Raw genomic sequence first — 57,671 nt, 5'->3', positions numbered from 1 at the left:
GCTGCGCAACCTCAGGCCCTCCGGGTGGCTGCCCTACGCCATCGTGATGATGGGGGCGCTCATCATGCTGGCGCCGTTCTACTTCATGTTCGTCTTCGCGACGCACACCAACAGCGACATCCTCTCGATGCCGCCGCCGTTGTGGTTCGGCTCGGCGCTGGCCGACAACATCCACCAGCTGGTCGCGCTGCGCCCGCACTTCTGGCACAGCCTGGGCCTGTCGCTGTGGGTCGCGGTGGCGGCCACCGCGCTCAACCTGTTCCTGTGTTCGCTGGGCGGCTACGCCTTCGCGATGTACGAGTTCCCGGGGCGCGACACGCTGTTCGCCGGCCTGATGGCGACGATGCTGCTGCCGGCCTTCGTCGGCATGATCCCCTTCGTGCTGCTGATGAAGGAGATGGACTGGCTCAACAGCACGCGCGCCCTCATCGTGCCCGGCGCCTGCTCGGCCTTCGGCGTGTTCATGATGCGCCAGTACATCGGCTCGGCGCTGCCGCGCGAGCTCGTCGAGGCGGCGCGCATGGACGGCTGCGGCGAGTTCGGCATCTACTGGCGCGTCGTCGTGCCGCTCATCGGGCCGGCCATGGGCACGCTGGGCCTCGTCACCTTCATCGGTTCGTACAACAACTTCGTCGGCGCGCTGCTCGTGATGAGCCAGCAGGAGATGTTCACCGCACCGCTCGTGCTGCGCTCGCTGCAGGGCACCGGGCAGACGCCCTGGGGCGCCATCAGCGCAGGCTCGGCCATCACGGTGCTGCCGCTGCTGATCCTCTTCGCCGCCACTTCACGCCGCCTCATCGAGGGCCTGTCCGCAGGCGCCGTCAAGGGATGAGGTGCCAAAGTTGCCCGATGAACACGAACCTCCTGGTCGCCGACGCCGCCGCGCAGCTCCGTTTTGCGCAAGGCCTTCCGCCCGCCGGTGCCGGGCCGCTGAAGGCGCCCGTGCGGCCGCGTGAACAACCCTCGCTGCGCAGCCACCACCTGCGGCGCATGGAGCAGGTGCTGGACCACGTCGAGATGCACTTGTCGAAGGACCTGAGCCTGGAGCGGCTGAGCGACTGCGCGGCGTTCTCGCCGTTCCACTTTCACCGGCTCTTCCTCGCCTGGACCGGCGAGACGGCGAAGGAATTCGTGCGCCGCCGCCGGCTCGAGACGGCGGCCGGCCGGCTGCGCCACTGCCCGAACGAGAAGGTCACGGCCGTCTCGCTCCACTGCGGCTTCGCCTCGCCGGAAGCCTTCGCCCGCGCCTTCCGCGAGCACTTCGGCATGACGCCGTCCCGCTGGCGTTCGGGCGGGTGGATCGGCTGGCGAGCGCCGGCCGACGACAGGCGGACCGCCACGAACTGCCGTGTCGAACTCAGGCACTTCGAGGCGAGGGAATGCCTCTACATGCGCGAGCGCGGCGACTACGGCCACAGCTCTGAGGTCCTGCACACGCGCTTCGTGCCCTGGGTCGACAGCATGGGCTTGTCGGACCGGCCGATGCTGTCCATCGGCCTCGACGACCCGGCCATCACGCTCGCAGCGCAGTGCCGCATGGACGCCTGCGTCGAGCTGCCCGCCGGCTGGCAGGACCCCGGCCTGCGGGCCATGCGCAAGAGCCTGCCGGCGCACTGGGCGGCCTGCCTGCGGTACGAAGGCCCGTCGAGCGAGATCGGGCGCGGCTGGAACAGCTTGCTCACCGAATGGCTGCCGGCATCCCCCTTCAAGCTCGCGGAAGGACATTTCATCCAGCGCTGCGAACCCGGTACGCCGCCGCCCGGTTCGCCGTTCGTGCGCTGCGAGCTGTGCATGCCGGTCAGCGCGGCATGAAGCGCGCAGCGTGGTGCCTGGCGGCACTTGCCGCGGCGTGGCTGTCCGTGCCGGCCTGGGGTGCCGACGCACCGTCGGTGGTGTGGGCCGATTTCAGGACGCCTCCGGCCGGCCGCGAGCGGCCGCCGGTGACGCTTCTGCAGATCTCCGAGAAGCCCGGCGATGTCGCGGCCGACCCGCTCGGCGTCTACGACGGCGGGGTGCGGGTGTCCGGCCGCCTGGGCCGTGCGCATGGAAGCACCTGGACCACGCTGGGGGTGGACGTGGGGGCCGGCCGCGGCGGGGCGGCGGTCGACCTCTCGGCCTTCCGGAACCTGCGCATCCGGCTCGTGTCACCGACCGAACAGGTGCTTCGCATCCGGATCAAGGGCACCGACACGAAGTTGCAGAACACCGGCTGCTATCCGGTGCTGCTGCAGCGGGTGCGGGGCACGATGGACCTCGACATCCCGCTGGCGGTCTTCGAGCCCGAGCCCTACTGCGCCGGCAACGGCGCGAGCATCGCGCAGACCCTGCCGGCCGTCGCGAGCGTGGAGGTCACGGCCAACGAACCGTCGCAGGAGCCGGTGCGCTTCGAGCTGGGGCGCATCGAGTTCCTGAATGCCGCGGGCGACGCGGCGGCCGTGGCAGCGCCGCTGCCGCCGGCGGCCATTCCCCGCGAGACGCGGGACGGCGCATGGCGGCTCGCCTGGGCCGATGAGTTCGATGCGGCGGCGACCGTGCGGGTCGACGAGAAACGCTGGCGCGTGCACAAGGCCCCCCGCGGCGCGAGCCCGCAGCTCGACGGCCATGGCCGCTTGCTGCTGCCGCCCGCGAGCAGCCTTCGCGTGCGGCCGACGGGCGCGATGATCTACGGCCGCATCGAGCTGCGCGTGAAGCTGCCGGCCGGTGCCGCGCGCGTCTCGTTGCAAGGCGCACCGCTGACGTCGCTCGACTGGCTGGAAGCCGGCGAGATCGCGTTGATCGAGAAGGACGGGGCCGACCTCCATCTCGGCCTGTACGCGCCGGGCATCGCCGACGAGCCGGCTTTCCATGCGCCGGTGGAACTGACGCCTTCGAGCGATGGCTTCCACCGCTTCTCGCTCGAATGGGACCCGGTGAAGATCCGATGGGCCCTCGACGACGTGGTGGTGAAAGCGGTGCTCCACGCCGACGTGCCCACCGGTGCGCGCGAGGTCTTCGAGCAATGGCCCTTCCTGCTGAACCTGGAAGCCGGCCCGGGCACCGAGCCGATGCTCGTCGACCATGTCCGCATCTACCAGAAGGACGAGCTGGCCGCCTTGTCGCGCGAGCGGCTTGCGACCTGGAAGACGGCGTACGACCCAGTGAACGACTCGGCGAACGCCGCGGTGCAGGTCTCCCGTCGCGTGGCGAGGCCGACGCCACCGCGCAAGGCGGCCGAGCCGGCGACGCCGGCCGCGCGCACGCGCGTCGTCACCTGCGAGCGCAACAAGTTCGGCTTGATGATGTGCTTTTGAGCCCTGAGCGCAAGAACGGCACGGTCAAACGCAAAGACGCGACTGTGCCGACGGCAGCGTGAGAACACCATCCACGGGTCACTTCACAGGAGACCTCAGTGGATCAGATCTATCGGCGTTCATGCACCGCCCTGACGGCGCTCTTCAGCGCGGTGGCGCTCACGGCTTGCGGCGGGGGAGGGAGCAGCACCCCCACGCCGGCTGCCTCTGCAGCGCCGTCGACCCCCGTTCCGTCACCGCCCGCGGGCCCGTCGTCGAGCGATGTCGCATTCGCGACCCCTTCGAGCGCGACGGACACCAGCGAGGCCGGCAAGATCGAGACCTACGCCTTTGCCGAGAAGGGCAACGAACTCGTTGCCGGTGCGCCGACGTATGCACCGGGCGAGGCGAGCTTCAGCGCGACGCTGTCGGGCAGCCAGGCCTACGCCGGTGCGGCCATCCGGCTCTACGCGCCCGGCAACACCGGCGCGGCACCGGTCACCGCCTTCAATGCCGCGGGTTTCGCCAGGCTGAAGATCCAGCTGAAATCGTCGAGCGACGGCGTGTTGTCGATCAAGCTCCAACCGAGCCCGGTGGCGGCCGACGGCTGCACGGCGACGGCCCAGGCCATCGTCAACTCGAGCCTGTCCGAACTCGTCATCGACCTGAACGACACGATGTTTCCGCTGCCGGACTACTGCAATGGCATCGGCTCGAAAGTCGGCACCATCAAGTCAGGTCTCTTCGCGGTCGACGTGATCAACGCCGCGACCACCACGGGCGCGCACAACCTGAGCGTGGGCACCGTGAAGCTCGCCCCCTGATCGCGCACGACAACCCACAACGAGGAGACAAGCATGATCACTTCCATCGTCAAGGGCGCCCTCGCCCTGGTGCTGGCCATGGGCCTGCACCTGAACGCGCAGGCCACCAACTTCTTCGACGGGTTCGACGGCACGGGCGGTCCCAACGGATCGACCTGGGAGACCGCCAACTGGGCCAATGGCGACATCTTCGGCTGCACCTTCGCCTTCAGCGAAGCGTGGCTGACAGGGTGGGGCGGGCTGGACCTGAACGTCAACGGCAGCAACCGCAACGCGGTGAAATGCGCCGAGGTGCGCACCTGGCAAAGTTTCCAGTACGGCAAGTTCGTGACCCGCCTGCAGCCGGGCACCATCCCCGGCGGCAACAGCTCGTTCTTTCTGTTCACCGGCAACGCGGGCACGTCCAACCACTTCGAGATCGACCTCGAGTTCATCAAGGGGGGCACCGTCCTGCACACCAACGTGTGGACGGCAGGCCGCCAGAACTTCCAGCAGTTCGCCATCGCCACCGGCTGGCGGACCATCGGCTTCGAATGGCGGCCGACCTACGTGCGCTGGTTCCACGTCAACGATGCCGGCGTGGAGATGGAATTCCGGCGCGTCAACACGGCGTTCTCGGCCCCGATGCGCCTGATGCTGAACCACTGGGTCGGCAACAACTCGGCGAACGCCGTCGGCTTCGTGGGCACCTACAACGGTGGCGGCGGTCCGGCCTACTACGACTGGGTGAGGGTCTCGGATTGAGCCGTGTCGCCAGGCGGCGGTGCCGTGGTACCCCGCACCATCAGCTGCAGATCCAGCGACCCGATCGGGGCCTCGTTCAGCTGGTTCACACCCAGCAGCCGAAGCAATTCCCGGGCGGCGGTACAACCCATCTCGTAGATGGGTTGCCGAACGGTGGTGGTCGGCGGCACGGAATACTCGGAAGCAGGCAAGCCGTCGAACCCCACCAGCGAGACCTGGCCCGGCACCTCGATGCCTCGATTGAACAAGACCAGCCGCGCGCCATTCAAGCTCTGGTCGTTCGCCGCGAAGACCGCCGTCAACCCGATGCCGGAATCGAGCAGGGCCTGCATCGCCCGCACGCCACCCGGCTCGGAGAAATCGCCATGCACGATGAGGCGCTGGTCCACCGAGAGACCGGCATCGCGGTGCGCATCCATGTAGCCCTGCATGCGGGCGATCGCATCGGGCTGGTACTCGATCCCGGCGATGTGGGCGATTCGCCGATGTCCCAACTCGATCAGGTGACGGGTTGCCATGTAGCCGCCCTGGCGCTGGTCGACATCCAGCGAACGCAGGCGGGGGCCGTGGCAGTCGCGGCCGATCGCGACGATGGGCTGCAGTTCGGAGAGATCCAGCAACTGCTCATTGCTGAGCCGTCCCCCGATGACCACGATGCCATCGATCTTGCGCGACATCAGCACGCGCACGCGCTCGGTTTCGTCACCGGTGCGATTCCAGTGGCCCGAGATCACGATGGGGGTGTAGCCACCGCTCATCAACTCATCTTCCACGCCCTTGGCTGCACGCGAGGTATAGGGGTTGTCGAAATCCTGCGTCAGCACGCCAATGGCCATGCTCACGCCACTGCGCAGGCTCTTCGCCACGAGGTTCGGCTTGAAGCGCAGCTTCTTGATCGCGGCGTCGACGGCCTCGCGCCTGGGCGAGTCGACCTGGCCGTTCAGGATGCGCGACACGGTGCTGGCCGACACCCCGGCCAGCCGAGCCACATCCTGCAGGGTCGAACTCTGCTCCGACGCGCCTCGGTTCGCCAGGGCGCCGTGCCTTCCTTTGGTAGGGCTGGTCATTGAGATGCTTGCCCGAACGGGCGCTCCTTGGCGGTTCCTGGAATCGATTGCACCAAGCATCTTCCAGCAAACGGTTGCTTCGTTTCGCGAATCGATGCCGGCATGGCGAAAAGAGTCGCCCATCGCTCAGTAATTCACGTTATCCCGATCATAAGGCATTGACCCGTTGACACGACTAGTAACCTTGCTGCAACATTCTCCTCAGCTTGCAATCGATTGCACGCACATTCCACACCTCATGACCGGAAGTTGAACGAATGATGAAGACGGAAGCAAGCTCGCCCAGCGGCGCCCCTGAAAATCCTTTTCCAGGCCTTCGTTCCCCGTCGTTGCAATCGATTGCACGACTCGCCGTGACCGCGATCCTGCTCTGCGCGGGGCTGGCGGCGTGCGGTGGGGCCGGCGGCGCAACGGCGTCCGACGCGCCAACGCTGGCCGACTATCCCGCCGCGGCGGCGGGCACCCCCCCTGGCGCCTCGGCGCGAGCCAACAGCGCTGCGGCTGCGTTCGGCCGCGGTGTGAACTTCGGCAACATGCTCGAGCCGCCGCGAGAAGGCGACTGGGGGCTGACCGTGGAGCAACGCTTCATCGATCTGCTCGATGGCGGCACCTTCGACAGCGTCCGGCTGCCCGTCCGGTGGAGCAATCACGCCTCGGCCGATGCGGCGGCAGTGATCGACCCGGCCTTCTTCGCCCGCGTTGACAGCGTGGTCGACCGCCTGCTGGACAAGGGTGTCTACGTGCTGCTCGACATGCACCACTATCGCCAGCTGGACGGCGACGTGCTGGACGCCAACGAACGCGCGGTGGACCCCGCCGTGCTGGAAGTGCGCTTCCTCGCGATGTGGCGCCAGATCGCGGCTCGCTACAAGAATCGCAGCGACCGGTTGATCCTGGAGGTCTACAACGAGCCGCACGGCAACCTGACCGATCGCTGGAACGACCTCRTGGCGCGGGCTGTCGGCGTGATTCGCCGCGACAACCCGCAACGCCTGATCGTCGTCGGCCCGACCAGCTGGAACAGCGCAGCCGACCTGTCCAAGCTCGTGCTGCCCAACGACGCCAACCTGATCCTCACGGTCCACAACTACGAACCGTTCAACTTCACCCACCAGGGTGCCACGTGGGTCACCCCGGCGCTGCCGGTCGGGCAGGGCTGCTGCACGGCGGACCAGCTGTCGCGAATGACCTGGGGCCTGGACCTCGCGAAGGCCTATGGCACGCAGGTCGGCTACCCGGTCTTCGTCGGCGAGTTCGGGTCGTACTCGGCCGCGGACAGCGCCTCGCGGGTGCACTACTCGCGTGCCATGCGCGACCTGATCGAAGCCCGCGGCATGAGCTGGCACTACTGGGAGCTGGCCTCGAGTTTCGGCGTCTACGACCCCTCGGGTGCCGGTGCGTTCCGTACCGACCTGAGAGATGCCCTGTACGGCCGATGAGCGTCTCCAGCTTGATTTCCCGCGTTGCGCCACGTCGCGGCACAACGCTGATCCGTCCGCCCGCCACGTGCAGGCAATCGTCTACCACCCCCACAGCAAAGAAGTCCCCATGAACATCGACAACTCCCATCGCATGGCCGCCGTCTCGACCCTGTTCCTGCTGCTCGCAGCCTGCGGCGGCGGAGGCACCCCGGTGCCGGGCCCGGCGCCTGCGCCTGCACCAGCGCCCTCCGTGCCGGTCACCATCAATGGACAAGTCGTTGCGTCGTTCACCGCGGCCGACGGCAGCACCGACCAGGGGCGAACGGCCTCGGCATTCGCCTATGCCGAAAAGCCGGGCGACTTGCCCGCCCTGCCGGTGCTGGGTGTCAGCGGCAACATCCTCAACGTCACCAGCAGCTTCAGCAACGCCGGCGCCAGCACCTTCGGCGGCGTGGGCATCGACATCCCGCTGCGCGATGCCGATCGCAACCAGGTTCAGTCCGGCGCGACCAAGGTGCAGTTCTCGCTGGCATCGACCGGCACCAACAAGACGCTCAAGCTCAAGATCAAGGCACTGGGCTCGACACCCAACGGCTGCGTGCCTGCGGCCAGCGTGACCGTCACGGCCACCCAGACGAACTACGAGCTGGCGCTGACCGATGCCAACTTCAAGCTGCCCGACTTCTGCGCCGGCGCGACTGCCACCAACCCGGCGCTGGCCGGCACGCTGGCCAACATCGGGGCCATCGAGGTGTCGGACGAGGCCTTCCCGACCACCGGCTCCGCCACCGTGGCGATCCATGTGGGAAGCATCGCCTTCGCGCCCAAGCCTGCCACACCGGCCACGTCGGCCGTGTCGATCACGGGCCCGTTCTCGTTCGAGTACGGCACCGGCGCCACGGGAAATGCCATCGCCGAAAGCAGCTCGGCGTACACGCTGACCGGCAACCGGACGGCCGCCACCGAGTCGTGGGCTGCCACCGTGGCCGTGCTGCCGCTGACGGCGACGAGCGACGTGTCCGGCTGGCCCGCATTGAGCATCAACCTGGCCTCCACCAGCAACAGCCAGGTCGTGCTCATGCTGCAGTCGGCCGATGCGGTCGATGACGGCTGCTTCCCGAGCTATGTGGTCACCGGCCTGAGCGGCACCGCCGCGACTCGCGTGATTCCCTTCTCGTCGTTCAGCCTGGCCAACAACCCCGATGCCAGCTGCGCTGCTGCGAGCGCCACGCGTCCTGACACCGCACTGGCGCTGACCAAGCTCAAGCAGTTCCAGATCCGCGAGCTCAAGGGCAGCGCGGGCCTGGACGCGGTGTCGGTGGTCATCGGCAAGCCTGTCCTGCTGTCGGGTCAGTGATCGACGCGGATCCAATCAACAAGGAGATGACATGAAGTTCGGCCCCTTCCTCGCCCTCGCAGCCTGCGCCTTGCTGGGCGCGTGTGCCCAGTCGCCCAAGCCCATGGTCGTTCCACTCGCGTCGCAGGCCGCGGCGCCCAGCGTGCAGGCCGACGCGGCCGATCGCTTGTGGGCGACGACGTTCAAGAGCCCGTCACGCACGCCGGAGGGAGGCGTGATCACCAGTTTCGCCTTCTCCGAGAAGCAAGGCGATGCGCTGGTGTCGCCGCTGGCCGTGCAGGGCGATGTCCTCGCCGTGACCGGGCAATTCTTCGGCAAGGGCGCCAGCGCGTGGGGCGGTCTCGGGGTCAACATCGGCGCGCCGAGATCGATGCCGGTGAAAGCCGGCGATTACCGGTTCCTGACGATCCGGCTCAGCTCGGCCACCAGCACCCGCCTGCGGGTGCGGCTCGTCGGGCCGGACGAGGCCACGCAGCGGCTCGGCTGCTACCCGATGGTGTGGCAAGCCGTGAAGCCCGAAGTGGCCGAGTACCGGATTGCGCTGGAGCGCTTCGCGCCCGAAGGCTATTGCGGCCCCAAGGGTGTCGCGCTCAAGCCCACGCTGGAGAGCCTGACCGGCATCGAAGTGGCCGAAGCCGCGGCGCCGATGCGTGACCGCACCGTGAGCTTCGGCGTGGGTGCCATCGGGCTGGCTCGCTGAGTCGAGGGGGCATGCCATGCGCCACCTGAATCACACCACCTCGCTCACCCGCGGGCTGGCCACCGCGTTGGCTGCGCTCGCCCTGGAGGCGACGGCACAGGTGCCGGCTCACATGCCGAATCCGGACAAGGCCGACGAGCAGGCCAAGCGGCTGGCCGAGAGCCCGTTCCGCCGCATCCTGGAAGCGGGCCGGGTCGAGGTCAAGCTGCGCCGGGAGGTCGAAGCGCCCGCTCCCGCAGCCGCAACGTCTCGACGCGTCACCGCTGCGGCGCCGCCAGCAGCGAAGCTGCAGGCGCCCCGGGCGGCGGGCGAGGCACCGGCCCCGTTGCTGGCATCGATCCCGGCGACCACCGCGGCGGCGGTTTCCCCTCCACCGGTGACGGTGGCCGGGGTCGAGCGCCTCTGGGCCGCCTTCAACGGCGCGACGGCCGTGGTGGAGGGGGGCTCCATCGAGGGGACGGTCTATTCCGAAAAGCCTAGCGACGCGATCTTGGGCGACATCTCCGTTGGCAACAACGGTGTGCTCAACGTCACGGGGCAGTTCAACACGCGCGGCGGGAGCCAATGGGCCGGCGTCGGGATCGTGGTGATTTCGCCACGACCTGTGGTTGCCTCCGCGTACAAGGCGTTGAAGGTTCACCTGGCGGGCCATACGGTGGGCAAGCTGCGCCTGCGCATTCTGGGCGATGACACGGCCATTCAGCAAAGGGGCTGTTATCCGGTCGTGATGTTGCCGGTGAAGCCGCAGGTCACGGAGTACCGCGTCGAGTTTTCGCAATTCGCAGCGCCGGAGTACTGCGGTGCCGATGGCGTCGACGTCAAGACCACGCTGGAGTCACTCACCGCCATCGAGATCATCGACGCGGCAGAACCCGTGCGTGATCGCGCGGTGAGTTTCAACGTTGGCACGCTGTCGTTGCTGAAGTAGGAAGCCCGCGGCACGCGCCAGCCGCGAGCGTCAACGGGCTTGACACAACATGATCGCTACCGACGACATCCCACGCCGCTACGACCCCGCGTTGGCTGAACGAGTGCGACATGGCATTGGCCAGATGCCCGGCTCGGGCGGCGTGCACAGCTGCGTCGGGTTCCTGGCCCAGAAACTTGCACAGATCCAGGGTTCGGCCCGGCCGCAGCTGGAGAAGCCTCAGCTGGTGGTTTTCGCCGCCGACCACGGCATCGTGGCGCGGACGGCTTCGGTCTATCAGGCGGATGTGGCGACGCTGCGGGTGCGCAACATCCTGGCCGGCAACACGGTCGCGTCGATGTTTGCTCGCCGGAACGGTCTGGCGTTGACGCTGATCGACTGCGGCTTGCGCGCCGATTTCGAGCCGCACTTGCAGTTGGTCCGGATCAAGATGGCGCGGGGCACCTTGGACAGCAGCCGTGGTGCGGCCATGACGGTCGGGCAATGTCGTGCCGCGATCGAGCGCGGCACACGCCTGGTCACCCGGCTGCCGGGCAATGTGTTGCTGCTGGGAGAGACGGGCATGGGCAACGAGGCTGCTGCATTGTTGATGAGCCGACTCACCGGCGTGCCGATCGCAGACTGCGCGGGCTTCGGCAACGTGGGTCAGGCGAGGGAGCTCGCGGTGCTGCAGGGGGCACTTGATCTGCATGTCGGCATCTCCAACCCGGTGGCAGCCCTGACGGCACTGGGGGGCCTGGAGATCGCTGCGCTCGTCGGGGCGGTTCTTCAGGCTGCGCGACAGCGCCGCGTGATCGTTGTCGGTGGTTTCGTCACGACGGCGGCTGTGGCTGTTGCCGCCAAGCTGGCACCGGCACTTCTGGAGTGTTGTGTTTTCTCGCATGGCTCGCAGGCGAACGGGCACGCACGGTGGTTGCAGTTGTTGGGCGCCGAGCCCCTGCTCGATGCAGCCGTGTGCACGAGTGAAAGCTGCAACGCCGTGCTCGCCTGGCCCTTGTTGAAATCAGCTGAACAGCTGCTCAGCGCAGTGGCACAGGCCCAGTAGACCCGGCGCTCCCTCGCGGTCCGTCAAGCGGATCGGAAAGTGTTCGGTAAGGATCGATTGCGGAGCATGCCTGCCTTCCTGCGCGTTCTGATGCCCAGGTATAAAAAGGTCATGAACCGAATCTTGTTGATTGAAGACAACCTGGCGTTGGCCGGATTGATCTCAAACGCGCTGGCTGCGGCAGGCGTCGCCGCCGACGTGTTTGACCGCATGGATGCGGCGAAGGCGGCCATGCGCCACGTCGACTATGGCGCACTGGTGCTGGATCGTGGACTGCCGGATGGCGACGGGTTGGTGCTGCTGCGCAGCCTGCGCTCGGCCGGATCGCAGCTGCCGTGCCTGGTCCTCACCGCGCGCGACGCGTTGCACGATCGGGTGGATGGACTGGAAACCGGCGCGGACGACTATCTCCCGAAGCCGTTTGCCATGGATGAGCTGGTGGCGCGCATACGGTCGCTCCTTCGCCGGCCCGCGAGCACCTGGCGCAGCCTGGAGCCGGTGTACGGCGACCTGAAGCTGCGAACGCAGGCCTGCCAGCTGGAATGCCGCGACCAGCAGATCGTCCTGGCGCCTGCCGAGTTGCAGATCATGCTGCAGCTGGTCCAGGCGGCGGGGGACACGGTGCGCCGCAACAAGCTCGAAGCCGCCGCCTGGGGCCTGTCGGAGGCCGTCACGCCCAACGCGCTCGACGTGGCACTGCACAGGCTGCGCCGCAAGCTGGGTGTCATCGGCGCTGCCGTGGAGATCGTCAACATGAGAGGGCAGGGCTATGCGCTTCGTCAGACCGGACTGGGTTGACAGCCTGTCGTTCCGCGTCGTGCTGGCCCATCTGCTGGGCAGCGTGCTGAGCCTGGGCCTGGTGGCCGGCGTCCTGGTGTCGGTCCTCGGGCAGCCGCTGATGTCCGAGCGCAGCGTGGCGATGGCCGACCTGATCGGCGCGCTGCAGTTCGACGCGCAGGGGCACCCCGTGGAGGTGGCTCACTCCGAGCAGTTCGCGTGGATGTATCGCAGCATGGGATCCGAAGTGACCTACCGCGTGCTGGATCCGGCCGGCGCGGTGGTCCTGTCGCCGAGTGCGGACCGGCGCCCGCTGACCTCGTCGGTCGAGGAGGGCGTGTTCGCGGCCAACCTGGATGGCGTCGCGCTGCGCGGCCGGGCCGTGGCCGTGATGCACGGCGGACAGCGGTGGCTGGTGCAGTTCGCCGCCAGCCAGCGCCTGAACGACCGCCTGCGCAACGACCTCTGGCTGCCCCTCGTCGGCTCGGGCGCGTTGGTCGGCGGTGGCGTGCTGCTGGTGGTGGTCACGGTCATCACCAGCATCACGCTGGCGCGGCTGCTCAGGCCTTTGGTCCAGACCTCCGCGCAGGTCGCCCGGATCACCCCCGAGGCGCTCGATGCGCGGCTGGATGAAGCCCGGGTGCCGTCGGAGATCCGGCCCCTGGTCCACAGCTTCAACAGCGCGCTCGAGCGGCTGGAGCGTGGGTTCGAGCTGCAGCAGGAGTTCCTGGCGACCGCAGCGCATGAACTCAAGACACCGCTGGCGATGATCAGTGCGCAGATCGAGGCTGAGCCCCATCTCGTGGGTCGGGCCACCTTGCTCAGGGATGTGCAACGCATGGCTCGCCAGGTGCAGCAGCTGCTGATCCTGACCGAGACGCGCGAGGCGCAGAACTATCGCTTCGGCAGCGTCGAGCCGCGCCTGCTCCTGGATGAGATCGGCAGCTACCTGCAGCGCCTGGCGGATGTGGCGGGTGTGGACATCGCGTTGCAGGTGCCGCCCGGCCTCCCACCGTGGCGAGCCGATGGCGGCGCCTTGTTCACGCTGCTGAAGAACCTCGTGGAGAACGCCATCCAGCATGCGCCGCGCAACACGGTGGTGCGTGTGCAGGCGACGCACGACGGACTGTGCGTCAGCGACGCCGGGCCCGGTGTTGCCGAGGAGGACCTGCCGAAGCTCTTCGCGCGGTTCTGGCGCGGCGACACGCGGCGCAACGACGGAGCAGGTCTCGGCCTGTCGATCTGCCGGCAGATCGCCGAGGTGCACGGCGGCACGCTGACGGCTCACCGTGGTGCACCTGGATTGCGGGTTTGCCTGCATCTTCCGGCAGATGCTGCGCTCGCCCGCTAAGCGCGCCCCCCTTCGACAAGGCGAAGCGCCACCTGGACGTTGTTGCGGCCCGCGCCTTTGGCCTGGTAGAGCATCACATCCGCCTGCCTGACGAGCGCGTCGACGGTCGTGGCGTCACCCTGGTAGAACGCCAGGCCGATGCTGGTGGTGACATCGATCGTGTGCTGGTCGATCACGAACGGCGTCCTCATGGCGTGGACGATCTTGGCGGCGACGGTGGAGGCCACCTCCGGCGTCGGCAGGCCTTCCATGATCACCGTGAACTCATCGCCGCCCAGGCGGGCGACGGTGTCGCTGGAACGCAAGGTCCGGGACAGCCTGCCCGCGAATTCCCGCAGCAGTGCGTCTCCCGCGTTGTGTCCGTACCGGTCGTTGATCTGCTTGAACCGGTCGATGTCGAGGTACATCAGCGCCATCAGTGCACCCGTGGTGCGGCAGCGCTCCATCGCCTCGGCGACGCGCAACTCGAAGCCGGCGCGATTGACAAGGCCCGTGAGCGGGTCCACGCGCGCCAGCTCGATCAGCCGCTTCTCTTCGAGCTTCTGGCGGGTGATGTCGCTGACCACGGCGTGGAAGCCGAGCACCGTGCTGCCGTCGGCGGCAAGCTGCGGGATGTACTGCGCCTCGTAGCAGACGTGGCTGCCGTTGGTCATCTCGCTCTGGAACGTGACAGCCTCTCCCCGCAATGCGGCGCGAATGTGCGGTTCGATCGCGCTGTACGCCGCATCGCCCAGCAGCGCGCGCACGGTCTGCCCCTGGAGCTCGTCGCGCGGCCGGCCGAAGCCTCGCTCGTAGGCCAGGTTGTTGAATCGGTAGCGCTCGTCGGCGTCGATGTAGGCCACGCGCATCGGCAGTGCATCGGCCACCGTGCGCAAACGGGCCTCGCTCTCCTGGAGTGCTCGTTGCGCTTCGCGGTACGAGGTGACGTCGGCGACGAGGGTGTACAGGCCGACGACCTTGCCTTGCTCGTCGCGATCGGGAACGGCCGTGACCTGCACATGGCGACGGCCTTCGGGGCGCACCATTTCCCGGTCGTACGCCACCTCCTGCCCCGCCAGGGCGGCCTGCAGCCGGGGCTCGATCTCCGCCCAGGCCTGCTCGCCATAGAACTCCCGCACGCTCGTCCCGATCTGCGGCGCCGCTTCATCGCCAAACCATTGCTGATACGTCCGGTTGACGAAGCGAAAGCGCAGGTCGCAGTCGAGGTAGGAGATCAGTGCCGGCAGGTGGTCGGTCACCATGCGCAGCCGATGCTCGCTCTCGCGCACGGCCTGTTCTGCGGCCTTGGCGGCCGAGATGTCGCGCATGAGTGCCGAGAAGTACTCGACCTTGCCCTGTTTGTCGCGGTGGCAGATGACGATGTGGCTGACCGGGAACTCGCGACGCTGCGCATCCCAGACCAGCGATTCGCCCACCCACACGCCGGTGGCCACCGCCGTGGGCCAGACCTCCGACATGAACCGCTCGAGGGTTTGAGGCGGGTTGAAGTCGGCCATCGTCAGGTGCTCGATCGACGCGTCGAGCGCGACCCCGGTGCGCCCGCGTGCGGCCGGGTTCATGTAGGTGAGCCGGCCCTTCGGGTCGAGCTGTACGACGTAGTCGGTCGTTGCGTCGAAGACGGCGCCCAGCGTGCGAAGCGCCCGGTCGGCCCGCATGCGCTCGGTCACGTCGCGACCCACCGAATGAAGCATCGGCCGACCCGACGGGTCGAGCTGAAGGCTGTCGGTCCACGAAATCCAGCGCTCGGCGCCGTTGGCCGTCTTGATGCGGTTCTCGCCGGTCGCCGTCTTGCCCGTCGACAGAACGTCCGACATGACCTGTCGAACGATCGCGTGTTCCGCCGGCTCGACGTAGTCGAACAGATTCCTGCCCACCATCTGCGCGGGTGTCAGGCCGAACTGCCTCGCATAGGCCGGGTTGACGTAGCTCAGTTCGCCGTCGGGCTGGACGAGCGACACGAGTTCGGACTGGTCATCGAGGATGGCTTTCACCATCTGCTGGCTCGCGACCAGTTGCCTGAGCACCGGCCTCACCTCGCTGTGCTGGACATAGATGGCCAGCGCGACGATGCCGACAAGCGCCAGCGCAAGAAGGTTCAGGCGTGACCTCATCGGCGCATAGAGTGTCTCGACATCGGTTCGCACCGCGAGCCCGAGCCCGAAATCCTTGATCGGCGCGAAGGCCGACAGGACAGGGCTGCCGCGCCGGTCATCGAGGAACTGCACGCCCTGTTCGCCGAGCACGGCTCTTGCCACCGGAAGGGTGGGACCGCCCGCCGCGTCGAACATCGGCAGCTCGAATCCGGACGGCCTGAACCGGTTCGGCGCACAGACCAGCTTGTCCTGGTCGCGGCCGCAGATCGCCACGTCGGAGGTGTCGCGGGACGCCCGGATGTCCTCCAGCAGGCGATCGAACAGCGGCATGCGCTGCTCGGTGACCACGCGTCCGACGGTGCGCTCCCCGACGAGGACGTCGGTTGCCGTGAGGAGCAGGTAGCCGTCCTTCCAGGACAGGATGGTCGTCGACCCGGTGTTCGACAGGCGCTGGATGACTTGCATCTTCGCCGATGTCATGGAGCCCGCCTGCGCCACGCGTGTGGCATTCGCGGTGTAGAACTCCACACCCGTCAGGTCGGTGGTCAGGACGCTGTCGGCAACCCTCTGCAGGAACTCCTTGGCCACCGCGTCGTCGGGCGCCGTGCTCAGCCTGTCCAGGGCCTGGCGCGCGGCCGGCCGCGTTGCAACGGCTCTCGGGAACCACAGGCTCACCTCGATGGTGTGGGCCAGCGAAGTCGCGTTCGTCCTGGCGATGAGCAGCATGTCCTTCGCGACCGAGCGCTCGAAGGTATCGCGCATCACCCCGAACCCCGCGACGCCACCCGCCAGGGCGACCAGCGTGATGACCGCGATCGAGCGCCGCTTGATGCGCTGCTCGGTCCTTTGCAACACCTTGGGTTCAAGCGCCTGGGATGCTTCATGGAGCATCCACAGGCCGGCGCCGACGACCGAGAGCCCGAACGCGGTGACCGGCAGCATCCCGTTGAAGCTCGCCACCCGGTACAGCGTCTCCAGTCCCACGAAGTGACCGACGAGTCCGGCCAGGCCGATGAGGGAAACGGCCAGGGACAGCGTCAGGAAGATGAGCTGGCGAGGCCGGGTGGCGCGTTGCCTGTTCAGCCAGAAGCCGATGCCGGCGAGCAGGAATGCCAGGCTCGCGTTCGCGGACAGCCGGCCGGGATGAGGATGGGTCGCCGTGGAGACGGTGCCGGCACGGGCGATGTCGACGCCCAGGCCGATGCCTGTCGCTCCTTCGAACAGGTAGGCCAGGGGCAGCGCGATCAGGGCGGCGATGCAGATGGCAGAGAGTCGGGTGAGCCAGGCGGCCGGGCTGGAGGGGCGCGAGGCGTTGAACAGGCAGATGCTCGCCGCGACGAAGAGCAGCGGGTTGACGATGCCTGCGTGCTCGGAGCCGGGGATGAGGCGCGCGACGACGTCCACCTGAAACACCCAGCGAACGGCCAGGGTCACGCCGAGCAGCCCGACGGCGAGGCCTGCCACTCGCGCGGTTGAAAGGGCCGATTTCTGCATGGGGTGTACTCGATCCGGTGCTTGCCGCCAGGCGATGTTGTGGCGCACAACCTCTCGACGGGCGGGCGACACCGGAGCAAGCGCTACGCCGCAGAGTACGCCTCAGCGGGAGTGCTGAAGACCGGAAGTGGACCCGCGCGGGATGCCAATTCGAGTTTCGAAACCGTGAACGATGGCCTCTCTCATCCACCTCTGCCCCGCATGCCCATGCCCCCGCTCGTGCCAGACCATCCCCACCGCGAACCCTTCGACGGGAAACGGCGGCTCAATGAGCAGCAGCCTGTCCGCTCGGCCCCGCACCAGCAGCTCCGGCACCAGGGCCACGAAGTCCGACCCCGCCACGATCTCCGGCAGGAACAGGAACGAAGCCGCCGACAGCACCACCGTGCGCTTGTGCCCCAGCGCCGCCAGGGTGCTGTCCACCGGCGTGACGAAGTCGGCCCCGCGCAGCGAGACGATCACGTGCTCCAGCTGCGCAAACCGCGCGACCGAGATCTTGCGCCGCAGCCGTGGATGGTCCCGCCGGCCGATCAGCACATAGCGCTCATCGAACAGGTGCCGCGTCCGCAGGCCCGGTGGCGCGACCTCCGGCGTCATCAGCGCCAGGTCCACGTCGCCCCGCGCCATCTGCGCTTCCAGCTGCGGCAGGTCCAGGTTCCGCAGCGCCACGCGCACGCCGGGCGCCCGGGTGCGCAGTTCCACGACCAGCGGCTGGACCACGGCCGCCTGCAGGTAGTCCGTGCAGGCGATGGTGAAGGTCAGCTCCGCCTTGGCAGGGTCGAAGGTCCTGTGCGAGGCGACGGTGGCGCGCACCTGGTCCAAGGCCTGGCGCAAGGGGTCCAGCAGTTCGATGGCCATGGCGGTCGGCGTCATGCCGCGTTGCGCAGGGATGAGCAAGGGGTCGTCGAACGCGTCGCGCAGGCGGCTCAACTGCGCGCTGACCGCCGGTTGACTCAGGTGCAGGCGGGCGGCCGCCTTGGTCACGTTCTGCTCCACCAGCAAGGCCTCCAGCGTGACGAGCAGGTTGAGGTCGAGGCGCTTGCTATCCATGCCATGGATGGTAGCCAAACAATGCTTCGATTTCACAGATGGCTCGCGACTGCCGAGACTTGCGCCATCGCCCTACAGGCACCACCGATGAAGAGTGAATCGATGCAAAAGAAGGTCCTGATCGTCCATGCGCACCCCGAGCCCACATCGCTGACCCGCCAGCTCGTGGAGGTGTCCTTGCAGACGCTTCGGCAGCAGGGGCACGAGGTGCTGCAGTCGAATTTGTACGACATGCGCTGGAAGGCCGTGTTCGACGAACACGATTTCCCCAGCCGCGCCGACCCGGATCGCCTGTCGTTCATTGCGGAGTCCGGGCACGCCTATTTCGGTGGACATCAGGTCGTGGACATTGCCGCCGAGCAGCAGAAAGTGCTGGCTGCCGATGCGGTGCTCTTCCAGTTTCCGCTCTGGTGGTTCGGCATGCCGGCCATCATGAAGGGCTGGGTGGACAGGGTGTGGGCCTACGGCCTCGCGTACGGCTACCAGAACGCAGGCAACCAGTACCGCTATGGCGATGGCGCCTTCAAGGGCAAGCGGGCGATGCTCGCCGTCGCGGTCGGCGGCCCGGCCCGCGACTATTCGCCGCGCGGCATCAACGGGCCGCTCGAGCAGTTGCTCTTCCCCATCACGCACGGCTCGCTCCATTTCCCCGGCTTCGATGTGCTGCCCACCTTCGCCGTCTATGGCACGGGACGCATCGCCGCGGAGGAGGTCGCTGCGGCCAGGCAGGCCTGGCGCTCGCGCGTCGAACGTCTCTTCGAAGAAGCTCCGATCCCCTTCCGGCCGCAAAACGGTGGCGACTATCCGGACGGCCATGTCCTGGCAGCGCATGTCGCGGCCGGCCAGAGTGGACTGGTGGCGCACATCGCGGGCACGGAAACGGTCCCTCCCTCAGTCGATCTGGGAATCGGCACTCAGCGCCCGTGACGCGCAGTCGTTCAGGACGACCGTCTGGTTTCTTTGGAGCCGAAGCTCAGCCAGGGAGCGCCTCGGGCTCGGTCGCGGCGCTCTTGGAAGCCGCATGCGCCGAACGCACGGCATGCGGCGTGCTGCCGGTCCAGGCTTGAAACGCCCGGATGAAGGAGTTGGGATCTTCGAAGCCCAGCAGGAAGGCGATCTCCGCGCCCGACATCAGCGAGTTCTGCAGGTAGTGGTGGGCCAGCGCGTTGCGCAGCTTGTCCAGCGTCTGCTGGAAGCTCGTGCCTTCGTCCTGCAGCCGACGTTGCAGCGTGCGGCTGCTGACGCCCAACTTGCGGCACACCGCCTGCATCGAGAGGCCGCCGGCGGGCAAGGCCTCGAGCAGTGCACTGCGCACGCGGTCGGCGGTTGTCGCGTGCCGGTCGAGGTCGGCAAGCCGTTGGCGCAGCGCGGGTTCGAAGAACGACCACATGCCGTGGTTGGCGGTCAGGAAGGGCTGGTGCGCGTCCTCCGCCGAGAACACCAGGGTCGGCACCAGCGTCTTCTCGACCGAGACACCGAAGTAGTCGGCGTAGGCCCGCGTTTCCCGGGCCGATGGGGTCGGCTGCGGCCACCCGACGCGCAGGGGGTGCAGCGTGCTGCGGGTGGCCAGCCGCGCCAGTTGGACGAGGAACACCAGCTTGAAGGCCATCAACACCGGCGGCGGCGGCATCGCGTGGTCCAGGAACTCCAGCGTCGCCGTGGTCCTGCGCTCCGTGCGCTCGATGTGCAAGGCCATCGGGCCGGCCAGGCGCTTGTACTTGGCCAGGCGCGCCAAGGCACCGTTCAGGTCGTCGCTGCACAGGGCAACGAACAGCTCGGGCTCGAACCAGTCGGACGTCATCCGTTTCGCGAGCCTCACGGGCACGGGGCCGTCCTCGGTGCCGGCATCCGCCTCGATGGCGGCCCACAGCTTGAAGTACGTCTGCGAATCGAGCCGGGTGTTGGGCCGCGCGAAGAGGTCGCCGGGCAGTTGCGCCCGGCGCAGCACGTTGGCGCCGTTCACGCCGGCATCGTGCATGAGCAGCAGCCAGCCGGGCCAGACCGCAAAGGTGCCCGCGTGTGCCGGGCGCCCGTCCGGCAGCCTGGGGGTGGGTGCTTTCTCGTCTTGCATGACTTCAGTCTACGGGTGGGCCCGAGGATCTGCACCAGCGGAACGCGCCAGGTTGGGCGCATTCGTTGGCGCATTCCGTATGTTGATTGGCGTGTTCGGCGAGTGCCGTGGCGCCGCTGCCTGGGCACAGTCGATCTCGTTCCCAACCCAGCAGCAGCCCCCGGCGCTGCAGCCTCGAAAGCACTGACCATGAAAAAGACTGTCCTGATCACCGGCGCCTCTTCCGGATTCGGCCTGATGGTGGCCACCCGCCTGCACCAGCAGGGCTGCAACGTCATCGGCACCAGCCGCGACCCGAAAAAGTACCCCCATCTGCCGTTCAAGCTGATCCGCCTGGACATCGACGACGACGAGTCCATCAAGGGCTTCACGCAGGAGCTGTTCCGCCTCACCCCACGTCTGGACGTGCTGGTGAACAACGCCGGCTACATGGTCACCGGCCTGGCCGAGGAGACGCCGCTGGAGGTGGGTCGCCAACAGTTCGAGACGAACTTCTGGGGCACGGTCAAGGTGACGAACGCGCTGCTGCCGCACTTCCGTGCCCAGCGCGAAGGCCAGATCATCACCGTCAGCTCCATCGTCGGCCTGATCGGCCCGCCGAACCTGTCGTTCTACACGGCCTCCAAGCATGCGGTCCAAGGCTTCTTCAAGTCCCTCCGCTTCGAGCTGAACCCGTTCAACATCAAGGTCAGCATGGTCGAGCCGGTGTGGTTCAAGACCAATCTCGGCAACCACGCCGTCGCGGCGACCGGCCGGGCCATCGGCGACTACGACACCTATCGCAAGCAGGCCAACGCGGCCACGCAGAAGGGGCTCGACGAGGCCCAGGCACCGGACGCGGTCGTCGACGCCATCGCGAAGCTGATCGCCAGCAAGGAGCCCAAGTTCAGCAACCCGGTCGGCAAGATGACGGGGATGATCCTGTTCCTGCAGAGCTACGCGCCCAAGATGTTCGAGGGCTCGATCCTCAAGAGCGTCCAAACCGCCGCCTGACGGGCGGATCAGCTGGAGATGAACATGAAGTACTACCTTTGCAAATTCATCCCGCCGCGGGCGGACTTCCTGCCGACGCTGTCGGATGAAGAGCGCAGCCTGATGAAGCGCCACGCCGACTACATGAACGAGTTGCTGGCCCAGGGCGTGATCGTCGCTCACGGGCCGGTCATGGATCCCGCCGGCAGCTACGGCGTCTCGCTGTACCAGATCGCCGACGACCAGGAGATCTCCGGCTTCACGTCCGAAGACCCCGTGGTCCAGAACGGCGTCGGCCACTACGAGCACTTCGCAATGCCCAGCTTGAAGTCGCGCAGCTGACGCGAGCCGCCGGGCTGGATCCCGCCGCAGCGCCTCTCAGGCCTCGCGCCGCGCGCGCTTCGGCCCGACCAGCCGCTGCAGCATCGCGATCGCCAGCAGCCGGAAGAAGCCCATGTCCTCGATGAAGTAGCGCCTGAACATGCGGCGCGGCTCCTGCAGGAAGCGGTAGAACCACTCGAGGCCGCTGCGCTGCATCCAGCGCGGCGCACGCCGGGTCAGGCCAGCCATCACGTCGAAGGTGCCGCCGACGCCCATCGCGAACGGCACGCGCATCTCGCGCTGCCAGCGCGCGAGGAACTCCTCCTTGCGCGGCGAGTTGATCGCGACGAACAGGATGTCCGGCCGCGCCTGCGCGATCGCATCGACCACGGCCGGCTCCTCGTCGGCCTGCCAGTAGCCGTTGCGGTGCCCGGCGATCGCGAGCTGCGGGTGCTTCGCATGCGCGCGTTGCACCACCTCGTTGACGACGCCTTCGCGCGCGCCGAGGAAGTAGACGCGCCAGCCCTCTTGTTCAGCACGGCCGAGCAGCTCGAAGAACAGGTCGATGCCGGTGACCCGCTCCTTCAGCGGCTGGCCCAGCAGGTGCGAGGCCCAGACGACGGGCATGCCGTCGGCATTGACCAGGTCGCAGCGCGCGATGATTTCGGCCAGCGCCGGGTCGCGCGCCGCCTTGACCACCTTGTCGGCGTTGATCACCACGTGCTGGTGCGGCCGGCCGGTCGCGATCATCGCGCCGACGCGGTCCAGCGTTTCGCGCATCGACAAATTGTCGACGGCGCATCCGAGAATTTCCTGGCGCATGGGTTTGTCTCCGTCATGAGGTATGGATGTCGATCGAACTGCGCACGACCGACGTGCCGGAGATCCGGGTGCGCCAGAGGAGCGTGGGGGCGGGAATGCGTTGCCCGAACGCGGGCGAGTGCCAGCCGAGCATCGAGCCCGGCGCGCCGTGGTGGAGTTCCCAGTGGCCCGGCGTCTCCGGCGAATCGACGACCAGGCGCAGCGACACGCCATCGGCGCCGATGTGTGCCGTGCCGTCGATGATCTCGACACGGCAACCGGGCGCAAAGTGCCAGGCCACCGCCGCGGCGTGCGACCCGCGGCCGGCCAACGTGTCGATCACCTGGAAACGGCGTGCCGTGCCGTGCCACTCGACGCGGCGCGTGTGCATCACCGGCTGCGCGAGCCGGCGGTAGCCGTCGTGGCGCGCCTGCACGTGGCCGGCCATGTCGTCGCTCGCGAACGACTCGAGTTCGCAGAGCGCGTGGCGCAGCCACAGGAACGGGCCGCCGTACTTCGATTGATCCGCATCGTCGATGCAGACGGTGTTGTGCGCGAGCGTGCCGCGGAAGAAATGCCGCCACTCGGGTTCGGCGTTGTAGACGAAGCTGCCGCGGTCCACCAGCAGCGCCTGCCCGGCCACCGACAGACGCAGCGACAGCGCATCGGCATGCCCGTGCGCCGCGATGCCCAGGTAGCCGAGCGCGCCGGTGTCGACCACCATCAACACCTCGTCCGCCCGGCCGAAGCCGCTGCCCAGCAGGTGGTAGCCGCCCTGCGGGAACGCACGCGGCAGCAGGGACCGCACGGCATGGGCCGTGCCGGCCGCCGCACGGGGTGCAGCGACCACCGGTCCGACCAGCCACGGCGTGATCTGCGACGGCCCGTCGACCAGCGGCGCGAGTTCGGGCGCCACCCCCAGGTCGACGGCCAACGCGAGCAGGCGGGCCGGCGCATCGACCGCGGCAGCGTCGAGCATCAGCGCACGTGCGTGGTCGGCGTCGCCGTGGTGCGACAACTGTCCGCGGGCGTTGCGCAACGCGGCGATGAAGCGGGCCATCGAACCCATGCGCTGCGTCAGCCGCGGATCGGGCGTGCGTTCGCGGGCGCGCTCGATCTGCACGAAGACCGCCAGTAGCTCGAACAGGAAGCCCTGGTACCAGCTGGCCTGCTCCCGGTTCACGCCGTCCTCGTGGGTCTGCCGCAGGGCTTCGTGGACGAGCTCGCGCCGCGCCGCCGCGCCCCAGGTGACCACGTCCTGCCAGGCCGGCCAGGTGGCTTCGGCGACGACCAGTCCGAGCAGCTCGCCGATCAGGTGGTTGTTGGCCGATGAATGGCGCGAGCGGTGCTGGCGAACGAAGCGGGCGTGCTGGTAGATGCTGGCGAGCCAGCGCTGGCGCAGCGGGAGCGGCACCGGCGAGTCCTCCCGGTCCGCCTGCAGCAGCTGCCAGGCCAGCGACCAGTTCAGCAGGCGCAACCCCGCGTCCAGTGCAGACGACCAGGCGACGCCGCGCGGGCAGGGGCACTGCTCGAGCCAGCTTTCCAGTTGCAGCAGCAGCGCGGCCAGGTGGTGGGGCTGTCCGCCCAGGCGCCAGGCCTGCGCGAGGCGCACCAGGTGGCCGTGGCGGTGCAGCTCCATCTCGAAGCGGACCTCGCCTTCGACCGGCAGACCCGGCACGCGCGTGGGCCTGGCCGGGTCGTTCGACAAGGCGCGGCGCGGCCGGTCCCAGACCGGCGGCGTGCCCAGCACCAGGAAGCGGCCATCCACGCGTTCGATGAATCCGTGCGCGATCCCGTCCGCTTCGTGCAGGAACGGGGCAGCGTCGACGGCGGGAATCTCGTGGGCCGACGCCAGCCACGCGGGCGGCGGCAGCCAGCCCTTGCGGATCGCAGGCATCGGCACCGCGATGCGGTCGATCGTCTGCCCGAGCGCGCTCGCGGCCCGGTGGGACAGTTCCAGCGGATGCATCACGCGCATGCGATTCCAGTACCAGCGCAGCGAGCCGCGGGAGACGCCGGGCGCATTCATCGAGCGGGCACCAGCGCGTCGGCTTCTTCGAGCAGGCGCTGCTGGCGTGCCGGCGTGATCGCGGCCCCGAGGTGGTCGTCGAGGCTCAGGTGCTGGACGAGCATGCGGTGCTTGCCGCGCGCGGTGCGCTCGATCTGCGGCACCACGAGCACCTCGACCCGGCAGCCGCCCTGCGTCTTCTCGCGCACGGCGGTGGCGATGCGTGTTCGTTCGCCGTCCGCCAGCCCGCCGGCCTTCACGACCTTGAGCTGCACGACGCCGGGCTCGCGTTGTTCGAACTGGATGCTGTCGACCGCGGCCAGCGCGTCGAAGTGCGCGGCGCCGAGCGTCGTGATCGAGACCAGGCGCCGATCGGCGCACACCACGAACTCCTGGCTTCGCCCCTCGATGCGCTGCATCACGAAACGCCGCCTGCCCGCGCAGTTGCCGCTGTAATCGGGTGCCTCGGCCCAGGTGCCGATGTCGCCGGTGCGGTAGCGCAGGAACGGCATCACGTGGTTGTCGAAGCTGGTGCCGACGATCTCGCCGGCAATGCCCGGCACATCGATGACGCGGCCCTGTGCATCGACGAGCTCCGGCAAGCCGTACAGCGGCTCGAACGCCACCTGTGCCGAGCCGGACGTGCCGAGCGCGAGCAGCACGCGTTCAGAGTGCCCGTAGTGGCGCACGATCCGTGCGTTCGGGAACACCTCGGCGAGCAGCGCGTGCTGGAAGTCGTAGAGGTTCTCGGAGGTGAGCAGCACGCTCGCCACCTGCTCGGTGTAGTCGGGGGCCGGGTGTTCGCGCAGCCAGCGGGCGAGCGGGTGGAGCGCGGACGGAAACGCATGGATGTGGCGCGGCCGCAGGCGGCGCAGCGCCTGCACGTAGGCCGGCATGAAATCGGCCTCGAGGTGGTCGCTGCTGAAGAGCAGGTGGCGCTTGACGGGCTCGGTGGTCCAGAGCGCGCCGCCGTGGCGCGCGGCGCTGGCCACCGTGCGGCCACGCAGCGACAGCGCCCAGTCGGCGCGCCGCACGCCCATCAACTCGGCCTCGATGCGGGCGAGCCAGGCCGACTCCTTCGGCCGCGTCACGTGGCGCTGCAGGTAGAACAGCATCGGCTGCGCGGTCGAGCCCCCGGTGAAGGTCTGCAGCCGGTCGTCAGGCGAGCTGCCCGTGCGCACGTAGCGCTGCAGGTCGGCTTTCAATGCCGATTTGTCGAGCAGCGGCAGTTCGCGCAGTCGTTGCAGCGGGTCGATGCGGCGGTCGCGCAGCCGCTCAGCGTGCAGTGCGTACGCAGGGACGTGCGAGGCGGCCTGCAGCGTCGCGTCGAGGCGCTGCGCGATCTCGTCCCAGCCGATGCCGGCGCCGGCACGCCGTGCATCACGCACGAAGTCCACATGGCGCGCGCCGTGCCGCAGGCGATCGGGCACCGCGCGCCACAGGCGCCCGCCGATGCCGCGCACCCAACCCGGCGCACGCATGTAGATGCCGAGCGACGCGTGCAACCTGTCTTCGAGTGCCATGGTGGCTCGCGTGCGCAATGGCACCGTTGTCTCCGTGGCGGCCATGCTCGGCAGGCGCGGTGACAGTGCCATGAAGCGGTGCCCGCCTTTCGGACTACGTCGGATACAGGGTTTGCAGGGGTCTGAGCCGTTCGGCTCATGCCCCCCGGGTCTCGGGGCAAAGCAGCGGTGAAGCGGCCTGCGCTGACACGGAACATTCATCCGCCCTGGGTACTGTCGCGGCTCCTGCACCAGCCCTTCGGACCCCCATGACTGCTTCGTTTCGATCCGTGCCGCTGCTGGCTGTGCTGCCGATGATGGTCGCCGCGCTTGCCGTGATGTCGGGCTGCTCCGGCGGCAGCAAGGACAAGAAGGCCGCCTCGCAGGTGGCCGTCAAGGTCAACGGCAACGAGTTGTCGATCCACCAGGTGAATGCGCAGCTGGCGCGCGCGGGCGGCGTGCCGCCGGAGCAGCAGGACCTGCTGCGCAAGGAGATCGTCGACCGGCTGGTCGACCAGCAGCTGCTGATCCAGCAGGCCACCGACAATAAGCTCGACCGCGACCCGGAGGTGCTGGCCGCGATCGAGCAGAGCAAGGCGCAGATCCTGGCGCAGGCCTACGTGCAGAAGACGCTGGCCGCGCAGGCCAGGCCGTCGGACGATTCGGTGCGCGCCTATTACCGCGAGAACCCGGCCTTGTTCGAGAAGCGCCGCGTGTTCCGCCTGCAGGAGCTCGCAACCGACCTGCCGCTCGAGCGCGCCGATGAGCTGAAGGCGGTGGTCGCGTCGGCGAAGGCCATGCCCGAGGTGATCACCTGGCTGCAGAAGAACAAGGTGCAGGTGGCCGCGAATGCCGCGGTGCGCGGGGCCGAGCAGCTGCCGCTGACGCAGCTCCAGGCCATCAGCGCGATGAAGGACGGCGACATGGCCGTGTTCATTTCCGACCGCAAGGTGACGGTGCTGCAGGTGGTGGCCTCGCAGAATCAGCCGATGGACCCGGCGCGTGCGACGCCGTTCATCGAGCAGTACCTGACCGCCCTGCGGCGCGACGAACTGGCGCGCGACGAGGTGAAGCGGCTGCGCGACACCGCCAAGATCGAATACGTCGGCGACTTCGTGCGGATCTCGCAGCTGAGTGCCGCGCCTGCTGCTGCGGCGTCCGGCGCGGTGGCGTCGGCACCTGCCGCGGTGCTTCCGGCCGATGGGTCGGCCAGTGCCTCGGGGACCGACAAGGGTGTGGCGGGTTTGCGCTGAGATGCCGCTCTTTCTCATGTTCGCCGCTTCGGCGCGGCAAAGGCGCGGGTGGGCAGGCTGTGGCGCGCCGGACGGGCCGGTCTTCGCCCCGTGGGGGCGAAGACTTCCCTCCGCTGACTGGCTTCATGGCCCGTCGCCGAAACTCCCGTCACTCACTTCGTTCGTTGTGGTCAAACAGTCGGCGACAGTCAGTTCACGAAGCGCGCTGCGCGCGCGGGCCATGAATCCAGCCAGCTCCGGCGCCCCGTCCCTATTGGCGCTCCACAGCCCACCCACCCGCGCCTTTGCAGAGACGACAGTGCGTAGCCCGGATGCCAATCCGGGATGTGTCGGACAAACCCCGGATTGGCATCCGGGCTACGAACACACACCGGTCGCGGGGCGCGTCAGGGGGACTGGGCTGGGGGCGATTTCTGGGGCGACGAAGAAGATCGGCTTCGGGGGTGGCGTGCGCAGCACGCTTCGTGGACTGACTCATCGCCACTGTTTGACCACAACGAACGAAGTGAGTGGAGGGAGTTTGGCGATGCACCCCCGAAGCCGAGCTTCTTCGTGGAGTCGGCCCGCCAGGGCCGACCGCCCCAGCATGAGCCCCCAGCCCAGTCCCTCTGACGCGCCCCGCGCGCACCACAAGAAAAAGCCGGAGCGAACCCTGTGCAGTCTCGAATGATGAAAGGCGCGGTCGGCCTCGTGTCGGCGTGGCTGTGCGCCACCGCGCTCGCGGCACCCGTCAATGCGGTGAGCGGCAAGACGCTGACGCTCGGCGCCGGCGACCAGTTGCGCGTCAGCGTGTTCCAGAACCCGGAGCTGACGCTCGAGGTGCGCGTCGACGGCGACGGCCGCATCACCTATCCCTTTCTCGGTGCAGTCGACGTCGGCGGGCAGACCACCGCACAGGTCGAGCAGTCGATCGCCGTCGGCCTCGCCCGCAACGACGTGCTGAAGCGGCCGCAGGTCAGCGTCACCTTGCTGCAGTACCGCAGCCAGCAGATCGCGGTGCTCGGCTGGGTCAACCGCCCCGGGCCCTACGTGCTCGACATGGCCTACACCGTCAGCGGCGCGCTGGCGCAGGCGGGTGGCGTGGGGCAGGGCGGGGCCGACAGCGCGGTGCTGAGCCGCTACGAGAGCGGCGCGCTGAAGAACATCGAGATCGACCTCGTCCAGATGTTCAAGCCCGGCGCCTCGCGGTCGGCCGACATCGCGATGCAGCCCGGCGACGTGCTGTACGTGCACCGCGCACCGGCGTTCTACATCTACGGCGAAGTGCAGCGCCCGGGCATGCAGCGGCTGGAGCGCGACATGACGGTGCTGCAGGCGCTGTCCGCCGGCGGCGGGCTCACGCCGCGCGGCACCGAGCGGAACATGAAGGTCACGCGCCGCGCCGACGACGGAACGCTGCTCACGATCGACGTGCTGCCCGATTCGAAGCTGCAGCCCGACGACGTGGTGCTGGTGCGGGAGAGTCTGTTTTGAACCTGCAGAACGACAACGGGGAGTCGTCATGAATTTCCAGCAAGTCCTGCGCGTGATCGTCGCTCGCTGGTGGGTCATCGTGCTGGTCTGCGCCGCGGCGCTGGCGGCGACCGGCGCGATCTGCGCCATCCAGCCCGATCAGTACACCGCGACGACCTCGATGGTGATCGAGCCGCGCGGCAACGATGCGCTGGGCGTTGCCTCCGCCGGCGGGCAGCTGATGGCGCAGACCTACCTGGCGACCCAGATCGACGTGCTGCAGAGCGAGCGCGTCTCGCGCGACGTCGTGAAGGCGCTCGGCCTCGACCGCAACACGCAGGCGGTCGAACAGTGGCGCGAGGCCACGCAGGGCAAGGGCAGCGTCGAGGGCTACTACGCCGGCGTGCTGTCGAAGAAGCTCGAGATCAAGCCCTCGCGCGAGAGCTCGGTCGTCAACCTGAGCTTCACCGGCGCCGACCCGCAGTTCGCCGCACGCGTCGCCGACACCTGGGCGAAGACCTACATCGCCACCAGCCTGGAGCTGCGCAACCAGCCGTCGCGGCTGTACGCCTCGTGGTTCGACGAGCAGCTCAAGAGCCTGCGCACCGACCTGGAGCAGGCGCAGGCCAAGCTGTCGGCCTTCCAGCAGACCAACGGCATCGTCGCCAACGACGAACGCCTCGACGTCGAGAACAGCCGCCTCGCGGAACTGTCGCAGCAGCTCGCGATGGCGCAGTCGCAATCGGTCGATGCGCGCTCGCGGAGCGATGGCGGCGTGGCCAGCGTGCGCAGCGTGCCCGAGATCGGCGCGACGGCGGTGGTGCAGGCGCTGCGCACGGAATTGCTGCGGTCGGAGACCCGGGTGCAGGAGGCGAGCCAGCAGTACGGGCGCAACCACCCGACGCTCGAACGCATGCTGGCCGAGCGCACCAGCCTGCGCGAGCGCCTCGACACCGAGCTGGCGAACGCCAGCGGCAGCATCGCCAGCGTCTCCGGCGTGTCCGACCGCCGCGAGGCCGGGCTGCGCGCCGCGGTGTCGACGCAGAAGCAGCGCGTGCTGCAGCTGCGCCAGCAGCGCGATGCGATGTCTACGCTGCAGCGCGAGGCCGAGAACGCACAGCGCGTGTTCGACGCCGCGCTGCAGCGCCTGGCCCAGACGCGCCTGGAAGGCCAGAACACCCAGACCAATGCCTACGTGCTGAATGCCGCAACGGTTCCGGCCGAGCGCTCGAGCCCGAAGGTGCAGCGCAACCTGCTGCTCAGCGGCGTGCTGGGCCTGCTGCTGGGCGTGGCGGCCGCCTTCCTCGTCGAGTTGATCGACCGGCGCATCCGCTCCGTCGACGAGCTGGAGGCCGGGCTGAAGCTGCCGGTGTTCGGTTCGATCCCCCGCACGCTGCCGATGCGCGGCGAGCCCGCCGCGCTCGACTGGCACGCGGCGCCCGCCGCCCACCAAGGAAGTTGACGTGGTCCGCACCCTGAAGATCGCAGCCGACACGCAAGACATCGACGCGAAGGACATCGACGCACCGGTCGAGCCGCCGCGCCCACCCGCCGGCAACCGGCTCGGCAACATCCTCGTCGAGCTGGGCCGCATCGAAAGCCGCCACGTCGACCTCGTGCTGGCGCAGCAGTCGCAGAACCCGAGGCGCTTCGGCGACCTCGCGATCGCGCTCGGCCTGGTCGTGCGGGCCGACATCGACCTCGCGCTCGCGCGCCAGTTCGACATGGACTTCCATCCCGCGACGATCGACGCCGACGCGGTTGCGCTGCCGTCGCGCCTGGGCGATGCGCAGAGCGAGGTGCTGCGGGCCGTCCGCTCTCAGCTGGTGCTGCGCTGGTTCGGCAACGATCCGGAGCAGCGCACGCTGGCGGTCGTCAGCCACGGCGCGGACGAGGGCCGCAGCCACGTCTGCGCGAACCTCGCGGTGCAGTTGTCGCAGATGGACGAGGACACATTGGTCATCGATGCCGACCTGCGCAAGCCGTCGCTGCACACGCTGTTCGGCATGGAAGCCGGCACCGGCCTCACCGAGTACCTGTCGCGCGACGTGCTGCGCGCACCGATTCGTGCCGTGCCGGGCAAGCCGCGCCTGCACCTGCTGTCGGCCGGCCAGTTCAAACCGGGCGCGCAGCCGCTGCTGGAGCGCCGCCAGTTCGGCCTGCTGCTGGGCACGCTCGCACAGCGCTACGCCTTCGTGTTGATCGACACGCCGCCGGCCGCGCAGTTCAGCGAGGCACTGACCGCCGCGGTGCGCGCGAGCGGCTGCCTGCTGGTCACGCGGCGCAACCGCACCCGCATGGCCGACGCACAGCGGCTGGCCGACCAGCTGACCCGCCACAGCGTCGTCGTGCTCGGCGCCGTCATCAACGAACGCTGAAGAAGCCGCAGCGCCATGTCCACCGTGCTGACACCTCCCGATGCCATGGCGCTGCCGTCGCCGMGCGCGTGGGCGCCGACCGCTGTCGGCCTGGCGGCCTTGCTGCTGCCGACTTACCTCAGCCTGCACGCGACGCTGTGGAACGAGGAGGCCTACGAGCACGGGATGATCATCGTCGCGGTGTTCTGGTGGCTCGCGTGGCGCGCCCGCCAGTCGCTGCTCGCACTGCCGCCAAAGCCGTCGCCGGGGGCCGCTGCGGTGCTGCTGCTGCCCGGGCTGTTCCTGTACTTCGTCGGCCGCTCGCAGAACCTGATGCTGTTCGAGGTCGTCGCGCACCTGCCGATCCTCGCCGGCACGCTGCTGCTGTTCTGGGGCGTCGCGGCGCTGCGCGTGGCCTGGTTCCCGCTGCTGTTCCTGGTCTTCATGGTGCCGCTGCCGGGCTTCGTGATGGTGGCGCTGACCTCGGAGCTGAAGCAGCATGTGTCGGTGGCGGCCGAGTGGCTGCTGTTCAATGCCGGCTACCCGATGGCGCGCGACGGGGTCGTGATCTCGATCGGCCCGTACCGCATGCTGGTCGCCGATGCCTGCTCGGGCCTGAACTCCATCTACTCGCTGGCCGCGCTCGGGCTGCTGTACATGCACCTCACCTACACGCCGGGCTGGCTGCGCAACGGCGTGCTGCTGGCGGCCATCGTGCCGATCGCGTTCGTCGCCAACGTCGTGCGCGTGATCGTGCTGATCCTGCTGACCTACCACTTCGGTGACGAGGTCGGCCAGGGTTTCCTGCACAACGTCTCGGGCGTGCTGCTGTTCGTGGTCGCGCTGGTGGTGCTGGTGGTCCTCGACTGGCTGATGAGAAAGATGAAGAGGCGAACGGCATGAATGCACGCACGTGGTCGTGGGTCGCCGGCATCGCGATGCTCGCCTGCGCGGCGCTGGCGAACGCCTGGCGGCCGGTGCCGGTCGTGCAGCCGGCCTTCAGCCTGGAGACCGTGCTGCCGACCCGCTTCGGCGCCTGGACGGTGGACAAGTCGGTGACGCCGATCGCGCCGACGCCCGACGTGCAGGAGAACCTCGACAAGCTGTACGGCCAGATCGTCTCGCGCGCCTATGTCAACGCGCGCGGCGAACGGATGATGCTGGTCGTGGCCTGGGGCGGCGACCAGTCCGACAGCCTGAAGGCGCACCGCCAGGAGGTCTGCTACACCGCGCAGGGTTTCGCGGTGCAGGACGTGCACCGCGACCGCATGGCGCTCGCCTCGGGCGAGGTGCCGCTGGTGCGCATGCATGCGCACAAGGGCAACCGCTCCGAGCCGGTCAGCTACTGGTTCACGATGGGCGACCACATCGTCATCGACCGCGCCGGGCGGCTGCTGACGCAGGTGCGCTACGGGCTGCTCGGCACCATCCCGGACGGCCTGCTGGTGCGGGTCTCCAACCTGTCGCGCGACCCTGCTGCCGCGTATGCGGCGCAGGACGACTTCATGCGCGCGCTGCTCGGTGCGGTCGAGCCGGCCTGGCGGCGCCGGCTGGCCGGGCCGGATGCCTGAGGGCCGGCCGCAGTGCCGCCGTTGACCGCCAGGCCCTGGGGGCGGCTGCGGGGTCGGCCTTGGGGACAGGGGGCGGCCATCGCCACCGCGGTGCTGGTGCCGATGGCGCTGGCCGCCTTCGCCGGGCTGGTCATCGCGGTCGAGTCGCCGCAGCTCACGCTGATGGTCGTCGGCGCGATCGGCGGGCTGGCGCTGCTGTTCGTGCCGACCTGGGCGATCGTCTACGGCATGTTCGGCCTCGCGTTCTTCGGCGTCGGGCTGCTGATGTACTACGGCCACATCCTGCAGGCGCACTGGCTGCCGTATGCGCTGGCGCTGTTCCTGTGGCTCAAGCTGCCGATCGATGCGCTCGCACGGTCCATCCGGCCGTCCGCGCCCACGCCGGTGCAACCGCTGACCTGGTGCCTGCTCGCGCTGTTCGCGCTGACGCTGCTGTCGGTCGCGTTCAACGAGACGCCGTTCCTGTATGCGCTGGTCGGCGCGCGCAACTACTTCTTCGTCTGGTCCACCGCTTTCGCGATCGCTGCCGGCGCGATGACCGAGCGCCAGCTGCTGGTCTGCTTCCGGCTCGCGCTCGGCATCGCCGCGTTGCAGCTGCCGTTCGCGGTCCAGCAGCACTTCATGAATTTCGCCAGCGGCGCCAGCTGGGATTCGGTGGTCGGCACCTATGGCGGCGATCCCGAGGGCGGCGGCGCCAGCGGCACGCTCGCGCTGTTCGGCGCCTACGGCATGGGCCTGGCGATCGCGCTGTGGACGCATGGCGCGCTCGGCGGCCGGCTGGCGGCAGCAGTCGTGCTGTCGTCGGTCGCGAGCCTGATGTTCGCCGAGGTCAAGGCCTTCTTCGTGTTCGCGCCGCTGATGCTCGGCGTCGTGCTGTTCCCCGAGCTGCGCCGCCGGCCCGCGCTGGTGACGGGCGTGCTGCTGGTCACCACCGCGCTGCTGGCCGGCACCTTCACCTACTACCGGCTCGTCTACTACAAGCCGGTGGCCTCGGCGCGGGTCGACTCCGGCGCCGGCGACTACCTGGCGTACGCGGTCGGTGCCGACATCAAGCTCAGCCACAACATCAACCGCGTGACCGGTGAGGTCAGCCGCGTCGGCGCGCCGCTGATCTGGGTGCAGGAGGGCGGGTTCGGCCCGCCGCACGGGCGCTGGGTCGGCTACGGGCCGCGGGCCTCGCGCGCGAGCGCGATGCTCGGCAAGGGCGAGGCGGCGAAGCATTTCGTGTTCGCGCTGACCACCTCGACCCTCACGGTGGCGCTGTGGGACCTCGGGCTGCTCGGCCTGTCGGTGATCCTCGGCCTGCTCGTGGTCGCGCTGCTGTCGGCCTGGCGCCTGTCGCGCGACGAGCGCATTCCTGCTGCCCACCGCGGCGCGCTGCAGGCCACCGCCGGGCTGTTCCTGCTCGCGCTGGCCAGCCTGCCGTACAACGACACCGTGGTCGACTCGCACTCGATGCAGTTCTTCTACGCGTTCTCGGTCGGCTACCTGATGTTCTGGCAGCGCCGGCTGGCCGCACTGCCGCGGGCATGAGGCTGCTGATGTTCCTGCGCGATCCGCTGCCGCCGGCGCGGGTCGACGTGCGCGTGCTGTTCGACCGCTGCCTGCGCGAGCGCGGCATCGAGACGGATTATGTCGGCCATGCCGGCGCGGCGGCAGTGCCGGGAATGCCCTGCCGCGGCCGGCAGTTCGAGGTCGGCGCCGCGACCGACCCGCGCAGCTGGTGGCGCCAGGCACGGCTGCTGTGGCGGCTTTCGGGCCACTACGACGCGATCGTCGTGCGCGACCGGCCGCTGGTCGGTGCCTTGCTGTTCGGGCTGGCCGCGCTGCGCCGCACGACCTGTCTCTACTGGATGTCGTTCCCGATCCCGCTGGGGGACCGCGCCGGCGCCGAGGACCATCGGCGGCGTGGTCGGCCGCTGCACGCTGCGCTGGTCGGGCTGCGCGGCCGGCTGGGGGCGTGGATCGAGAACCGCCGCGTGCTGCGGCAGGCCACCCATGTGTTCGTGCAGAGCGATGCGATGCGGCAGCAGCTGCTGCGGCGGCATCCGGCGCTGCAGGCGCAGGTCTCCGCGGTGCCGATGGGCGTCGATGCGAACCTGTTGCGCGGAGTGCCAAGCCCTGATGCGTCGGGCGCGCCCGTCGTGGCCTACCTGGGTTCGCTCGACCGCGCGCGCCGGCTGGATGTCGTCGTGGACGCGATCGCGCTGCTCCGGCAGCGGGTRCCCGAGGCCCGGCTGCTGCTGGTCGGATCGTCCCCGCATGCGGCCGATCTGCACTGGCTGCATGCGCACGCGGTGTCGCGCGGTGTCGGGCACGCCGTCGAGTTCGCCGGGGCGATGCCGATGGACGAAGCCTGGGCGTTGCTCGCGCGCCGCGCGGCGGTCTGCGTGTCCGCGGTGCCGCCGGGACCGTTGCACGATGTCTCGTCACCGACCAAGGTCATCGAGTACCTGGCGCTCGGCCTGCCGGTGGTCGCCAACGACATCCCGGACCAGCGGCAACTGCTCGAGGCCTGCGGCGGCGGGCGCTGCGTCGCGTGGTCGGCGCAGGCGTTTGCCGACGGCCTCTCGGCGCTGCTCGCCGATCCGTCGAAGGCCCGGGCCGAGGCGCTGCACGCGCGCGAGCGGGCACTGCAACTGCGCTCCTATGACGTGCTCGGCCGCGATGTGGCGGCCGTGTTGCGCCGCGTGGTCGCCGTCAACCGCAGGCAGGGCTGAGATGGCGGCGCTGCGGCTCTACCGCATTTACCACGCGCTGCACCGCGCCGGCGTTCCCATCCTGCCGCGCCTGCTGTACGGCCTGAACCGGGTGCTGTTCTCGGTGGTGCTGCCACCGTCGGCGCGGCTCGGCCGGGGCGTGCTGCTGGGCTACCAGGGCCTCGCGATCGTGATCCACCAGGACGCGGTGCTGGGCGACCGCGTCGTGCTCGCGCCCGGCGTCACGATCGGCGGCACCGGCACCTCGCAAGGCGTGCCGGTGATCGACGACGACGTGCACATCGGCTCCGGCGCCAAGATCCTCGGGCCGGTGCACATCGGCCGTGGCGCATGGATCGGTGCCAACGCGGTGGTGCTGGCCGACGTGCCGGCCGGCATGCTCGCGGTCGGCATGCCGGCGCGCGTGGTGGGGCCGGCGCCACCGTAGATCGTGTTCAAAGCCGCCAAGGCAGGAAATCGGCCTCGGTGCGCGAGAACACCACGTCCATCATCTCGGTGGGCGTCTCCCGCACGCGCGGCAGCCGCAGCGCGTGCGCCTCGCGCGCGTAGAACGCGGCGTCGTAGCGGTTCTCGATGCGGTACGGAAGGAAGCCGCTGCGGCGCAGCCGCGCGATCACGTCGTCCACCGGCATGCCGGCCTGCGCCAGCGCGGCCGGTGCAAGCTCCATCAGGATCTCGCAGTCCCGGCGCAGGTGCTCCAGCGAATCGCCCAGGCCCTTGACGAAATGGCCTTCGGCGCCTTCGATGTCGACCTTCACCAGCCGGGCCCGCTGCCACAGCGCGGGCTCGACCCAGTCGCCGATCGGCGCCGCGCGCACCGTGACGCCCGCCGCCGCGGCCGGGTTCAGCACCACCGACGCCTGGCCGCTGTTGCCCGAGGTGCCGGGATACAGCGTCAGCTCGCCGACCTCGTGCGACACCGCGCCGTGCACGAAGCGGATGTTGCGATACCCGTTCAACGCGACGTTGGCCGCCAGCATCTCGCCCATCTCGGCCGACGCGTCGATCGCCAGCACCTCGCCCTCATGGCCGACCAGCGACGCGGCCAGCAGGCTGTACCAGCCGACGTTGCAGCCGATGTCGATGAAGGCGTCGGCCGGCTTCAGCCGCGAGGCGACGAACTCGCTGAGCGTCGGCTCCCACACGCCGAACCAGTGGATGTTGCGGCGGATCAGGTCGCCCGACTGGTAGGCCATCCGGAAACCGTAGCGGGTGCGCGTGCGGCCGGCGTCGGCCACCCACGAGAAGCGCCGGAACACAGTCTCGCGGCCCGGCCATCCGTCGCCGTAGCGCACGTAGGCGCGGGCGGCGGGGCGCAGCAGATGGGCGATGTGGTGCTTCAGGCGTGTCATGGGGGTACGGCGAAGAGTCGTTGGAGTTGGCGAAAGCCGATGCGCCACGCGTCGAAGGCCAGCAGGCGTGCGACCGCGAGCTGCAGGCGGACGATGTCGCGCGTGCCGCGCCACAGCGCGTAGAAGCCGGTGTTGACGGCGGCCGTCGCGGCCAGCGTCGCGATCGCCGCGCCGAGCGCGCCGTGGCGCGGCACCAGCCACGCGTTCAGCGCCAGGTTGGCGGCCAGCGTCAGCAGCGTCTTGCCGGTCAGGTAGCGCTGACGGTGCGTGGCGACCAGGTAGTGCGACAGCGGCGCATCGAGGAACAGGAACACCGTCAGCCAGATGTGCACCGCGAGGATGGCGCCGGCGCCGGCGTAGCCCGGGCCGAGCGCGAGCGCGACCAGCGCGTCGCCCCACAGCGTGGTCAGCACCGAGGCCGCCACCGCGGGCACGGCCAGCGAGGCACTGATCCACGCGACGCGGCGCCGGATCGCCGCATCGCCGTCGTGGCCGTAGATGTAGGCCGGCGCGATCGAGTTCAGCAGCATCGGCGGCAGGATCCACCAGATCTCCGAGAACCGGGTCGCCGCGGCGTACAGGCCGACCTGCCCGAAGCCGGCCAGCCAGCCCAGCATCAGCTGGTCGACGCGGCTGTTCAGCGAGGTCGCCAGCGCGGCCAGCGCCAGCGGCGCGCCCGACGCCAGCATCTGCCAGGCGCCGGCCGCGTCCGCCGACCAGCGCGGGCGGTGCCCGGCCATCGCGGACCAGATCGCGAAGATCGCGGCGCAGGTCAGCACCGCTTCGGCCAGCCCGACCCATGCGAACGCGAGCACGCCGAAGCCCAGCACGATCAACGCGACCTTAGCGAGCGCCGCCGCGAGCCGCGTGGCGTTGACCGCGAGCACCGCGCCGCGCAGGCGCCCATGGGCCTGCAACCACAGGAAGACGCCGGCCGGTGCCTCGGCGAACGGGATCGCCAGGCTCAGCACCAGCACCATCGCGAGCACCAGCGGGTCGGCGGCATGGAACCACAGCGCGCCGGCCACCGCGAGGCCCGCCGCCAGGCACGAACCGGCGACGCGCAGCAGCAGCGCCGCACCGAGGATGCGGCCTTCGTCGGCGGGGCGCTGCACCAGGTCGCGCAGCACCGTCTCGCCGACGCCCAGCCATGCGATCGCGTTGAACAGCGCGACCCACGAGACGGCGAACTGCAACTGCCCATACGCATGCGACTGCAGGTAGCGGGCGACCCACAGCCCGACCACCAGCCCGATCACCAGGCGCAGCAGCTTCTCGCTGCCGCTCCAGCCGATGTTCGACAGGCTGCGGCGCAGGCGCGCATCGCGCAGGTGCGGCTGCAGCGCCGTGCGCAGGCGGGCCAGGGCGGTCATGCCGCGGCTCGCTGCGCCGCCAGCCAGGGCCGCAGCGCGAGCTTCGACAGGCGGGCCAGCGGTGTGCCGCGCCACACGGCGAGCGGCGAGCCGGCGAAGCGCAGCACCGCATCGCGCTGCGCGGTGGTGCTCGCCGCCTCGCAGGCCGAGAGCCATACCTCGGACAGAGCCGCCGCGAAAGCCTGCGGCTCGTAGCGCCCATGAGCGAGGTTGGCCGAGCGAATGCGCCGCAGCCAGGCCTCGACCTCGGCGAGCCAGCCGGCATCCACCGGCCGGTCGTGCCATTCGATCGAGCGGTGCAGCGCGAGCTCCTCGTCACCGGCGGCGATCCCGAGCCGGGCCAGGGCCCGCTGGTGGATGACGCCCAGCGACGCCCGCAGTTCCGCGCGCCGCGTCGTCGTCGTGTTCTGGCCGTGCAGCCGGTAGCGGATCAGCACCTGGTCGAGGTTGCGCGCGCGCCAGCGCTCGGCCAGGCGCTGGTACAGGTGCAGGTCCTCGGCCAGCGGCACCTCGGGCGAGAAGCGCAGCGCGCGCAGCACCTCGGCGCGCGCGGTGACGCTGGAGGTGACGAACCACTGGCGGAACAGCAGCATCGCGCGGCAGAACTCCGGGTCGCCCGGCATGCGCCACGGTGCCGAGCGCGTGCGTCCGGTGGTGTCGATCGGCTGGGCCGCGCTGCCCACCGCCGCGAGCGCCGGGTAGCTGTCCAGCGCCGCGAGCTGCACGGCCAGGCGCTGCGGCAGCGCGACATCGTCGGCATCGAGAAACGCGATGAAGCGGCCGCTGGCCGCATCGATGCCGCGGTTGCGCGTCTCGACCAGCCCGCGGTTGCCGTCGTTGCGCAGCAGCCGCAGGCGCGGGTCGCCGAACGACGCGGCGATCGCGGCCGAGTCGTCCTGCGAGCCGTCGTCGATCACGATCAGCTCGAGCGCCGCGTGCGTCTGGCCGAGGATGCTCGCGATGGCCTCGCGCAGGTAGGCCGCGCCGTTGAACACCGGCATCACGACCGACACGTCGGGCGCCATTCGGATCAGCCCGGCTGGCGCCGCGGCGGCTGCAACCCGAGCGCCGACAGCACGCGGCGACGCAGGCGCAGCCAGCGGTTGCGGTCTTCGGGCTGCGCCCACGAATGCGCCCAGTGGTGCGCGGCGTAGGCCTGCGGGTGGCTCTGCGCGGTGGCGCGCGGCTCGCCGGACGCGTAGGGGTAGAAGAAGGGCGTCGGGAACAGCGTCAGCGTGCCGTCGAAGCCGCCGCGCAGCAGCTCGCGCGTCACGTGGCCCGGCCCGGTTTCCTGGTTCGGCATCGCGCGGCCGATGCGCGCCGGCAGGCTCATCAGCAGGCGCTCCACCAGCGCGGCGCCGGGCTCGGCACCGAGGATGCCGGTCGAGATCGCGCTGCCGTTCTCGGAGCAGGCGAACACGCGGGCCGGCGCGACCAGCGCGTCGATCGGACGGAAGCATTCGAAATCGGTGTCGAGGTAGACGCCGCCGTGCGCCAGCAGGATCTCGAGGCGCAGAACGTCGGCCATCTGCGCGTACGAACTGCATTGCGCGATCAGCTCAGGCCGGCGCGGCGCGAAATCGAGGTTGCCGAGGTTCCACAGCCGGTAGCGCCAGCCCGGGTGCAGGCGCAGCCAGCTGTCGCGCAGCGCGGCGAACTCGGCCGGCAGCTCGGGCCGGTCACGGTGGATCCAGATCTGGTGGAAGACGGTGGGGATCATGCTTCAGTGGCCCGCCGGCGGACCCGCGAGCATCGCGCCGCCGTGTGACAGGCCGATGTGCGCGATGCGCCGCCCGTTACTCGTTCGGACCATGGTCCGGCCCCTGCAGCAGCACCCGGGCGTCGTCGAAGGTGATCGAGCGCGCCGGCTGCGTGGCGTCTGCCGCTGGCGCCAGCTCGACGGCGGCGATGCCCGTGCCGAGGTCCAGCGTCGCGCGCGCCGGTCCGGCCACGCAGCCAGGCCGCAGCACCGCGAGAAAGCTCGCATCGGTCGACGGTTGCCGGGTCGCGAAGCGGCCGTGCCACTGCGTCGGCCGCGGCGTGGCCGGCGGGATCGGAAAGCCCTCCGTCTGCGTGAACACCAGGTCGGCGCCGTACAGGTCGATGCAGACCTCGGTGTTGCCCGACGGCCCGCGGGCGCGCACCGTCCAGGGCGTGCCGTCCGGCAGGCCCTCGCTCACCACCTCGAACGGCTTGTACGCGTGCAGGTTCCATTCCCAGGTGTGCGGCGTGGCACCGGCCAGCCGGTCGTAGACCAGGAACAGCGGTGCCTGCGACCGGCGCCACAACGCGACGCTTCGAATCGCGCGGGTCACAGGCTGAAGGTAGTCGCGGTGCTGGCAACCGGGGTTCTGCAGCAGCTGGTCGGGGCAGCTGCGGTAGGCGAGGGTGGCGTCGCCGGTCCCGATGTCGAGGTCACTGCCGTTGTCGACGCTGCCGAGCGACAGGTTCAGCAACCGGCCGCTGAAGTCCGCCGAGCCGACGCTCTGGCGCGTGGCTGTGCCGCCCGGCGTCTCGGCCTGCCCGCGCCCGCCATCGTAGGTGATCGCGTTCTTCGACAGCGTGCGCCGCGTGTAGCCGGCGTGGTGCGGCGACCAGTAGCTGTCGTAGTAGCCCGCGCCGATCAGCACCGGCTCGCCGGCCAGGTGCAGCACGAAGCCGTTCTGCTCGGCCTGCGCATGGTTGAACGAGCCGAAGCGGCCACTGATGAAGTACAGCGAACTGCGCTGCGGATCGGCCAGGTAGGTGTGCAGCGCGACCTGGCCCGATTCGGGGAATGCGGCGGCGTCGGGCGTGTCCTGCGGGTACTCCGTGCCGGCGTCGGGCCGCACCGGCGCCAGCAGCGCGAGGGCCCGCGAGAGCGGCCGGTAGTCCGCATCGGCGAGGTAGGGGTAGGTGTCGCGCGCCTGCTGGCGGTACCAGCCGTAGAGCGGGCGGTCGGCGGTGTCGACCAGCGACTCGTACAGCCGGAACTCGCGGTCCGCCGCGACGACGGCGTGGTACGACACCGACGGGTCCGAGGCCTCGTCGCCGAACACCGGCACCGGCCCGGTGAAGCGGGCCGGCGTGTTCCACGGCGGACCTTCGGTGAAGGCGAACGGCGTGATCGGCGGGGTCGTGTAGACGAGGCGGCGACCGGCGTTCGCGAAGGCCGCGCGGCGTGAGAATAAGTCGGTGCCGAGCGCGTTGCGCAGCACGAAGACCGCCTGCACCAGCTGGCCGAAGCCGTGCCAGCCGTAGGCCGTGCCGTTGCCGTCCGATCCATCCGCGCTGCCGTAGGCGGGCATCAGGCTGCGCCAGGTCTGCCAGCACACGCCGAACATCTCGTCGAAGGCCGGGTCCTCGCCGGCCAGCAACGCGAGCGCCTCGACCGCGAAGTTCATGCCCTCGACCTCGTGCGAGCGGTACGGGAAGGTCATGCCGAACAGCAATCGGTCGCGCCGGCCGGCCGGGCCGCGCAGCCGTTCGTCGACGTACTGCGCGAGCCGCGTGCGCGCCGCGTCGCGCACCGCGCGGCGCTGCGGGTCGCTCAGCTCGGCCTGCAGCAGGTCGAGGCCACGTGCGAGGGCGAGGAACACCACGCGGTTGAGGCGGTCGTCGGCCGCCGTCTCGCTGCTGCTGCCGAGCGGATCCCAGCGGCTGCCGGGCGTGGTATCGGCCAGCGCGAGCAGGCGTTCGCGCGCGACGGCGGCGAAGGCGGCGCGGTCCGGCAGGCCGGGTGAGAGCGTGGCACCGATGCCGAGCACGGTGATGGCGTCCAGCTCGGTGCCGGCGTCGGCGCGGCCGGTGAACAGCGGATCGGCGGCATCCACCAGCCCGGCATAGCGGCGGGCTGCCAGGCGCACGCGCTTCAGGTCGGGCTGGCGCTGCTGCGGATCGTCGAGCGCCGCCTGCATCGCCACGCGGGCGGCCGGCGGCGGGAACATCTTCGGCCGGTCGCCTGCCCGCTGCGCCAACAGCGCGAGCACCTGCGCCGCATCGGGCACCACCTGCTCGCGCGAACGCTGCTCATCGATCGAGAAACGGCGCACGCGGCCGTGCACGACGCCCTGGTCGTCGCGCGCGTCGACGCTCCAGCGGTAGTCGCCGGCCGGCAGGCTGCGCGGCAGGCTGATGAACGGGTCGGGCGTGTTCACGTCGATCGCGAAGGCCGGGTCGCCGTCACTCGTGACATGCAGCGTGTAGACCACGCCGCGCAGCATCTTTTCGAGCTGCGGCGCCCACCAGAACTGCGGCGGGTTGTCTTCGGACAAGTAGCAGTCGCGTGGCACGAGGCGGCGGAAGGTGCGGTCCTGGTCGTCGATCCAGTCGCCGCCTTCGGCGAGGCTGTCGCAGCCGGCGAGGCGGTCGGCGGGGAGGCCGCGTCCGTCGAGCACACGGCCGGGTTCTTCAGCAGGGCTGGAGGTGGCACCGCTCAGCAGGGCCATCGCCACGAGGAGGGTCAGGAAAGGCACTTGTCGGGGCATGGCCTGCAGTCTTGCCGCTGCCGATGGCGCCCCCGCGGCCGGTCGCTCGCCGCGCATGGGCCGAACGGCTCATGCCGGCGGCAGGCCGCTGCCTCCGGTCTGTAACGCGGGTTACGCAATGCGTCCCTAGCATCGTCCGCAGGAGAGGGAGCAACGCATGTGCGCCATCGTCGGGTTCATCGGAGGGGCCCGGCCGGATGCGCGGGCGCTGCTGCGGGCCATGGCCGACACGCTGCAGCACCGCGGGCCGGATGCCGTCGGCTACCACCTGGCCGATTTCGACCAGGGCCGCCGCCAGGTCGGCCTGGGCCACCGGCGCTTGGCGATCGTCGACCTGTCCGGTGGCGACCAGCCGATCGGCAACGAGACCGGCAGCCTGCAGCTGGTGTTCAACGGCGAGATCTACAACCACCGCGCGCTGCGCGCCGCGCTGCAGGCGCGCGGCCACCGTTTCGCGACCGCGTCCGACACCGAGACCATCGTCCACGCCTACGAGGAGTACGGCACCGCCTGCGTCGAGCACCTGCGCGGCATGTTCGCGTTCGCGCTGTGGGACGCCTCGGCGCAGCGCCTGTTCCTCGCGCGCGACCGCTTCGGCGAGAAGCCGCTCTACTACGCGCAGGTCGGTGACACGCTGGTGTTCGCGTCGGAGCTGCGTGCCTTCCATGCATGGCCCGGCTTCGAGGCACGCCTCGACACCGACGTGCTGCCGCACTACCTGCAGTACCGCTACGTGCCCGGCCCGCAGACCTGGTGGCGCGGGGTCAGCAAGCTGAGCCCCGGTTGCCACCTGACCTGGTCGGCTGGCGGCCTGCACGAACACCGCTATTACCGGCCGCACGATGGCACGGCACGGACCGGCAGCAAGCTCGACGACGCCGAGGCCGCGCAGGCGCTGCGCGACAAGCTCGACGAGACGGTGGGCCTGATGATGGACAGCGAGGTGCCGTATGGCGCCTTCCTGTCCGGCGGCCTCGATTCGTCGGCGATCGTCGCCGCGATGGCGGCGCGTGGCGGCCCGCCGGTGCGAACCTTCGCGGTCGGTTTCGAGGAGGCGGGCTACAGCGAGCTCGCGCATGCGGCGCGGGTGGCGCGCCACGTCGGTGCTGTGCACACCGAGATCATGCTGACGCAGCGCGAGGTGATCGACTGGCTGCCGCGCATCGCCGGGCTGCGCGACGCGCCGGTCTCGGAGCCGGCCGACGTGCCGATGTACCTGCTTGCGCGGGCCGCGAGCCGCTCGGTCAAGATGGTGCTGACCGGCGAGGGCAGCGACGAGGCGCTCGGCGGCTACCCGAAGCACGTCTACGAGCGCCTGGCCGCCCCCTACCTCGCGCTGCCGCGCGGTCTGCGCCGGCGCGTYGTCGAGCCGCTGGTGCACGCCTTGCCGTACGGCGCACGCCGCATCAAGGTGGCGGTGCAGGCGCTCGGGGTCGAGGCCTTCGAGGACCGCATGCCGCGCTGGTTCGGCGCGCTCGCGCCCGAGCAGGTGCAGGCGCTGTGCGGCCGGCTGCCGCAGCGCCTGCGCAACGGCGCGAGCTACCCGTTCGAATCGGCGCACGACGCGTCGGCGCTGCGCCGCATCCTGTACTTCGACCAGACCAGCTGGCTGCCCGACAACCTGCTGGAACGCGGCGACCGCATGACGATGGCGGCCTCGATCGAGGCGAGGCTGCCGTTCATGGACCATGAGCTGATCGAGCTCGCAGCCTCGTTGCCGGACCGGCAGCGCGTGCGCGGCACCGCGACCAAGCGGGTGCTGCGCGCCGCGGTCGCGCAGCGGCTGCCGGCCGCGGTGCTGGCGCGGCCCAAGGTCGGTTTCCGGATGCCGATCCACCTGTGGTTGCGCGGCGAGCTGCGCGGGCTGCTGGTCGACGCGCTGCTCGGGCCGGACGCCGCCAGCCGCGCGCTGCTGGACCGGGCGGTGGTGCAGCGCCATGTCGACGAGCACCTGCAGGGCCGGCAGAACCACGAGAAGCCGCTGTGGATGCTGCTGAACTTCGAGCTGTGGCTGCGGCAGTCGGGGCTCGCCGTGTGATCAGCGCGTGAGGAGCATGCGGCGGTAGGTGTCGAGCAGCGCCGGCAGCGTCGCGTCTTCGCTGTAGAGCGCCCGCACGCGGGCTGCGGCCCGTGCCGACAGGCGGGTCCAGCGGTCGGCGGCGCACAGTCCGTCCAGCGCGTCGGCGTAGTCGGCGGCGGTGGCGGCGACCGGCAGCACGATGCCGGCATTGCCGACCACGCCGCGGCTGAAGCCTTGCGCGCTGCACACCGGCACGAGGCCGAGCGCCATCGCCTCGTTCAGCGCGTTCGAATGGCCTTCGCCGTCGTGCCGCGACGGGAAGACGAAGACATGCGCCCGTGCCGCGCGCTCCAGCAGCGCGTGCATCGGCATGCCGGCCTGCCAGGTGACCGGCAGGCCGGCATGCTGCGCGCGCAGCCGCGCGACGTAGTCGGGCGGGCCGTCGCCGATCAGGTCCAGCGTGACCGGGCGGCCTCGGTCGATCAGCAGCCCGAGGGCCTGCAGCGCGGTCTCGATGCCTTTTTCGGGCACCAGGCGGCCAAAGCACACCAGCCGCAGCGTGTCGCCCGCGGCGAGGCGGCGCGCCGGCAACTCGCGCTGCAGCGACGGTGCGTCGACATAGTTCGGGAAATGCAGCACCGGCCGGTGCGTGCGGCGGCGCACGAAGGCGACGTAATCCGGACCTTCGACGGCCACCTGCGTGGCCAGCCGCAGCGTGCGGTCGATGGTGTGCCGGTACAGCGCGCTGCCGGCCTCGTAGTGGCGCACGAAGGTGCCGGCACKCACGTCGACCAGCACCGGCTTGCCGGCCAGGCGCGCGCACGAGACGAGCACGGTTTCGGCCAGCGCGAAGTGCATGTTCAGCGGGGTCAGGTGCAGCAGGTCGTAGTCGGCGCGCCGGCGCAGCAGCCACCAGGCGTTGCGCACGAAGCTGCTGGCGTAGCCCGCGAGCTTGCGCCAGCGCGAGCGGGCCGGGTGCGGATAGCGCAACTCGATCACCTGCTGGCCGCGCCGCACCAGCGCATCGCAGGTGCGCCGGTTGGCCGCCTCGTAGCCGCCGCCGGCCGGGCAACCGGGCTCGGCGATCGGGCCGCAGAACGCGATGCGGCCGCCGACCGACAGGGCGGCTTTCGCGGCTGCGAGCGCGGGATCGGCAAGGCGGGGCGAGACAAGTGGCATGCGGCCAGTACACCGGGTCACGATGAATCGCGTGTGACTCGTCCGCTGTGCCGCGAGCGTCATCGGGCCTTCATCAGGGGTCGATACAGTCCGCCTCTTTTGCAACGGACCCCCTCACCATGCACTCGCTTCCCGGCCGACGCCACCTGATTGCCGCATCGATCGCTTCTCTCTTCGCGTTGGTCGCGTGTGGTGGCGGAGGTGACGGCGGAGGTGATGCAGGCGAGGGTCCCGTCTCGGCGCCCGCTGCGCCGCAGGGTGTGGGCCATGCCGACACGGCGCCGGTGGCCGATGCGCAAGCGGTGCCCCCCTTCGTCGACTTCGCGTACACGAACCAGCGCGGTGATGCTCGCTATGCAGCGCTCGACACGAATGCCGGCGTGCGCGTCGTCTCGGGCTTCCTCGACATCTGGAAGCCGAGCACGCTGATCGTCGACGCCGGCACCACCGCCGCCGCGAACGGCAGCTTTCCCGCGGTCACCGCTTCGAGCTGGACCGGTATTCCTGCCGACGCGACCGACGGTACCGTGCTCGGCACCGCCACGCATGCCGCGAACATCCAGTACGTGGTCGACGCCACGTCCAGGCGCACGGCCGCCCAGGAGCTGGCTGCCTATCTCGATGACCGGCGTGGCAAGGGCTACAGCGTGACCGACGGGCTCGGCCCCGTGACGAACGCGTGGCGCACCGCCGCCCAGCAGACCACCACCATCACGGGCATGGCGGCCGATGCGGGCACGGTGCTCTACAACGATGGCGGCAACAACATCGGCGTGGGTGGCAGCGGCAACGCGGCCTTCGGCAGCGTCGTCGACTTCATCGGCGCCATCGGCACCAATGCCTCCACCGAGCCGGCCAAGCGCTTCTACAAGTATGCGAGGCCGTGGCGCTGGAGCGCGAGCGTGGTGGTCGCACCGTCCCTGGTGCCGGCAAAGAGCAGCACGCCGGGGACCGACGGCGGCTACATCAGCGGCCATTCCGCGGAAGCCACGCGCGATGCCGTGGCCATGGCCTACGTGTTGCCGCAGCGCTTCCAGGAAATCCTGGCGCGTGGGCTCGAACTCGGCGAGAACCGCATCCTGGCCGGCATGCACTCGCCGCTGGACGTGATCGGTGGCCGCATCCTCGGCCAGGCTTCGGCGACCGCGAACATCGTGGACGCCAACAACGCTTCGTTGAAGAAGGCGGCCTATGCCCAGGCACAAGGCACGCTGATGGCCGCGGCAGGCGTGACGACGGCCGAAGCGCTCAATGCCTATGCCCATTCGGCCGACGCGTCGACCGATCGCTTCGCCGACCACGCGGCCAACAAGACCAGCTACCTGCGGCGCCTCACCTACGGGCTCGCACCGATCGGCGCCGCCGGCAAGGTCGCCACGGTGCCCAAGGGGGCTGAAGCGCTGCTGGAGACGCGACTGCCGTACCTCGATGCGGGCCAGCGTCGCGTGGTGTTGAAGAGCACGGCGCTGCCCTCGGGCTTCCCCGCGCTCGATGACGCCGAAGGCTGGGGCCGCCTGAACCTGTTCGCCGCCGCGGACGGCTACGGCGGGTTCAGCGGCGACGTGACGGTCACGATGGACGCATCGCTCGGTGGCTTCAACGCTGCAGACGCGTGGCGCAACGACATCTCCGGCGCCGGCAAGCTCAGCAAGGCCGGCACGGGCTCCCTGACGCTGGCCGGCACCAACACGTATTCGGGCGGTACGGAGGTCTCGGGCGGCTCGCTGGTGGCCGGCTCGGCCTCGGCGCTCGGAACGGGCGACGTCTACCTGGGCGCAGGCCAGCTGGTTTGCAGTGCATCGTCCACGCTGTCGATCGGCGGGGCACTCTCGGTCCTGGGCAGCGCCAACCTGACGCTGCAGATCGGCGATGCGGGCGCAGGCCGCATCAGCGCCGGCGGCGCGGTGACCCTGACGGGCGGCACGCTGGCGGTGAACTTCAAGCCCGGCTTCGCCCCGAGCGCTGGCGACACCCTGAGCGTGCTCAAGGGTGCGAGCCTGCGTGGCAAGTTCAGTACGATCTCGGTGACAGGCTACAAGGTCACCCCGACCTACACGCCGACGGAGTTGCTGCTGCACATCGACGGCTGAGTTGCACTGCGTCTCGCGCCACTGCCATGCAGTGGCAACTGCGGGCGCATCTCGCGCAACGGGCAAGCCTTCGATACCTCAGGCCGAACGGCTCGTCCTTCTCCGCCAACCCCATCCCAGCGCGCTGAGCAACCCTGCCGCACCGGCCCCGAGCGTCCACGCCGGGTGCGGCAGGCCTTCCTGCGGCACCGGTCCGAGCGTGCCGCCGGTCTGCGTCTCGAGCCACGCGATGAAGCGCGGATCGCTGAGCAGCATGCCGCCGCCGATCGTGCCGAAGCGGAAGTCCACCGGCGTGCCGGCGCCGGACGAGAAGGTCACCGTGTTGATGCCGAGCAGCCAGCGCCGCCCATCGATCTCGGCATACGCCGGCCCGCCCGAATCGCCACCGGCGACGCCGGTCTCCACCGCATTGCCGAGCGTCGAGCCGCCTGACGCCCCGGTGCCCGACGGCCCGTCGAAGTCGTACAGGAAGAACAGGCTCTGGCGGCCCGAGCCGTCGACGCGCTTCTGCACGCCATCGAGCACATTGCGGCCGCTGCGCTTGACGCTGGCCGAGCGCTGCACGCTGATGCCCGCATCGCCGTGGCCGCTCGCGCCATAGCCGACCAGCGTCAGCAGTTGGTGCGCCGGCGGCGCCTCGCGGTAGATCGGCAGGATCTCGACGCCCTCGGGCACCGGGCTCGCCAGCGTGATCAGCGACAGGTCGTCGTACGGGAACGACGCGGTCGGGAAGGTGGTGATCGCGGTYACGCCGATCAGCAGCGGCGTCGCCTCGTGGTTCAACTGCACCGTGACCCCGGCCGGCGCCGCGCCGCCCGCCACGTGCGAGGCCGTCAGCACGAAACGCGGCGCGACCACCACGCCCGAGTAGATGCCGCCGCCCGGCGTCAGCACCGCGACCGCCGAGGTCCACGGCGAGGCCGGCGTGTTCGCGTCGATGCGCGCATCGGGCGAATCGGGTGCGGCACCGGCCATCAATGCGCGCACCGGGTCGGCGAGCACGAGGAGGGAGGCGGCAGTGACGAGTCGGCGCCGGGCGAGCTTCATGCGGCAGTGTCCCTGATGTCCCCGATCGATGTCACCACTCCCGTCAGAAACTGTACTGGCTGCTCAGGCCGGTCAGCGTGTCGACGAACTGCAGGCCCGGCCGTGTCGAATCGCGGTGCGTGCGCTCGACCGACAGCGCGAGCTGCACCCGCTCGACCGGCAGCCAGGTCAGCGCGAGGCGCGTCGTCTGCACCCGGTCGCGGCGCGCCGGCGCCGGGCCGAGCAACTGCGTCAGCACGTTGGCGGGATCGCCGCCGAAGTCCAGGTGCTGCTCGCTCCAGCGCAGCGCGAGCTGCCACTGCGGCGCGATCGCGAGCTGCGCGCCGAGCACGTGGTTGGTGCTGATCGCATACAGGCGGTCGTAGTCGTCGAGCGCGTTCAGGTCGCGCACCACCTCGAGCGACAGCGACAGCGCGCCGCTCGCCTCCCACTGCAGCGCGGCGCGGCCGGCGTGTCCCGAGAAGTCGCGCTGCGGCACCTGGTCGTGGCGCCGCGTCGCATGCCCGAAGCGCAGGTCGGCCCGCGTGCGGCGGCCGGGCCGCAGCACCACGCCGAGGTCGGCATCGCGCTGGTGGTAGCTGTTGTCGACCGGTGTCGCGGCGACGATCGCGCGGTTCGGGTACTCGCCATCGGCCTCGCGCCAGCGCAGCGTCCATTCGGTGCCGAGCCGCGTGGTCCAGCCGCCCTCGATGCTCTTCAGGCGCACGGTGTAGTCGCTGGTCGCGCGCTCGGGCAGCTCGTTGCGGCCGCGCAGGCGCTGCAGGTCGAGCGTCACGCGGCGATCCGGCCGCGGGCGCCAGTTGGCATTGATGCGCTGGTCCTGCAGGTTCAGTACGTTGCTGCGCGGACCGAGGAAGTCGCGCAGTTCGCTCGCCTGGTCGCTGTCGCCCGATTCGATGCGGCCGTCGAACGCGTTGCCGAGCTGCCAGTCCCAGTGCCCGCGCAGCTCACCGGTGCGGGTGTCGTAGGCGCTGTAGCGCTGCAGCCGCGTCTCGCGCCGCGTCAGCGCGATGCCGAGGTGCTGACGGCCGAACGCCAGCGTCAGGTCCAGCGTCGCGAACGGCGCGACCACCGTGTCGCCGCGGTGGCTGCCGTCGTCGTCGGGGTCGCGCGTCACGCCGGCCGCGGCGGGGGTGACGTCGTCGGCGAGCCGGAACAGGTTGTCGTCGCGCTGCACCGTCAGGCCGACCGCACCGTGCAGTCCGCGGTCGTCGGCGGTGGCCGCCGGGGCGGTCGGGCAGGTGGTCACCAGCAACAACATCCACAGCGCAGGGGATGCCCTCACCAGAAACCCCAGGCGCGTTCGCCGATCACCCAGACGCCGAGCGCCGCGTTCGCCACCGCGTGCGCGAGGATCGCATGCCAGATCTGCCCGGTGCGCCGGTACAGCGCACCGAAGGCCAGCCCGGCCAGCAGGCCCGCGAGCCACAGGTCGTGCGCCATCGCGAACACCACCGAACTCGCGACCCACGCGAAATGGCTGACCTGCCGCGGCGACAACGCGAGAAAGTCGCGGCGGTCGACCCAGCGCATCAGGAAGGATCGCCAGAACAATTCCTCCATCACCGGCACCACCAGCACGGCGCCTGCGAGCCGCACCGCGACCAGGCCGGCATGCAGGCTGCCATCCTCGCTGACGGGAACGAAGCCGGCCACCGGCGCGCCGGCATGCATCCACGGCTCGGTCAGCGTGACCCACAGTACCGCCACCGCAAGGCCGATGCCCACGCTCGCGAGGCCATGCAGCGGGCGCGCGGCCATGCGGCGCAGCGGCCGCAGTTCGCCGTACTGCCGCCACAGCAGCGCCAGCGCGAGCGCGCTCGCACCGGCCTGCAGCGCGTAGAGCCAGCGCGTGTCGAAGTTCGCCAAGCTGCGGCCGTCCAACGCACCGCGCAGCGCGAGCGCGGCGATGAAGATCACGAACGGCAGGCATCGCACCAGCGCGGGCAGCGGGAGTTGGAAGGGCATCGTGTCGTCCGGGATGAGCCGTTGCAGGCTAGTGCGTTGCGTTGACGGTTTGATGTCCTGGAGCTCACACCCTCAGATGAGGGGGATGCCGTCCGGCGCAGTGCCCATCGGGCTGGCGGCCTCGTTCGAAGGGAGGGCGCGTAGTCCGAACGGCACGTAGGCAAGCTGCCTTTGGCATCGAACCGAGATAGTTGGCGACGTGGTGCGTTCGTATCCTTTCGTGATCGGTGATGTGCCACGCATGTCACACCTCGCGGACCGCGGGTCATCACGCTGTCACGCGCCATCCACTCACCCTTCGACGGATTCGCCATGCCACCACGTCTGCTTGCTCTTGGTCTCGTGCTCGGTTCCGTGCTCGGCGTGGCGCTGCCCGGCAGCGCTCGCGCCGAAAGCTTCCTGGAGATCGTCAACGGCACGGCGGCACGGACCACCACCGGCACCAACCAGGTCGTCGGCGCCGGCGTCGGTTTCATCGTCGGCAAGCTGCGGCTGAGCTTGGATGCCGGCCAGCGCGCCTTCATCACCTACACCTTCCAGGGCTCGGAGGCCACGCTGCGCGACCAGTTCTTCGGCCCGGGGGTTTCGTCGATGATCGACAACCATGCGAGCGCCGGCACGCTGATCACGACCAGCCTCGCGCCGGGGCTGCTCGACTTCGCGTTCCAGAGCCCGGGCACCGGCGGCACGGCTGTCGGCAACGCCGGTAACTATGCGTGGAACGACGCCAGCTTCGGTGTCGTGCTGGACAGCGGCCGCCTGTCGGGCAAGCTGCTGTTCGAGGACGGCCGCGGCCGGCTCGGCCCCGACTACGACTACGACGACATGGTCGTCAACTTCAAGGTGAGCATCGCGCCGGTGCCGGAGGCGAGCTCGATCGCGATGCTGCTGGCCGGCGTCGGCGTGCTCGCCTGGATGCGGCGCCGCCAGCGCGCGCCCGCGTCTGCCGCACCGGCATGACACCCCGGTGACCGGCCCGTGTCCGCGGGCCGAAGAAGTGCGTCGCGATGTCACGCACCACGACGCCCCGTCACACATCGACGCTAAGTTCAGCCGTCGATCTCTTCCCCCGGTGCCCGCAGTCTGCCCATGCTGATCTCGTCGCACACCACGCCACTCGCCCGCGGCCGCACGTCGGTCATCGCGGTGGTGCGCATGGCGCTCGATCCCCTGCTGATCGTCGCGAGCCTGCTGATCAGCGGCGCCGTCTGCGAGCAGGACTTCGAGGGTGGCGAACTGGTGCTCGCGCTGATCGCCTTCTCGCTGAGCTTTCCCGGCGAGGTCTCGATCCGGCGCATGAAGCGCGGGCTGCTCAGCGGCATCGTCGCGCAGTGGCTGCTGGTGGCCGGCATGATGGTCTTCTTCGGCTATGCGACGCGCTTCATCGGCCACTTCGAGCCGCGCATGCTGCTGACCTGGTTCGTGCTGACGCCGGTGCTGCAGTACAGCGCGCACCGGCTGATCCCGCGCCTGGTGCCGCAACTGCTCGCGATCGACGGCTTCCGCCGCGCGGTGGTGGTGTCGGCCAACGACATCGGCCGCAAGCTGGCGCGCGACCTGCGCGCCGAGCCGGCGCTCGGCTTCTCGTTCGCCGGCTTCTTCGCCGATCAGGACGCGCCGGATGCGCAGGCACCGCTGCTGGATCCGATGGAGGGCCCGGTGCTGGGCGACATCGACGGCGTCGCGGCCTATGTGAAGCAGCACGGCATCGAGGCAGTGTTCATCGCGCTGCCGATGAGCGCGCAGCCGCGGGTGCTGAAGCTGCTCGACGAGATGCAGGACACGACGGCGTCGATCTACTTCGTGCCGGACATCTTCATCTTCGACCTGATCCAGGCGCGCATCGACGACGTGAACGGCATCCCGGTGGTGGCGGTCTGCGAGACGCCGTTCGTCGGCGTCAGCGGCCTGGTCAAGCGCGCGAGCGACATCGTGCTGGCCAGCGGGGCACTGCTGCTGCTGTCGCCGCTGATGCTCGTCGCGGCGATCGGCGTGAAGCTGAGCTCGCCCGGGCCGGTGCTGTTCTGCCAGCGGCGCTACGGCGTCGACGGCCGCGAGATCGTGGTCTGGAAGTTCCGCAGCATGACGGTGGCCGAAGACGGCGCGCAGGTGCAGCAGGCCACGCGCGGCGACCAGCGCGTCACGCCGTTCGGCGCGTTCATCCGCAAGACCTCGATCGACGAGCTGCCGCAGCTCTTCAACGTGCTGCAGGGCCGCATGAGCATGGTGGGCCCGCGCCCGCATGCGGTGGCGCACAACGAGACGTATCGAAGGCTGATCAAGGGCTACATGATGCGGCACAAGGTCAGGCCGGGCATCACCGGCTGGGCGCAGGTGAACGGCCTGCGCGGCGAGACCGACAGCGTCGACAAGATGCGCGCGCGCATCGAGCACGACCTGGACTACCTGCGGCGCTGGTCGCTCGGATTCGACCTTCAGATCCTGCTGCGCACCGTGAAGATCGTGCTGCTGCGGACCAACGCATATTGAAAAGAACAGGCTCCCCAAGATGACCGACACGCTGGCCGAGACACCCGCGATGCTCCACTCGACAGACCCCCATGTGCTGCTCGGCGTGATCGCCGATGCGGTGCAGGTGCGGCGGCGCTACGAGTTCTTCGTGTGGGCGCAGGTGCGGCTGCAGTCGATCTTCCCGCACGACGTGCTGGTGTGCGGGGTGCCGCGCAACCAGAGCGCGCGCATGTTCTTCGATTACTACTACAGCGTGCCGGTCGATCCGGAGGCGCTGTCGCGGCTGTGCCATCCGCGCGACGGGCTGGCCAACGACCTGGTCGACCGCTGGATCGGCGACGGCTACGAGCCGCTGCTGATCGGCAAGGATGCGGCGTTCAGCGCCGACACGCGGCTCGGCAACGAGCTGGCGGCGCTGGGCTTCGGCGACTGCATCGTGCACGGCATCCCGAAAGCGCAGGCGGCGGCCTCGGCGCATTGCTTCTTCGCGTTCGTCTCGATGCAGACGATGTCGGGCGAGCGCGACCGCCACCTGGCGCAGATGCTGGTGCCGCACATCTTCAGCGCCTACAGCCGGGCGCAGACGCGCGAACGGCCAGCGGCCGAGCTGGAGCCGGCGGGCGAGCGCGATGCGACGATCACCGACCGCGAGGTCGAGATCCTGCGCTGGATCCGCGAGGGCAAGAGCAACCTCGAGATCGGGATGATCCTGAGCATCAGCCCGCTGACGGTGAAGAACCATGTGCAGAAGATCCTGCGCAAGCTGAACGCGACGAACCGGGCGCAGGCGGTGTCGAAGGCGATCTCGATGAAGCTGCTGAGCGCGTCCGGCATGCGCAACAGCGGTTCGCAGGAGCGGCCGATCTCGCCGGACGCCGGCTTCACGCTGCTGGAACTGCTGGTGGTGCTGGTGATCATCGGCTTGCTGGCGGGGCTGGTGGCGCCGAAGTTCTTCAGCCAGATCGGCAAGAGCGAGACCCAGGTGGCGCGGGCGCAGATCGACTCGCTGGAAAAGGCGATCGATCAGTTCCGGCTCGACACCGGGCACTACCCGACGACGACGCAGGGCCTGGCGTCGTTGACGGCCAAGCCGGAGGATGAGCCGCGTTGGGCAGGGCCGTATCTGAAGCGCGAGGTTCCGCAGGATCCGTGGGGGCGGCCTTACATCTACCGCACGCCGGGTGCCAAAGGCGAGTTCGACCTGCTGACGCTGGGGCGCGACGCGCAGCCCGGCGGGACGGGGGATGCGCAAGATGTCGGCATCGAGCGTTGATCGGCGCGGCAAAGGCGCGGGTGGGTGGGCTGTGGCTCGCCGGCCGGTGCGGTCATCGCCCCTGGGGGGCAATGACTTCCCTCCGCTGGCTGGTTTGATGGCTCGTCGCCGAAACTCCCGCCACTCACTTCGTTCGTTGTGGTCAAACAGTCGGCGACAGTCAGTTCACGAAGCGTGCTGGCGCACGCGGGCCATCAAACCAGCCAGCTCCGGCGCCCCGTCCTTATTGGCGCTCCACAGCCCACCCACCCGCGCCTTTGCAGAGACGACAGTGCGTAGCCCGGATGCCAATCCGGGATGTGTCGGACAAACCCCGGATTGGCATCCGGGCTACGAAAACAAGCCGGTCGCAGGACGCGTCAGGGGGGCTGGGTTGGGGGCGATTTCTGAGGCGACGAAGAAGATCGGCTTCGGGGGTGGCGTGCGCAGCACGCTTCGTAGACCGACTCATCGCCACTGTTTGACCACAGCGAACGAAGTGAGCGGCGGGAGTTTGGCGATGCACCCACGGAGCCGAGCTTCTTCGTGGAGTCGGCCCGCCAGGGCCGACCGCCTCGGCATGAGCCCCCAGCTTGGCCCCCCTGACGCGTCCTGCGCGCGCAACACGAGCTGAGCCCCATGCAGTTCCGCATCCTTGCCCTCGATGCCCAGGCCGTGGAGCGCCGCCTGGTGGTCGATGCCGCCGATGCGTCTGCGGCGCGCCGCACTGCGAGCGGCAGCGGCTTGGCGGTCCTGGACGTGACGCCGGTCGGTGGCACTGCCTTGCGGCTTGGCGGAACTCGCGCCGGTCGCGGCTTCACGCTCGACCTGTTCTGCCAGGAACTGCTGGCCATGGTGCAGGCCGGCATCACGGTGCGCGAGGCGCTGCACACGCTGGCCGACAAGGAGCGGCAGGGCAGCGGCGAAGGGGTGATCGGATCGTTGCTGAAAGCGATCGAGGAGGGGCGCCCGCTGTCGGTCGCGATGACCGCGCAACCCGGCGTGTTCCCGGTGCTGCTGACCGAGTCGATGCGCGCCGCCGAACGCACCAGCGACTACGCGCCCGCGCTGCAGCGCTTCGTGCAGTACCGGCATCTGGCGCAGCAGATGCGCGGCAAGCTGGTCTCAGCCGCGCTCTACCCGATGATCCTGCTCGGTGTCAGCGGCCTCGTGCTGCTGTTCCTCGTCGGCTACGTCGTGCCGCGCTTCGCGCAGGTGTACGAGGACATGGGCGACCGCATGCCGGCCGCATCCCGCGTGCTGATGGCGATCGGGCAGGCGCTCTCGGCGCAGCCGCTCGTGAGCCTCGCGGTCGCGATCGGCCTGGTGTTCGCGGCCATCGCCGCCTGGCGCGCCGGGGCAGGGCGGGGTCTGCTCCGGCTGCTGGCGGCGGCCATTCCACGGCTGCGGCAGGTACTGCTGACCGTCGAGATGGCGCGGCTCTACCGCACGCTGGCCTTGCTGCTGTCGGGCGGCATGCCGCTGGTGGCGTCGCTGGAGCTGGCGGCCGGCGTGCTGCCATCGGCCACCGCAGCACGCCTGCAGGCGGCGCGCGGGCGCATCAGCGAGGGCGCGCCGTTCGCCGGCAGCCTCGCGGCGCACGGCCTCACGACCCTGGTGGCCGAGCGCTTCTTCCGCGTCGGCGAACGCACCGGGCGGCTGGCCGAGATGATCGACCACGCGGCCGAGTTCCACGAGGAAGAGGTCGCACGCGCGGCCGATTGGGTCGGCCGCGTGATCGGCCCGGTGATGATGCTGGTGATGGGCGTCGTGATCGGCTTCGTCGTCGTGCTGATGTACATGCCGATCTTCCAGCTGACGGAGATGGTGCAATGAAGCGCGACGCCACGCCAGTACTCGCGGCCGCGCCCGGCTCGCTGGCCTTCTTCGCGGCGCAGTCGCAAGCCGCCAGGGCGTCCGCGCAGAACTTCATGTCGGTGGCGGCGCAATCGCTCGGCCTGCCGCCGGCCGATGCGCTCGGTGCCTGCGCGGCCGCAGCGGCGTTGCCGGTGTTCGACGCCGCGCGCCTGCATGCCTTGCGCCCGGCCTTCGACTGCCTGTCGTTCGCCGACGCCGAACGCCGCCATGCGCTGGCGGCCACCGATGCCGGCGGCACGCTGTGGCTGGTGGTCGACGACCCGTTCGACGCAGCCCGGCTCGACTGGATCGAGCACCGCCTCGCCCGGCCGTTCCGCATCGCGCTCGCCGAGGCACAGGAGATCCACGCCTGCCTGAAGCGCCATGAAGCGGCCCAACGCGCCACCGAGGGCGCGCTGACGGGTGTCGGCTCGGCCACCGCGGGCAGCCCGCGCGAAGGCTCGCATGCCGCGACCCAGGACCTGTCGCTCGGCGGCATCGCGGCCGAAACCAGCCCGGTGGTGCGGCTCGTCAACTCGATGGTGTTCGACGCCCTGAAGGCCGGCGCCAGCGACCTGCACCTCGAGAGCGACCCGCACGGCATGGCGATCAAGCTGCGCGTCGACGGCGTGCTCGACGCGGCCGGCCGCATCGACGACCGCGCGACCGCCGAGCAAGTCGTCTCGCGCATCAAGGTGCTGGCCGAGCTCGACATCGCCGAGCGCCGCGTGCCGCAGGACGGCCGCTACCAGGTGCGACTCGACGGCCGCGACATCGACCTGCGCGTCTCGGTGATGCCGGCGGTGCACGGCGAAGACGCGGTGATCCGCATCCTCGATCGGCAGCGGCTGGCCGACGACATGCGCGGCCTGAGCTTCGAGACGCTCGGTTTCGACGCGCAGACCATCGCGCAGTTGCGCGCGCTCGCGCAGCTGCCCTACGGCCTGCTGCTGGTGACCGGCCCGACCGGCAGCGGCAAGACGACGACGCTCTATGCGGCGCTCACCGAGATCAACCGCGGCGTCGAGAAGATCGTCACGATCGAGGACCCGGTCGAGTACCAGCTGAACGGCATCGTGCAGATCCCCGTCAACGAGAAGCGCGGCCTGACCTTCTCGCGCGGGCTGCGCTCGGTGCTGCGGCACGACCCCGACAAGATCATGGTCGGCGAGATCCGCGATGCCGAGACCGGCCAGATCGCGGTGCAGGCGGCGCTGACCGGCCACCTGGTCTTCACCACCGTGCACGCGAACAGCGTGTTCGACGTGATCGGCCGCATGCTGCACATCGGCGTCGACCCGTTCAACCTGGTGGCTGCGTTGAACGCCATCGTCGCGCAGCGGCTGGTGCGCATCAACTGCCCGCACTGCGTGCAGGACGCGCCGCTCGACCTGTCCGGGCGGCCCGCGGCGGAGCGCGAGCGGCTGGCCGGCCTGGTGCTGCGGGC

47 protein-coding genes and 1 pseudogene (1 of these 48 running past the window's edge) are annotated in these 57,671 nt (G+C 69.8%); 32 read left to right on the top strand and 16 right to left on the bottom strand.

All coding sequences use genetic code 11. The features are described from left to right. From ACXJLU_RS14160 to ACXJLU_RS14140, 5 genes are all read left to right on the top strand, one after another. Positions 1 to 832: the 3' portion of a carbohydrate ABC transporter permease gene (locus tag ACXJLU_RS14160; RefSeq protein ID WP_457331877.1), read on the top strand. 71 nt of this gene lie to the left of the window's left edge; only the last 832 of its 903 coding nucleotides appear in the window; its start codon lies off the left edge, out of view; it ends in the stop codon at positions 830 to 832. 17 nt (positions 833 to 849) lie between these two features. Beyond that, on the top strand, positions 850 to 1,812 hold the full coding sequence (locus tag ACXJLU_RS14155; RefSeq protein WP_457331875.1) for an AraC family transcriptional regulator: 963 nt from the start codon (positions 850 to 852) through the stop codon (positions 1,810 to 1,812). Continuing rightward, a complete protein-coding gene (locus ACXJLU_RS14150) occupies positions 1,809 to 3,290 on the top strand; it encodes a glycoside hydrolase family 16 protein (RefSeq protein ID WP_457331873.1) in 1,482 nt (493 codons plus the stop codon). Before ACXJLU_RS14155 ends, ACXJLU_RS14150 begins: the two co-directional genes overlap by 4 nt. A 98-nt stretch (positions 3,291 to 3,388) precedes the next feature. Further along, entirely contained in the window at positions 3,389 to 4,093 is a 705-nt protein-coding gene (locus ACXJLU_RS14145; RefSeq protein ID WP_457331871.1) for a hypothetical protein, read from the top strand. Between the two features lie 33 nt (positions 4,094 to 4,126). Further along, positions 4,127 to 4,837: a family 16 glycosylhydrolase gene (locus ACXJLU_RS14140; protein ID WP_457331869.1), complete on the top strand. Its 711-nt coding sequence runs from the start codon at positions 4,127 to 4,129 to the stop codon at positions 4,835 to 4,837. On the opposite strand, the gene ACXJLU_RS14135 is transcribed toward ACXJLU_RS14140, so the two are convergent. Beyond that, positions 4,810 to 6,027, bottom strand: coding sequence for a substrate-binding domain-containing protein (locus ACXJLU_RS14135; RefSeq protein ID WP_457331867.1), 1,218 nt, complete (start codon positions 6,025 to 6,027; stop codon positions 4,810 to 4,812). The genes ACXJLU_RS14140 and ACXJLU_RS14135 overlap by 28 nt on opposite strands. A 230-nt stretch (positions 6,028 to 6,257) precedes the next feature. On the opposite strand from ACXJLU_RS14135, the gene ACXJLU_RS14130 reads away from it, so the two are divergent. From ACXJLU_RS14130 to ACXJLU_RS14100, 7 genes are all read left to right on the top strand, one after another. Then, positions 6,258 to 7,343: a glycoside hydrolase family 5 protein gene (locus ACXJLU_RS14130; protein ID WP_457331865.1), complete on the top strand. Its 1,086-nt coding sequence runs from the start codon at positions 6,258 to 6,260 to the stop codon at positions 7,341 to 7,343. A 109-nt stretch (positions 7,344 to 7,452) separates the two neighbouring features. Beyond that, positions 7,453 to 8,682 (top strand): hypothetical protein, encoded by a 1,230-nt coding sequence (locus ACXJLU_RS14125; RefSeq protein ID WP_457331864.1) that lies wholly within the window; start codon positions 7,453 to 7,455, stop codon positions 8,680 to 8,682. Between the two features lie 31 nt (positions 8,683 to 8,713). Next, a complete protein-coding gene (locus ACXJLU_RS14120; protein ID WP_457331862.1) occupies positions 8,714 to 9,382 on the top strand; it encodes a hypothetical protein in 669 nt (222 codons plus the stop codon). 16 nt (positions 9,383 to 9,398) lie between these two features. After that, positions 9,399 to 10,310: a hypothetical protein gene (locus ACXJLU_RS14115; protein WP_457331861.1), complete on the top strand. Its 912-nt coding sequence runs from the start codon at positions 9,399 to 9,401 to the stop codon at positions 10,308 to 10,310. A 49-nt stretch (positions 10,311 to 10,359) separates the two neighbouring features. Beyond that, complete coding sequence (locus ACXJLU_RS14110) at positions 10,360 to 11,355, top strand: nicotinate-nucleotide--dimethylbenzimidazole phosphoribosyltransferase (protein ID WP_457331859.1); 996 nt, start codon at positions 10,360 to 10,362, stop codon at positions 11,353 to 11,355. A 111-nt stretch (positions 11,356 to 11,466) separates the two neighbouring features. Next, entirely contained in the window at positions 11,467 to 12,153 is a 687-nt protein-coding gene (locus ACXJLU_RS14105) for a response regulator transcription factor (protein WP_457331899.1), read from the top strand. A 19-nt stretch (positions 12,154 to 12,172) separates the two neighbouring features. Then, positions 12,173 to 13,483, top strand: a complete 1,311-nt coding sequence (locus tag ACXJLU_RS14100; protein WP_457331857.1) for a HAMP domain-containing sensor histidine kinase — start codon at positions 12,173 to 12,175, stop codon at positions 13,481 to 13,483. On the opposite strand, the gene ACXJLU_RS14095 is transcribed toward ACXJLU_RS14100, so the two are convergent. Together ACXJLU_RS14095 and ACXJLU_RS14090 are read right to left on the bottom strand one after the other, a co-directional pair. Next, positions 13,480 to 17,070 (bottom strand): sensor domain-containing protein, encoded by a 3,591-nt coding sequence (locus ACXJLU_RS14095; RefSeq protein WP_457331855.1) that lies wholly within the window; start codon positions 17,068 to 17,070, stop codon positions 13,480 to 13,482. The two genes, ACXJLU_RS14100 and ACXJLU_RS14095, sit on opposite strands and share 4 nt — an antisense overlap. Positions 17,071 to 17,172: 102 nt before the next feature. Continuing rightward, positions 17,173 to 18,120 (bottom strand): LysR family transcriptional regulator, encoded by a 948-nt coding sequence (locus ACXJLU_RS14090; protein ID WP_457331853.1) that lies wholly within the window; start codon positions 18,118 to 18,120, stop codon positions 17,173 to 17,175. Positions 18,121 to 18,222: 102 nt separating this feature from the next. On the opposite strand from ACXJLU_RS14090, the gene ACXJLU_RS14085 reads away from it, so the two are divergent. Next, a complete protein-coding gene (locus tag ACXJLU_RS14085; protein ID WP_457331851.1) occupies positions 18,223 to 19,047 on the top strand; it encodes an NAD(P)H-dependent oxidoreductase in 825 nt (274 codons plus the stop codon). Between the two features lie 46 nt (positions 19,048 to 19,093). Here the strand turns inward: ACXJLU_RS14085 and ACXJLU_RS14080 are convergent, their stop codons facing one another. Then, positions 19,094 to 20,191, bottom strand: coding sequence for an AraC family transcriptional regulator (locus ACXJLU_RS14080; protein WP_457331849.1), 1,098 nt, complete (start codon positions 20,189 to 20,191; stop codon positions 19,094 to 19,096). 189 nt (positions 20,192 to 20,380) lie between these two features. On the opposite strand from ACXJLU_RS14080, the gene ACXJLU_RS14075 reads away from it, so the two are divergent. Together ACXJLU_RS14075 and ACXJLU_RS14070 are read left to right on the top strand one after the other, a co-directional pair. Further along, a complete protein-coding gene (locus ACXJLU_RS14075) occupies positions 20,381 to 21,184 on the top strand; it encodes an SDR family oxidoreductase (RefSeq protein ID WP_457331847.1) in 804 nt (267 codons plus the stop codon). A gap of 24 nt (positions 21,185 to 21,208) precedes the next feature. Next, the gene (locus tag ACXJLU_RS14070; RefSeq protein ID WP_457331845.1) at positions 21,209 to 21,505 is read left to right on the top strand and encodes a YciI family protein; all 297 of its coding nucleotides are present in this window, start codon (positions 21,209 to 21,211) and stop codon (positions 21,503 to 21,505) included. Positions 21,506 to 21,541: 36 nt separating this feature from the next. Here the strand turns inward: ACXJLU_RS14070 and ACXJLU_RS14065 are convergent, their stop codons facing one another. Genes ACXJLU_RS14065 through ACXJLU_RS14055 form a run of 3 tightly spaced genes read right to left on the bottom strand, consistent with a single transcriptional unit; the run spans position 21,542 to position 25,816 of the window. Continuing rightward, positions 21,542 to 22,306 carry a WecB/TagA/CpsF family glycosyltransferase gene (locus ACXJLU_RS14065; RefSeq protein WP_457331843.1) on the bottom strand — a complete coding sequence of 255 codons (765 nt, stop codon included), beginning with the start codon at positions 22,304 to 22,306 and terminating at the stop codon, positions 21,542 to 21,544. A 13-nt stretch (positions 22,307 to 22,319) separates the two neighbouring features. Continuing rightward, entirely contained in the window at positions 22,320 to 24,314 is a 1,995-nt protein-coding gene (locus tag ACXJLU_RS14060) for a heparinase II/III domain-containing protein (protein ID WP_457331841.1), read from the bottom strand. Further along, positions 24,311 to 25,816: a phenylacetate--CoA ligase family protein gene (locus ACXJLU_RS14055; RefSeq protein WP_457331839.1), complete on the bottom strand. Its 1,506-nt coding sequence runs from the start codon at positions 25,814 to 25,816 to the stop codon at positions 24,311 to 24,313. The genes ACXJLU_RS14060 and ACXJLU_RS14055 overlap by 4 nt, the downstream gene beginning before the upstream one ends. Before the next feature lie 248 nt (positions 25,817 to 26,064). On the opposite strand from ACXJLU_RS14055, the gene ACXJLU_RS14050 reads away from it, so the two are divergent. The 9 genes from ACXJLU_RS14050 (at position 26,065) to ACXJLU_RS14010 (ending at position 35,575) form a co-directional block, all read left to right on the top strand. Next, positions 26,065 to 27,048, top strand: a complete 984-nt coding sequence (locus tag ACXJLU_RS14050) for an EpsD family peptidyl-prolyl cis-trans isomerase (RefSeq protein ID WP_457331837.1) — start codon at positions 26,065 to 26,067, stop codon at positions 27,046 to 27,048. 666 nt (positions 27,049 to 27,714) lie between these two features. Beyond that, positions 27,715 to 28,521, top strand: a complete 807-nt coding sequence (epsE, locus tag ACXJLU_RS14045) for a polysaccharide export protein EpsE (RefSeq protein ID WP_457331835.1) — start codon at positions 27,715 to 27,717, stop codon at positions 28,519 to 28,521. A 28-nt stretch (positions 28,522 to 28,549) separates the two neighbouring features. Beyond that, positions 28,550 to 29,962, top strand: coding sequence for a chain length determinant protein EpsF (epsF, locus tag ACXJLU_RS14040; protein WP_457331833.1), 1,413 nt, complete (start codon positions 28,550 to 28,552; stop codon positions 29,960 to 29,962). A gap of 1 nt (position 29,963) precedes the next feature. Continuing rightward, positions 29,964 to 30,878 carry a P-loop NTPase gene (locus ACXJLU_RS14035; protein ID WP_457331831.1) on the top strand — a complete coding sequence of 305 codons (915 nt, stop codon included), beginning with the start codon at positions 29,964 to 29,966 and terminating at the stop codon, positions 30,876 to 30,878. A 15-nt stretch (positions 30,879 to 30,893) separates the two neighbouring features. Continuing rightward, positions 30,894 to 31,760, top strand: a complete 867-nt coding sequence (gene xrtB, locus ACXJLU_RS14030) for an exosortase B (protein ID WP_457331830.1) — start codon at positions 30,894 to 30,896, stop codon at positions 31,758 to 31,760. Next, complete coding sequence (gene epsI / locus ACXJLU_RS14025; protein ID WP_457331828.1) at positions 31,757 to 32,428, top strand: exosortase-associated protein EpsI, B-type; 672 nt, start codon at positions 31,757 to 31,759, stop codon at positions 32,426 to 32,428. The genes xrtB and epsI overlap by 4 nt, the downstream gene beginning before the upstream one ends. A 21-nt stretch (positions 32,429 to 32,449) precedes the next feature. Continuing rightward, entirely contained in the window at positions 32,450 to 33,961 is a 1,512-nt protein-coding gene (locus ACXJLU_RS14020) for a hypothetical protein (RefSeq protein ID WP_457331826.1), read from the top strand. After that, entirely contained in the window at positions 33,958 to 35,148 is a 1,191-nt protein-coding gene (locus tag ACXJLU_RS14015) for a glycosyltransferase (protein WP_457331824.1), read from the top strand. Before ACXJLU_RS14020 ends, ACXJLU_RS14015 begins: the two co-directional genes overlap by 4 nt. Before the next feature lies 1 nt (position 35,149). Further along, positions 35,150 to 35,575, top strand: a complete 426-nt coding sequence (locus ACXJLU_RS14010; RefSeq protein WP_457331822.1) for a serine O-acetyltransferase — start codon at positions 35,150 to 35,152, stop codon at positions 35,573 to 35,575. Between the two features lie 7 nt (positions 35,576 to 35,582). Here ACXJLU_RS14010 and ACXJLU_RS14005 read toward each other — a convergent pair whose 3' ends face one another. From ACXJLU_RS14005 to ACXJLU_RS13985, 5 genes are all read right to left on the bottom strand, one after another. Further along, positions 35,583 to 36,500 carry an FkbM family methyltransferase gene (locus ACXJLU_RS14005; RefSeq protein WP_457331820.1) on the bottom strand — a complete coding sequence of 306 codons (918 nt, stop codon included), beginning with the start codon at positions 36,498 to 36,500 and terminating at the stop codon, positions 35,583 to 35,585. Then, on the bottom strand, positions 36,497 to 37,873 hold the full coding sequence (locus tag ACXJLU_RS14000) for a flippase (protein ID WP_457331818.1): 1,377 nt from the start codon (positions 37,871 to 37,873) through the stop codon (positions 36,497 to 36,499). The genes ACXJLU_RS14005 and ACXJLU_RS14000 overlap by 4 nt, the downstream gene beginning before the upstream one ends. Further along, a complete protein-coding gene (locus ACXJLU_RS13995) occupies positions 37,870 to 38,898 on the bottom strand; it encodes a glycosyltransferase family 2 protein (protein ID WP_457331816.1) in 1,029 nt (342 codons plus the stop codon). Before ACXJLU_RS13995 ends, ACXJLU_RS14000 begins: the two co-directional genes overlap by 4 nt. Positions 38,899 to 38,903: 5 nt before the next feature. Beyond that, on the bottom strand, positions 38,904 to 39,593 hold the full coding sequence (locus ACXJLU_RS13990) for a glycosyltransferase family 32 protein (RefSeq protein WP_457331814.1): 690 nt from the start codon (positions 39,591 to 39,593) through the stop codon (positions 38,904 to 38,906). Between the two features lie 76 nt (positions 39,594 to 39,669). Beyond that, complete coding sequence (locus tag ACXJLU_RS13985; RefSeq protein ID WP_457331812.1) at positions 39,670 to 42,300, bottom strand: heparinase II/III domain-containing protein; 2,631 nt, start codon at positions 42,298 to 42,300, stop codon at positions 39,670 to 39,672. Positions 42,301 to 42,496: 196 nt separating this feature from the next. On the opposite strand from ACXJLU_RS13985, the gene asnB reads away from it, so the two are divergent. Continuing rightward, positions 42,497 to 44,377 (top strand): asparagine synthase (glutamine-hydrolyzing), encoded by a 1,881-nt coding sequence (gene asnB, locus ACXJLU_RS13980; RefSeq protein ID WP_457331810.1) that lies wholly within the window; start codon positions 42,497 to 42,499, stop codon positions 44,375 to 44,377. On the opposite strand, the gene ACXJLU_RS13975 is transcribed toward asnB, so the two are convergent. Further along, a complete protein-coding gene (locus ACXJLU_RS13975) occupies positions 44,378 to 45,538 on the bottom strand; it encodes a glycosyltransferase family 4 protein (protein WP_457331809.1) in 1,161 nt (386 codons plus the stop codon). It abuts the gene before it with no gap. A 119-nt stretch (positions 45,539 to 45,657) separates the two neighbouring features. Here ACXJLU_RS13975 and ACXJLU_RS13970 point away from each other — a divergent pair, with 119 nt between their 5' ends. Next, on the top strand, positions 45,658 to 47,628 hold the full coding sequence (locus tag ACXJLU_RS13970) for a phosphatase PAP2 family protein (RefSeq protein WP_457331807.1): 1,971 nt from the start codon (positions 45,658 to 45,660) through the stop codon (positions 47,626 to 47,628). A gap of 78 nt (positions 47,629 to 47,706) precedes the next feature. Here ACXJLU_RS13970 and ACXJLU_RS13965 read toward each other — a convergent pair whose 3' ends face one another. The 3 genes from ACXJLU_RS13965 to ACXJLU_RS13955 are packed head-to-tail and all read right to left on the bottom strand — an operon-like array spanning position 47,707 to position 50,643. Continuing rightward, positions 47,707 to 48,675: a trypsin-like serine protease gene (locus tag ACXJLU_RS13965; protein WP_457331805.1), complete on the bottom strand. Its 969-nt coding sequence runs from the start codon at positions 48,673 to 48,675 to the stop codon at positions 47,707 to 47,709. 43 nt (positions 48,676 to 48,718) lie between these two features. Continuing rightward, complete coding sequence (locus tag ACXJLU_RS13960) at positions 48,719 to 49,960, bottom strand: porin family protein (protein WP_457331803.1); 1,242 nt, start codon at positions 49,958 to 49,960, stop codon at positions 48,719 to 48,721. Further along, positions 49,957 to 50,643, bottom strand: a complete 687-nt coding sequence (locus tag ACXJLU_RS13955) for a CAAX prenyl protease-related protein (protein ID WP_457331801.1) — start codon at positions 50,641 to 50,643, stop codon at positions 49,957 to 49,959. Before ACXJLU_RS13955 ends, ACXJLU_RS13960 begins: the two co-directional genes overlap by 4 nt. A 312-nt stretch (positions 50,644 to 50,955) precedes the next feature. Here ACXJLU_RS13955 and ACXJLU_RS13950 point away from each other — a divergent pair, with 312 nt between their 5' ends. The 6 genes and pseudogenes from ACXJLU_RS13950 to ACXJLU_RS13925 all read left to right on the top strand — a co-directional run. Next, on the top strand, positions 50,956 to 51,603 hold the full coding sequence (locus ACXJLU_RS13950; protein ID WP_457331799.1) for a PEP-CTERM sorting domain-containing protein: 648 nt from the start codon (positions 50,956 to 50,958) through the stop codon (positions 51,601 to 51,603). Between the two features lie 129 nt (positions 51,604 to 51,732). Next, positions 51,733 to 53,133, top strand: a complete 1,401-nt coding sequence (locus ACXJLU_RS13945; RefSeq protein ID WP_457331797.1) for an undecaprenyl-phosphate glucose phosphotransferase — start codon at positions 51,733 to 51,735, stop codon at positions 53,131 to 53,133. A 19-nt stretch (positions 53,134 to 53,152) separates the two neighbouring features. Then, positions 53,153 to 53,908 (top strand): annotated as a pseudogene (epsA, locus tag ACXJLU_RS13940) (XrtB/PEP-CTERM-associated transcriptional regulator EpsA); the annotation flags it as partial. Positions 53,909 to 53,947: 39 nt separating this feature from the next. Next, positions 53,948 to 54,388 carry a type II secretion system major pseudopilin GspG gene (gene gspG / locus ACXJLU_RS13935; protein ID WP_457331897.1) on the top strand — a complete coding sequence of 147 codons (441 nt, stop codon included), beginning with the start codon at positions 53,948 to 53,950 and terminating at the stop codon, positions 54,386 to 54,388. A 618-nt stretch (positions 54,389 to 55,006) separates the two neighbouring features. Then, entirely contained in the window at positions 55,007 to 56,203 is a 1,197-nt protein-coding gene (locus tag ACXJLU_RS13930; RefSeq protein ID WP_457331795.1) for a type II secretion system F family protein, read from the top strand. Further along, positions 56,200 to 57,671: GspE/PulE family protein (locus ACXJLU_RS13925; RefSeq protein WP_457331793.1), on the top strand; the 1,472-nt coding region annotated here is incomplete at its 3' end. The genes ACXJLU_RS13930 and ACXJLU_RS13925, both read left to right, overlap by 4 nt.

The sequence above is a fragment of the Rhizobacter sp. P5_C2 genome, assembly GCF_054049715.1.
The sequence above is the reverse complement of the archived record's forward strand: the minus strand, read 5'-3'. Positions and strand labels throughout refer to the sequence as shown.

Coding starts and splice junctions, on each gene's coding strand:
- ACXJLU_RS14120 (WP_457331862.1), top strand. CDS start 8,714: ATGAAGTTCGGCCCCTTCCTCGCCCTCGCAGCCTGCGCCTTGCTGGGC.
- epsI (WP_457331828.1), top strand. CDS start 31,757: ATGAATGCACGCACGTGGTCGTGGGTCGCCGGCATCGCGATGCTCGCC.
- ACXJLU_RS14095 (WP_457331855.1), bottom strand. CDS start 17,070: ATGCAGAAATCGGCCCTTTCAACCGCGCGAGTGGCAGGCCTCGCCGTC.
- ACXJLU_RS13930 (WP_457331795.1), top strand. CDS start 55,007: ATGCAGTTCCGCATCCTTGCCCTCGATGCCCAGGCCGTGGAGCGCCGC.
- ACXJLU_RS14055 (WP_457331839.1), bottom strand. CDS start 25,816: ATGGCACTCGAAGACAGGTTGCACGCGTCGCTCGGCATCTACATGCGT.
- ACXJLU_RS14105 (WP_457331899.1), top strand. CDS start 11,467: ATGAACCGAATCTTGTTGATTGAAGACAACCTGGCGTTGGCCGGATTG.
- ACXJLU_RS14125 (WP_457331864.1), top strand. CDS start 7,453: ATGAACATCGACAACTCCCATCGCATGGCCGCCGTCTCGACCCTGTTC.
- ACXJLU_RS14010 (WP_457331822.1), top strand. CDS start 35,150: ATGGCGGCGCTGCGGCTCTACCGCATTTACCACGCGCTGCACCGCGCC.
- gspG (WP_457331897.1), top strand. CDS start 53,948: ATGCGCAACAGCGGTTCGCAGGAGCGGCCGATCTCGCCGGACGCCGGC.
- ACXJLU_RS14140 (WP_457331869.1), top strand. CDS start 4,127: ATGATCACTTCCATCGTCAAGGGCGCCCTCGCCCTGGTGCTGGCCATG.
- epsF (WP_457331833.1), top strand. CDS start 28,550: ATGAATTTCCAGCAAGTCCTGCGCGTGATCGTCGCTCGCTGGTGGGTC.
- ACXJLU_RS14090 (WP_457331853.1), bottom strand. CDS start 18,120: ATGGATAGCAAGCGCCTCGACCTCAACCTGCTCGTCACGCTGGAGGCC.
- ACXJLU_RS13970 (WP_457331807.1), top strand. CDS start 45,658: ATGCACTCGCTTCCCGGCCGACGCCACCTGATTGCCGCATCGATCGCT.
- epsE (WP_457331835.1), top strand. CDS start 27,715: ATGATGAAAGGCGCGGTCGGCCTCGTGTCGGCGTGGCTGTGCGCCACC.
- ACXJLU_RS14135 (WP_457331867.1), bottom strand. CDS start 6,027: ATGGGCGACTCTTTTCGCCATGCCGGCATCGATTCGCGAAACGAAGCA.
- ACXJLU_RS14080 (WP_457331849.1), bottom strand. CDS start 20,191: ATGCAAGACGAGAAAGCACCCACCCCCAGGCTGCCGGACGGGCGCCCG.
- ACXJLU_RS14110 (WP_457331859.1), top strand. CDS start 10,360: ATGATCGCTACCGACGACATCCCACGCCGCTACGACCCCGCGTTGGCT.
- ACXJLU_RS14060 (WP_457331841.1), bottom strand. CDS start 24,314: ATGAATGCGCCCGGCGTCTCCCGCGGCTCGCTGCGCTGGTACTGGAAT.
- ACXJLU_RS13955 (WP_457331801.1), bottom strand. CDS start 50,643: ATGCCCTTCCAACTCCCGCTGCCCGCGCTGGTGCGATGCCTGCCGTTC.
- ACXJLU_RS14005 (WP_457331820.1), bottom strand. CDS start 36,500: ATGACACGCCTGAAGCACCACATCGCCCATCTGCTGCGCCCCGCCGCC.
- ACXJLU_RS14000 (WP_457331818.1), bottom strand. CDS start 37,873: ATGACCGCCCTGGCCCGCCTGCGCACGGCGCTGCAGCCGCACCTGCGC.
- ACXJLU_RS14075 (WP_457331847.1), top strand. CDS start 20,381: ATGAAAAAGACTGTCCTGATCACCGGCGCCTCTTCCGGATTCGGCCTG.
- ACXJLU_RS13945 (WP_457331797.1), top strand. CDS start 51,733: ATGCTGATCTCGTCGCACACCACGCCACTCGCCCGCGGCCGCACGTCG.
- ACXJLU_RS14155 (WP_457331875.1), top strand. CDS start 850: ATGAACACGAACCTCCTGGTCGCCGACGCCGCCGCGCAGCTCCGTTTT.
- ACXJLU_RS13985 (WP_457331812.1), bottom strand. CDS start 42,300: ATGGCCCTGCTGAGCGGTGCCACCTCCAGCCCTGCTGAAGAACCCGGC.
- ACXJLU_RS13950 (WP_457331799.1), top strand. CDS start 50,956: ATGCCACCACGTCTGCTTGCTCTTGGTCTCGTGCTCGGTTCCGTGCTC.
- ACXJLU_RS14115 (WP_457331861.1), top strand. CDS start 9,399: ATGCGCCACCTGAATCACACCACCTCGCTCACCCGCGGGCTGGCCACC.
- ACXJLU_RS14065 (WP_457331843.1), bottom strand. CDS start 22,306: ATGCGCCAGGAAATTCTCGGATGCGCCGTCGACAATTTGTCGATGCGC.
- ACXJLU_RS13995 (WP_457331816.1), bottom strand. CDS start 38,898: ATGGCGCCCGACGTGTCGGTCGTGATGCCGGTGTTCAACGGCGCGGCC.
- ACXJLU_RS14085 (WP_457331851.1), top strand. CDS start 18,223: ATGCAAAAGAAGGTCCTGATCGTCCATGCGCACCCCGAGCCCACATCG.
- ACXJLU_RS14150 (WP_457331873.1), top strand. CDS start 1,809: ATGAAGCGCGCAGCGTGGTGCCTGGCGGCACTTGCCGCGGCGTGGCTG.
- ACXJLU_RS14070 (WP_457331845.1), top strand. CDS start 21,209: ATGAAGTACTACCTTTGCAAATTCATCCCGCCGCGGGCGGACTTCCTG.
- ACXJLU_RS14050 (WP_457331837.1), top strand. CDS start 26,065: ATGACTGCTTCGTTTCGATCCGTGCCGCTGCTGGCTGTGCTGCCGATG.
- ACXJLU_RS13990 (WP_457331814.1), bottom strand. CDS start 39,593: ATGATCCCCACCGTCTTCCACCAGATCTGGATCCACCGTGACCGGCCC.